This is a genomic window from Marininema halotolerans (assembly GCF_900116235.1).
In the GTDB taxonomy this organism is placed as follows: Bacteria; Bacillota; Bacilli; order Thermoactinomycetales; family DSM-45169; genus Marininema; species Marininema halotolerans.
Genome location: NZ_FPAA01000010.1, coordinates 57,672 through 115,342, shown reverse-complemented (window position 1 = coordinate 115,342; position 57,671 = coordinate 57,672). Strand labels below are relative to the sequence as shown.

Genomic DNA, 57,671 nt, shown 5'->3' with positions numbered 1-57,671 from the left:
CCACTTGATCAAGTGGCTGCCTTTCTTATTTCATATACAACACTTGGAGTCATAACCGAGTCTCCAGCATAGTAAAAGGTAACCGTACCATTGTTAACTCCTGGGCAAGTAAACGAGTCGCAAAGAGGTTTGAGGTATCTAAAAGGATACACCCGGTGGAAGATCATCTATCCCCCAATGCCACGGGCAGACATAGACTATTCTCATCAAATGCTTTGCTACTCAGCAACCGTTAGCAAACGAAAGGAGACGTGACATGGTTTGTCCTGCCTTTTTATCTCAGACCACCTTTGCTGTGGGCGCTGATCCGATTGGCATCACGACAGGGGACTTTATCAATGACGGGGGCCTCGACCTGGCCGTGGCCAATGAGGGTGATGCCACAGTATCAGTGTTATTGGGAAATGGAGACGGAACCTTTCAAACCCAGGTTACCTATGCTGTGGGCGCTGATCCGTCTGGCATAACGACAGGGGACTTTAATAATGACGGGAGCCTCGACCTGGCCGTTACCAATCAGATTGATAATACGGTGTCGGTGTTATTAGGAGATGGAACGGGAAGCTTTGGCCCCCAGGCCACCTTTGCGGTGGGCCCTAGTCCGATTGGTATTACAACAGGGGACTTTAATAACGATGGGAATCTCGACCTGGCCGTTACCAATCAGGGTGATGACTCGGTGTCAGTGTTATTGGGAAATGGAGACGGAACCTTTCAAACCCAGCCCTCCTTTGGTGTGCTTCCTTTCCCATCTGATATCAAGACAGGGGACTTTAATAACGATGGCAACCTCGATTTAGCCTTGATTGGGGCCGCTCCCGTTGTTCAGGTGCTATTGGGAAATGGAGACGGGACCTTTGTCCCCGCATCCTTTCCGTTTGTCATTAGCCCCGCATCCATCACGACGGGGGATTTTAATAACGATGGGAATCTCGACCTGGCCGTAGCAAATCTTGGTGATGGCACGGTGTCAGTGCTATTGGGAAATGGTAACGGAACCTTTCAAACTCAGGTTACCTATGCTGTGGGCGACAATAACCCGAGTGGCATAACAACGGGGGACTTTAATTGCGACGGGAACCTTGATCTAGCCACTGCCAACCAGGGTGGCACGGTGGCGGTGTTATTGGGAGATGGAACAGGAGGGTTTGGCCTCCCGACCACCTATGCTGTGGGTATTAATCCGAATGGCATAACAACAGGGGACTTTAATAATGATGGGAGCCTCGACCTGGCCGTGGCCAATCAGGGAGATTTTGTGGACCCTACTACTAGCAACGTGTCGGTGTTACTCAATAGCTGCGTGAATCCCTTGATCTGCCCGGATCTCACGTTGGAAAACGATCCCGGGACTTGCATAGCAACGGTTCCGCCGCCCACCTCTACGCAATGCGCCAATGTAACCACGGTGTGTAGCCCGGCAACCGCTGAAGTAGGCATCCCTACACAAGTCACCTGCACGGCCACCAGCAATCTGGATCCTACCAACAGTGAATCCTGCCTCTTTACCGTGACCGTCACCGATACGGAGGCACCGGTTCTCTCCGGCCTAAGCGATATCGATGTGACTGCGGACAACAATATCGGCACCACCGTAATCTATCCCGACCCCACTGCCACCGACAATTGCCCCGGAACGATCACGGTCACTTGCACACCGGCCTCGGGCTCTTTCTTCCCCGTGGGCAGCACCACCGTTACCTGTACCGCCACAGACAGTAATGGCAATACAAGTAGCGGCACTTTTACCGTCACCGTGATCCCTTTTCAGGAAGAGTAGATTCATATCTCGACGAAAAGAAAAGGCTGCACTTTTGATTCCATCAAAAAAGCCGTTCATCCCAGTCGTACCAAGGGATAGTGGCTTTTTTACGAGTTTTACACAACTCTATTGTGTCAAACTCAGTGAAGACCTGTTTCAACGATGGTCAGTCCACTTTTCAATTTCCTGGGCCAACAAAATAACTCCTTCAGTTCCTTTGTAGCGGTCATCTGTTGCTACAGCGACCATAAGGTCCTCTGCATCTCGGTTGGTCATCGTTAGGATGTAATTGTTAAGTCTTAGAAACACTACAAGTGAGGCTAACGCTGTTCTTTTGTTCCCGTTGTGAAAGGGATGAGCTTGAATCAGCGATTGAGTAAGTGCAGCCGCTTTTCGCAAAAGGATTGGGTGTACTTCCTGCCCAAATGCTTCTGCCTTGGGTCTATATACGGCCTCTTCTAAACGCTCAGGGAATTTTAGCCCTGCTTGTAGTTCATCTTCGAAGCGTTTCATTGTTAAAAAGTGGGTGGCGACGACTTCTTGAATTGTTAGGTATCTCATCCGCCTAGGCCTACCTATCTCTCAAATTGCGGATTGCTTCTTCGAATTGTTCGTGCGTGTCATCGAGGGCCTTCAGAAATTCAGGACTGATTCCTTCTGGAATAGCTTGAATGGGACGAATGCGGATTTCGTTGCGTTGTTCATCAAAGATGATTTCGCATTCATCCCCCCGTTTAACATTAATCTTTTCTAGGTATTCTGTAGGTAAGCTAATACCAGGACTATTTCCCATACGTCCGACTTTACGGAACATGCGTGCACCCATAATGCTCATCTCCTTCTTTGTGTTACATAAGTTATATATATTATAACGGTTATAACTAAATTTATCAAGGAATGGGGGTAGAAAGATCATCCATCGTTGCCGCTCTTGAACCCATCATGGTGTGCTAGATAGGACAATTATCATTTTGGTTTCCTAGAGCACCCCCGTGATCGCGGGGGTTTTTTCGTTTGGAAATTCAACAGAGACCCAGGGGGTTAACCCCTTGGGTCTCTGTTTTACTCATCTGACTTGTGTCAAACTCAGAGCGTTACTATCCCTACAGTAAATCTCCTTTCTGCAGGGATAGTAACGCGTAATACCCATCATAAACGTGTTATACGTTGTCCTATCTCTTTAAAACGATTATGGGTAAATTTCTTAATATCCGGGTGATCCTTATACAACGTAACCGTATACATTATTGAAGATGCAAGAATAGTGGACCATATCAACCAGTCCCCAGAGTGGGAGATAACTTGAATGATCTCCTTCGTAAATGGTTCTTGCCCCTTATGAAACGCTGTTGTAAGAGCGCTATAATTGAATAGGAATAATATAATTATTCTCCCTAAAAACATAATAATCCACCCTATAATATAGGTAGATCCTCCAACACTGCATAATTGATTATTATAATGAAAAACATTCGTCTTCTTAGCTTGCCAATAACCAACTGCTGCTCCTAAGGCAAGTAAACTAATTAATTCAATTGTAATAATAAAATCCAACCTATTTGGAAGACCGCTATACGTTCTGATTATAGCGATGATCGGCATGCCGAAAAGGTCGAAACTATCTACTCTCTTAGGGATGAGCTGCCTGATGATCAATACGATAACGACTACAAGAATAATAATCGAAATTTTATCCATGTGGTTGGTCCCTCCCTCTTTTTCCTTCTAAATAATAATCAATAAGTTGGTCCACCATTTCTTCTGAATATGATTCTGGTGACTGAAGAATATGGATTACTAGTCCATCAATAAATCCATACAGTATCTCCAATTCAAAATTTCTATTGTAGCTTGGTGTGACATAACCTAGGTCCTTCATAAGATCTAGAATCATCCCCATGAGATACCTCGTATAGTGATCCATTTTCCGCCTCAGTTGAATCATCTCTGGGGAACTGAAGGATTTACCCAGGAATGCAAGCCAAACCTTTGCTTCTATGAGTTCTTCATGATTAGTAGGGATAATAAATTTCATTAATCTTCTAAGCGCTTCTTCCTTTGTTCCTGTAAATGCATTTGTACGAGTCTTTGCTCGCTCTTCCATCCGATCCAACACTAAATTCATGGAATAATAAATCAATTGATCCTTAGATGAAAAATGATGTTGAACAAGCCCGACGGATATATTTGCTTTATTAGCAATTTTCTGTATAGATACTTGATCGATACCTTTGTCTAATATTAAACTCCAAGTAGCCGTAGCAATCTGGTTCTTCCTTTGTCTTTGATCCACTTGTTTAGGCATTCATTTTACTCCCCCTTCTTTTACAATATGATTATATTGTAAAAATGTGATTTTTTCAATATGGCATAATATCAGCGTTCTTGTCATCCCGTACATTTGCTTTGGATCACACCGTAGCATTGCTGGTTCTACCCCATCTAGGGAGACCACTAGGAGAACTTCATGGAAAGGACAAGCTGAAATTCGATATCGCATTGATTGCCGCACTCGGATTACATGATCGAGTTGAGGAATTAATCAAAAAGGAGCAATCGCTCAAATGCAGGAGAAGAAGACACCAGGGGATTAATCCTTGGTGTCTTCTTCTCCAATTTGCCCCTTCTCAATTCGATTCTATTATCCTTGGAAGACCCTTGGTACCCCCGTTCGCGGTCTTAGTTTTACACAATTGAATGGTGTCAAACTCATATTCCATTAATCAGTTAGATAGAGTCGCAGGTTCTTTATCTGCAAATGGTTTGAAAACACGATCTTTTATCTGGTTAAGATTTCGATGATTCCACAGATTAGGAGCAACAATGACACGTTGAACCCACCGTAGCGGTCTTCCAGACTCATCAACGCTAGGTGTAAAGGCATCTCGAGAATGCAACGTAAAACGATTATCTATATAAACTAGACGACCTGGTGCTAAATCGATTCCAAAGGAAACTTGGCGAATCGCATCATGAAAACGTCTCAATGCATTCGCAGCTTTACTATTTATAGGTCTTACCATATCTGGATAGAAAGCAACAGCTATTTCTGGTAGATCAAGACTTCCGTTTACTCATGCAACTAGACTTAAAACCATCTACATCATCTGATGAATTAGGTACTGAAATAATTTTCTCATCTAGTGGGAGATTTTCTAAAATTAAGTACGGAAGGGGTTTTATAGAAGTTTTTTGTTCATTAAGCCGACTGATAATATGACGAGGAAATGCTTTATATGCAGCCATTCGAATTTCTGTTATATATTGATTATTTCCACTTGGATCATACGGTACCTGCGTCAATGCTTTTCGTAAATTATCACGTTCATCATTGTTGAGTTTAAAAATATAATTTTCATTCATCATTATACATCATTCTCCCTTAATATTTTTTTTAAATTAAATACCAACCTAACTATTACTTTTTTCATAAGAAGACAATTTATTTATCCTCCAAAGCCAAGCACCACTAATAGACAAGAGTATTCCTATAAGTATCCATGCCCATAAGAAAGAGTGCTTCCAGTCTACAAACATTCCGAACAAGATCGGTGCTACGATGATTGCTATTTGATTCAGTGTAAGTGCATAACTTACCGTTAATCCGACTGAGTTCTCATTAGATCTTTCTGCTATTTCTACAATGAATAAGCTATACCATCCAATTCCGAAAAAACCCAACCAAGAGCAAGTAATAAAGATAAGCCAGGTAGGCGAGTCCTTTGGAAGGATAACCAAAAATAAAACTCCTACTACTGCAAGAAATGTGGTTAAAACAAGTGGCTGTACACGATTCCCTTTCCATACTTTATCGCTTAACCAAGATAAGGCAATTCGACCTAACATCCCAAACAATAAGCACAAGGACCATATTTCACTAGCTAAAATCAAGTTGATATGTTCCATTTTACTTTTCAAAAAAGGTATTAGATGAGCTACTAAAACCATTTGAAGAGTAATAAGGGATATCCCTGAAAAAATAATTGGATACAAGTTCTTTTTGTTTAATAATTTTGTTATCTCTTCAATAAAACTATAATTTTCAACATTGTTATCACCTTCTATGTCAGGATCTCTGTATACAGCAAGGAATACCAGTCCTCCTCCAATGGCGAACATAGCTTGACACAGTGTAGCTATCGACCAATCATATTCTGTACTAATTAATGGAATTATCCATCCTGCCAAAGCTCCTCCGATAGGTATGGCTGCTTGACGGATCCCCATTGCTAATCCCCTTTGTGATGGGTCAAACCATTTTACTACCACTTTACTGCCACCAGGTTGAGCAGTTCCATAGTTAATACCGACGAAAAACAATAGAAGAAGCAGTGCCTCATAACTACTTAATAAGGGAGCTAAACCTATAGTTAGTCCAATTAAAAGCGAACCGAAGCCAACGATCCACCGTTCCCCATACCGATCCAGAGCACTTCCAATAAATAACATGGATATGAGGGGACCCATGTTTACAACAGAAATAAGTAATCCTACTTGCGTTTGGGACAACATAAATTTTTGTTGCCAAATTGATGCTAATGGACCTACTCCATAGGTTACAAACGTAGATAATGCTTGAACTACCGTGGCAAGCCCCAAAACTACCCAACGAAAATCCCTATTGTTTATTTTATTTACCAGTTTTTATCAACTCCTCTCATATAATATAGTAAAACATTTGCATTTGTATGTAAAATCATGAATAATGGTAAGGTGCAATCACAAATAGAGATACCGAGGTTGGTTATAATGAACTTTATCGACTTGGAAATATTTAAAACGGTTGCTCAGCATAAGAGCATAACCAAAGCTGCAGAGGAACTTAATTACGTTCAGTCTCATATCACCAATCGAATTGCCCATGTGGAAAAGGCAGTTAATGCCCAATTATTTTATAGACATCGAAGAGGAATGATATTAACCCCCAATGGACGCATACTCATTCAGTATGCAGACGAGATTTTACAATTGATAAACGATGTTAAAAAAAAGTTTATTCAGCCTAAAGAATTGATGAAAATAGGTTCTACTGATTCTATATCCTCGATTTACCTGCCAAAACTTATATTAAAATACCATCATAGTTATCCAGAAGTTGATATATCATTGATAACATCATCTTCAGAAAACTTGATTAAAAAGATTCTAAATTATGAAATAGATAGTGCATTTATTGTTGGCTCTACGAATCAATTAGATATCGTATCCTATCCATATAAAGAAGAGGAACTAGTGCTGATTTCATCTTCTGATTATCACTCGATACGAAACGCCAAGGATCTCGAAAACCAGACAATATTGGTATTTAATAAAGGTTGTTATCATCGATTTCTATTGGAAAATTGGTTAAAAGATGAAAATATTCATTCTTTTAAGAAAATTGAATTTGATACGATAGAAGGTATTATTGGTTGCGTACAAGCAGGATTAGGAATTGCCATAGTGTCTCAATCAATAGCTCAAAAGTATAGTCATTGGCAAATAAAATCTCACCCGATACCCTCTAAATACAATCGTGTACTAATTAATTTAATACAGCGAAAGGACAATCAATTAAGTCTAGCTTTGAGTAATTTTACTAAGATGGCAGAAGAAAAATACGGAGTATAAAGGAAGGGTTATCATTCGGTTTGAGTTGTTTAGAAAAAGGCAGGGTTACCATTGTTTAATGGTAACCCTGCCTTTCTTAATCATAGAGGTTCTAATTCATCATTAATCTTTTAGATCAATCGCTTGATCTGGTGACAATCACGTTATTGCAATGGATGAGCCAGTCTCTTATACGCGTAGGTAAAGGCTGCAATCTTCTCCTTATCAGAGTAAAAGGGTATTCCACTGAACAACCATCTCGAAACTATCACCATGAATGACCCTGGATCATATGTTAATAGAAGGAGGTGTAGACTTTGCTCAAGGATTTACAGGCCCTACCTGCCCCTGCGCGAATTCGGGTTATATACAGAATCCGTGGAAGACGCGTCATAACGACCGGGTTATTCCTAGGCGTTTTTAATCGACGTCTCTTTTTACTTGATCTAGGATCTTGTCCCCCTCCATGCTTTGGAAGACTACTCGGAATTCCCTTAAGAAACATTGAATCTGTCACCGCACAACCCGAACCCGCCTAGAGTAAATGGACAATACTCCACCCCACTTTAATGAAAAAAATATCCCGCTAACTATCAGTCTATCCCACATCAGAGTATTTCCCAGCGGTACAGAATACCCATAAAAAATGCCACCCTGTTGGTGGCATTACATAGAAAACCCTTATGTCTGATGATGGATCAACGCAAGGTTTTTATCTCCTGATTTTTTAACCATTGATCTAGCTGAATCATATCCACATCATCCGGGCGGTAGGAAAGCGCCTTGTTACAATGATCGAATGCCTGTTCCTTATTCCCTAACACCCGATGACAAATGGCGAGTTGCTTATGCGGTAGCCATGTCCGGAAGGAGTCACTATAGGAGAACGTGCAGTGTGGACTCACTGGTGCCTTCATTGCCAGTTCATACCAAAAAATCGCCTGGGTAACTTGTTTCTTTTTCAGAAAAAACTCGGCTAACCGACAACAAAACTCCGGACGTGGAGTATCCACAGTAAACGACCGCAAGGTAAGTTCCAATTCCTTATCCGTATCACCAAGCATATGGTAACAAACTGATAAATGGTTAAATGCGAGCAACTGATCACTAATGGAGCCTTCCCTCTCCAAAAATTGATGGTAGTAATCGATCGCCTTTTCATACTGTTGATCCACCTTTAGTTCCATCGCATAATGGAAAAGGTCTTGGGAGGTGAGTTTGTTTCCCTTTGCTAGATGTTTTTCATAAATATCGAGATTTCTTTTGGTTGGCTCTTTTCGAGATGATCGATGCTCAATCACGATATCACTTTCAATAACATGCGGGTTGGCTTTCCCTTTGATCATCCATAAGTTCTCATGCACAACACCCATCCACCGATAATGAGAATGACGGTTCACGATACGTACTCTCCGCACACTAATCGTAACATTTCCATATTGATCAAAGGCAGTGTGATAATCCATGACCACCCCGTCTACCTCCGGCTGTAAACGGGCTTTAAAATCGATGAGCTGGAGTCGATTCGCCTCACTGACTACGTCATCCGCATCAAGCCAACATATAAAATCCATTGTCGCCTTTGAAAAGGAAAAGTTACGTGCCGCGGAAAAATCATCGATCCACGTGAAATCATAGACTTGGTCCGTCCATCTCCTTGCAATCTCTTTTGTACGATCCTTCGAACCTGTATCCACAATGATGATTTCATCTGGAAAACCCTTTACCGATTCCAAGCACCTTTCCAATACCGCTTCTTCATCACGGACAATCATACAAAGGCTCACCTTACTCAATCCCGTTCACCCCCACACAAACTCCCCTCTTTCAAATTGTAGTTGCCCCCGCTTATCTCTATCCCTTGAACATCAAAAACCGCCAAAGGATTGACGGCCATTCGACATTGTGAAACTCCACCCTTCACTCCTCTAAGTAATTATTCCTCGCTCGTCTGCTTCTTTAGTAATTTTATCTACGGCATACCAACAACCCGTCGTCACTTGGACAACGTAACAAAACTCGTCATCCATTTATTTATTGCGGAACTGTGGTACCTAAGTATATATCCATATATCTCAAAACAAGATCTCTGTCTTTATCAAACACATTTAAGTTGTAATCCAACTTTTTCTCCCTTATGTAGGTAGCCTGTTTATTTGTCAACGTATGGGGCAATTTATTTTTAAATACAATCGTGGAAGACATCCGATGGTCAGCGAGCATTGGTCCTTGAATTTGATCAGTATTTTTAATACCCGTAATCTTCGATATATTATTAGGCAACTCTATCGATAAGTAGTATTGTTGGTCTGGATGAGATAATACTTTGTATAGTTTTTCATTCACCTGGTATGTCATTTGAATACTTAACTCATTGCTCTCTTTATTATACGAAGGTTTAAAAGAATTGACTTGGAAATTAGGAACCACAAACTGATCCGCTAGGCTTGGGACTTTTTTGTTTTTTCTTGTTTCTTCATTTTTATGATCGCTATTCTTTTGTCTTGCTTGACTAGACTCTTTGTTTCCGCTACTCGTATAATAACCCGCACTTATTAATGCAATAAGCAGTATAAAAAGCAGATACTGTTTCATAAAGTTGCTCCTCTTCAATCATGCACGCTAGATCATTCCATTAAAAAAACCACCTCTCAGTACAAACCGAGAAGTGGTTTTACAACTTCCATATTGGTGCGGTCGGCGAGACTCGAACTCGCACAGCCATAGGCCACTACCCCCTCAAGATAGCGTGTCTGCCAATTCCACCACGACCGCAAATCGAATCATTTAAAAAAAATAAAACTGGTGCGGATGAAGGGACTCGAACCCCCACGCCAAAGGCGCTAGATCCTAAATCTAGTGCGTCTGCCAATTCCGCCACATCCGCGCAGTACCAGTAATTCCGGTGATTCGACTATTCATTTTGTAAAGTGTGCCTCAAAGCCACAAGATGTATATTACATGTTTTCAGCACTAATGTCAACGGGTTTATGAAAAAAGTTTGTTTAATCGAAGGGTTATATCAACTGTGAAGCACCCATGTTTATATGAAACCCCTCCTCCACCCCCGTCTGAATCAAATCACACGATCCATCCGTTTCAACGCAATGCCTCATTTACTCGCTCACACACCTCACAAATCAACAAACCGTCAGCAAATCGACCCCTGTCCATCGGAATAAGCAAAAGATGAAAGACGCATGCTACAAAAGACACTCATTAATTTTATCGAGAATTAGGTGAATCGGATTGCGAATGTTTAGCCGGTGGTTGAAAAAGAAGGAGCAAGTGAAACACTCCACTCCCCATGAAGAACACATTATACATAACGAACTTGCGAAGAACCTCGATCAGCTAAAACAATTGTTTTACTATGCACCCGATTTTCAGTTTAAGGAGATCACTACGAAATCCGGCGACAAAGCCTTATTGGTCTATCTCGAACACATTGTGGATAAAGTGGCGATCAACGAACATATATTGAAACCCCTCATGTACGCCGTAGAATCCATCGATGAGATGCACATTCCCATTTTCAAAACAGAGAATGCGCTTCAGATAGAAGAGGTGGAAAAATCCCTGTATGCAGGTAAAAGTGTTCTATTTGTCGAGGGAAAAACCTTTGCTACGATTTTCGATACCCAGGGATGGCCCCAACGGGCGATAAAAGAGCCTCAGACAGAATCCACCTTAAAAGGAGCTCACCAAGGATTCGTAGAAACTGCCGGACAAAATATCGCGATTGTTCGACGTTATCTTCCCCATCGAGAATTGACAGTTAAATCCTATGAGGTTGGTTTACGAGGAAAAACAAAGGTATTTATGCTCTTTTTAAAAGATGTGGTCAATCCAGAAATTGTTGCTGAAATGGAGGATCGCATCCAACAAGTGAAAACGGATGCGATTATCAATGCGGGTCAACTGGTTGAGTATATTGAAGATCATCCTAACTCCTTGTTTCCACAGCTTTTACAAACCGAGCGCCCAGACGCCCTTGTAGCGAACCTGCTTCAAGGCCGCTTTGCTATTATCGTGGATCTTTCACCCTACGCTATCGTTGGCCCAATGACCCTAACCTCTTTTTTCCAGAGTGTCGATGATTATAGCACAAGGTGGGTTATCGCTTCTTTTGCACGTTTACTTCGTTTCTTCGCTTTTTTTATCACGATAACACTCCCCTCTTTTTACATTGCTGCGATTACCTTTCATTATGAAATTCTTCCCTTAGATCTATTAATATCCATTGGGGTCTCACGGGAGAAGGTTCCCTTCCCTCCTATTATTGAAGCAATTGTTATGGAAATTTCACTCGAGATGATTCGCGAGGCAGGGGTTCGTCTGCCTGCTCCAATTGGTCAAACCATCGGTGTGGTAGGCGGAATTGTCATTGGTCAGGCAGCCGTACAAGCAGGGGTCGTCAGTAATATCATGGTGATTGTCGTCGCGATTACTGCGATTTCTTCATTCATTATCCCTAACCTTGACGTGTCCTTGGGGGCTCGCTTGATCCGCTTTCCAATGATGCTCATTGCCACAATCTATGGCCTTGTGGGCATTGCGGTTGGGCTTATGATTGTGTTTGCCAATATCATCAACATGGAATCCTTAGGAGAACCCTATGGAAGCCCCTTTTCCCCCATTAAATTTATCGATTGGAAAGATACGTGGGTTCGATTTCCTCTATGGAAAATGGACCAACGCCCCACTTCGACGAATTCAGTCCAAACAATGAGGCAGAGAACCTCTCGAAAAGGTAGGGATCGTTAATGTCGAAGTACACTACCAATCAACTGACTCTCTCACAGTTTGTCATTTTCATCTATAAGACCCAAATCGGTGTTGGGGTGCTAACTCTCCCCCGCTTAGTATCTGAAAACGCCAATCGAGACGGTTGGATTTCCGTTATTCTCGGGATCGCCATTTCGTTAACTGTCAGCATCCTCATTATAAAAATCATGGAGAAGCACCCAGAGATGACTTTGTATGATATCCTCCCCCTTTATTTTGGAAAATGGTTAGGTCGTTTCTTTATTTTCATCTGGATTGCCTGGACACTTGCCGCTTCAACCACCGCTTTTTTAGCCACCATTTTTATCACCCAGATGTGGCTATTACCAAAATCCTCTTCGATATTGATCGGTGCGTTATTTCTTGTCCCCATCTATCTCACGGCAAAAGAAGGCGTTCGTAACATCAGCAGTTTTTTTCAATTTGTTTTTTTATCAACCATCTGGATGGAATTTACTCTCTTATATTCCGGGGGCGGGAGTCAGATATTAAACTTTTTACCGATTGGTGCCGACGGTATCACGCCCATTATTAAGGGGGCATTGGTGTTTCTTCCATCCTGCTTTGGGTTTGAGATTGCCCTATTTTTATATCCATTCTTAAAAAATAAGAAACAAGCAATCAAAGGGGTTCTGATTGCCCATGCGTTAACATTCAATATCTCCTTTATGCTAATTGTTCTGTGTTTCCTAAAGTATAGCCAAGAGGAAATACAGCTCTTTGTATTTCCAACCCTTAATTTATTAAAAGAGATCCAGCTTCCTTTTATAGAACGACTGGAGATCCCCTTTCTCGCCATCTATCTGATGGTCATGTTATCAACGGCAATCTCTTACCTATATATTAGCCTTTTTGGGATGGCACAGTTTACTCAAAAACGAAGCCATATTCCTTTTCTCTGGATTGCCATGGTTTTTTGGTTAATCATTCTTTTTTCAGTCAACTTCTCATTTAGACACCTGCAACAAGTTGAGCGAATTTGGCAGAAAAATATCGTTTTTATCCCACTGGTGTTTCCTATTCTCCTCCTGATCTATATCAAAATCCATCATTTTGTTCAGCAAAGGAGACACACACCATGATGAAAACCGGGAAGCTACTTCTCATCTTCGTGTTGCTATGCACAACGATTGGGTGTGACGATATCATCTACCTTGAGGATGTTGAGATCCCCTTGGTATTGGGGCTTGATGTAGATCCCAATGATCCGGATCAGCTCATCTATTACTCTTCTGCCCCTGTATTTAGCAAAGATGCGCAAAAAAAATATACGGTGAGAAAAATCACCGCACACTCTTTAGAAGTGGCCAAAAATAAAATTGGCGGTATGTCTACCGGTTTCCTTGTAGGGGGAAAGTTGCAGGTGATTCTTATTAGTAAAAAGCTCCTTCAACATAAAAATGTTTTCCCCTATTTAGATGTATTGTATCGGAGTCCCAAAAACGAAACGAAGGCCCTTGTCGCCATGGTAGACGGCAGTATCGAAGAAATCATGAATGCTGATATGAAGGATAAAGGAATCTTAGGCGTGGTGATCCATGATATCATTCAAACTTCCTTTGACCAAGGAATTACGGTATGTACTCGCTTGTTGGATTTCTTTCACCAAATGATCGATAAACGAATTACCCCCAACCTTACTGAATTAAAAATGGAGGATGGTGAAATTACGGTTTATGGAACAGCCTTACTGAACAAAGAGGCCAAATACTCATCATCACTCAATATTCTAGAAAGTACCCTTCTCTTAATCCTACGTAAAGAGACCGCCAATCAATTGCCGCTATCCTTTTCGATACCACAGGATCACCAAAAAAACGCCGAAATCAATCTCGCAGTCAATCATATTAACTACGATATCCAATCCGACTATCGAGATCATCGCTTCCAATTTACAATGAATATGGCACTTAATGCGGACATCTCCGAACGTTTATTTCCATACGAGATAAAAAGCAAACAGGATCAATTAGAAAGAATCCTTACCAGCCAATTAGACCAAGAATTTAACCAGATCATCCATAAAATCCAAGCCAAACAGCTTGATCCGATGGGCCTTGGAGTCTATGCCCAAGCATTTCAATATCCACATTGGCAAAAAGTAAAAACGCACTGGGGAAAGGAACTATCGAAAGCAACCATCAAAGTAAAACCCCATATTGTCATTCGAGATTTTGGCATTACTTTTTAACAACCAGACTGTGCATTCGAAGTCTAGGAGGAATAATAACGGTTTGTGTTTGTGGAGCAGCCGATCTAAAGCTAGAGGACAATGAAATGCGGCCCACAATATTTTCCTTCTAGTCTTTGACAATACGCTGGCATTAGCCACTGTGAAGGTTTTACTCGACCACCTTCCATAGGGTTCACAAGATGACCCCACGTTGATATTGCAATGTTCATTCGATGATTCTTATAAAATAAAAGAAGCATCATGACCGTTATCCGATCATGATGCTTCTTTTTCATCTAATGGGGCGACCGATGGGAATCGAACCCACGAATGCCGGAGCCACAATCCGGTGCGTTAACCACTTCGCCACGGTCGCCATATAAAAAAATGGCGGAGCTGACGGGGCTCGAACCCGCGACCTCCGGCGTGACAGGCCGGCGTGAACTCCAACTTCACCACAGCTCCATAATTTAACGAACTCCTATATCTTATCACCTTAACAGATGTTTGTCTACCCCTATAAGATAAATAATCTAATGATATGGAGTAAACTTCCTCTTCATCTTCTTCGGGAATTCCCTTCGTTTTTATCACTGGACTGACTTCTAAATCGACTGTTCACTTCCCTTTTGTGAACATAAGTACCCTCGACTTCATACAGACTACTCCATCCCATCACACAAATAAAAAAAGATCCCCTTTAAGGAATCTTCTTTCTGAATGGTGAGCCATGCAGGATTCGAACCTGCGACACCCTGATTAAAAGTCAGGTGCTCTACCAACTGAGCTAATGGCTCTCACTTGATGGAAAGGCAGGGAACGAACCATGCAAGATGCATCCACATCCATACCTTACCGAACAACAGAGTGGGGCGACCGATGGGAATCGAACCCACGAATGCCGGAGCCACAATCCGGTGCGTTAACCACTTCGCCACGGTCGCCATATAAAAAAAATGGCGGAGCTGACGGGGCTCGAACCCGCGACCTCCGGCGTGACAGGCCGGCGTGAACTCCAACTTCACCACAGCTCCCCATTATGGTGGACGATGACGGGCTCGAACCGCCGACCCTCTGCTTGTAAGGCAGATGCTCTCCCAACTGAGCTAATCGTCCAATTTGGTGACCCGTAGGGGATTCGAACCCCTGAATGCCAGCGTGAAAGGCTGGTGTGTTGACCGCTTCACCAACGGGCCTTGATCATCGTTTTGCTTGTCCATTACCGAATGATAATGGCGGAGAGAGCGGGATTCGAACCCGCGCGGGGCTATAAGCCCCCTAACGGTTTAGCAAACCGTCCTCTTCGGCCTCTTGAGTATCTCTCCATAAAAATGGCTCCTCCAACAGGACTCGAACCTGTAACCTACCGGTTAACAGCCGGGCGCTCTACCATTGAGCTACGGAGGACCGTTTTATAAGCGACATGGTTCATTTTAACCGATAGCCACTAGAAAAGCAAGAGTTTTTTAAAAAACTTTCACCCTAACTTTTCTGGACATCTCACTCCTTGAAGCGCTTTAATAGAGTAGCATACGCAGATTACTTGGTCAATAGTTTTTTCACAAGATAGTAAACTGCTATGTTTCGACCTTTCTTTTACATAAAATGTAATGTGATTTAGGAATTACTGATGGATATCCGATTACGCCTATTCCCTAATCCCCATGCATTCAATTACTTTGATCATGGTAACAAGCACCCCTTATCATCCCGAGCCGTGTTCTTCAGTCATGATCTCCAACTTCCCCCGTCAACACCTCCAATCCATGGGGTAAAACATCCCATATGGCTTCTAAACACTCTCGTACCGCCTTAGGGCTTCCGGGAAGATTAATAATGAGCGTAGTCCCTCTGATTCCGGTAACAGCGCGGGATAAAAGGGCATATCGTGTCTTTTGCAGTGAGGACCCTCTCATCGCCTCCGATAGCCCTGGAACCTCCTTTTCCAGGACGGAGCGCGTAGCCTCTGGGGTCACATCTCTAGGCGCAAAACCCGTGCCACCTGTGGTCACAATCAAATCAACCTTAATTTCATCGGCAAAGTAAATCAATTGTCGGCGAATGGTAAGCCAATCATCAGGAACGATTTCTGACACTACAACTTCTCCGTCCATCTGGGGAATCATCCGCCGGATTTCCTCCCCACTTCGGTCGATTCGTTCCCCGCGTGCTCCCTTATCACTCACCGTCAGCACACCGACGTTCCACCGCTTCATCCCTTTACCTCCTCTCGCAAATAGTCCCCACTTTTCCCACCAGTTTTCTTCAAGAGGCAGGTCTCTTCTATCATGATCCCCTTATCATGTGCTTTGCACATATCGTAAACCGTAAGTGCGGCGATGGATGCTGCGGTCAATGCCTCCATCTCTACCCCGGTCACATTATCGGTTTTCACCCGTGCAACCACCTCTAAGCGGTCCTCCTCAAAAAAAGAAAAGGCAATATCTGCTCCTCGGAGTGGGATTGGATGACACATCGGGATCAGTTCGGATGTTTTTTTTGCTGCCATAATTCCCGCCACTTGAGCGACTGCTAAGACATCCCCCTTCCCTACCGTTCCTTTACGAATCGCATCCAACGTTTCTGGTTTCATGCGTAGGACCGCCTTTGCCTCTGCCGTCCGTCGAGTCATCGCCTTTTCACTTACATCCACCATTTTTGCTCGACCTTGTTCGTTCATGTGTGGATAATTCACCATCACGCTTCTCCCCTTCAACCACCAATATAGGACATTTCGATCTTGTCACGAGTGAAGGAACCTTTTCCTCGATCCTCTGAGTATTGATCCCTACGCTTTGCCCAAGTGTGAATCATCATTTGTAAAAGTTCATCATCCGTTGCTCCTTGACGAAGAGGACTCCGTAAATCGACACCCTCTGTAGCAAAGAGGCAGGTGTACAATCGCCCCTCCGCTGAGAGTCTCGCCCTTGTGCAATGCCCACAAAAAGGCTCGGAGATCGAGGAGATCACCCCGATTTCCCCTTCCGACCCTTGGTAACGATAGCGTGCCGCCACTTCGCCGAAGTAAGTAGCATCAAGAGGATAGAGGGGCATCTCTTCTCCAATGATCCTTATAATTTCCTCTTTCGTCACCACTTCCATAGGGTTCCAACCGTTGCTGTTTCCTACGTCCATATATTCAATAAAGCGAAGGATGTGGCCCTGCTCACGAAAATAGCGCGCCATCGGAAGAATTTCCGTATCATTGACTCCCTTTTGCACCACCATGTTAACTTTGACTTTTAAGCCGACTTTGTCTGCTTGCTGAATCCCCGCTAACACACGCTTCACATTGGAACGCTCACCATTCATTTGCCGAAAAATCATTTCATTTAAAGCATCTAGGCTCACATTCACTCGATCAAGACCCGCTTGATATAGCGGTTCTGCCTTTTCGCTGAGAAGAGAGGCATTGGTCGTAAGAGCAATATCCTTCACACCCTCCATTCCTTTAATCCCTTGGATTAGTTCGGTGATGTTTGCGCGCAGAAGGGGTTCTCCTCCTGTCAATCGCACTTTCTCCACTCCTAATTTCACAAACAGACCCACTAATCGATGAATCTCAGGGAACGTGAGGAGTGCTTTCTGGGACAGAAAGGAATAATCCGCACCGAATATTTCAGCGGGCATGCAATACCCACAGCGAAAATTGCATCGGTCCGTTACCGAGATACGTAGATCTTTTAGGGGTCGGTAGAGAGAATCGATCCCTCGATTTGGTTCATCCAAAAAGACGCCCCCTCCGATTAAAGATACACCTCATTCGGGTCATAGAAGTGGGTACCCGCAAGGGAATCGATGATTCCTTTCATGTGTGGAGAATGCAGTGAGGCAAGCAACAGGTTGCCCCACACCGACTTAGCCTCTTGTTCATGAATGGCTAACCCGATGAAGCACGTCCCCTCGGCAATAAATCGAAGACCCACTCTCTCCGCGGTTTCCCGTGTTCCGACTGTCGCATGGGCGATTCCTGAAGCCACACATGCGGCAGCTTTCCAAACAGAAGGGGAGGTCCATCCGATAGGATGAATCGATCCTTCTCGTTCCCGCAAACACTTCTCCAAATAGCTCCCATTGGGAGGAATCAGTAGCTTTCTCTTGGAAAAATCGAGGCCAGCCTCACCCTTACACCCTGGGACGACCTCACTCTCCTTAATCAGCCATCCCCACTCTTGTTCTGCTAGAGGGACGATTCTCTCAGTTATTTTCGTTTGCGGATCAGAGGATGTCCCTCGCCATATGCGTGCATGACATAAAACACTTCGACTTTGTTCTCGCTGAAGCCTTTTTCGTAACGACCATCCTGGATTCCTCTCTGAAAAGAAAGCCACCCATTGATCCAGTAGGGGATCATCCTCACCACTGATCCAGATCGTTTGTTCAATCGCTTTTCGTGAGCGTAAAAGCTTGACCTCCACCTCAACCCCTTTCTCTACTTCATAACAACCATTTGGCAAGCAGAGTAGGGCATCTGCCATCGAGAGGGATTGCGTAACACCCGCTCCCCGTCCGAGTGAAAAAGCCATAAACTCCCCAGCGTGCACCATCACCCCTAGACGAACAAAATCCTCCCCTACCACTTTTCCAACCACTTTTTCATCCATGCGAACCGTGAGAGTCGGATCACCCCTCATTTTTTCAACGGCTCCATACCATGTATGGAGCAACGGAGGCACAAACCATTCTAGGGCAAGGCAGGCGGACACCGGATACCCTGGCAATCCAATAACCGGCTTTCCTTCTACTTGGGACAACACCGTTGGTTTCCCAGGACGGGCCGCCACGGGATGAGCCAAGATTTCTCCCATCTCTGACAAAACGTCCACGGTGTAATCCCGCTTTCCGGCGGAGGATCCTCCTACAATAAGCAGGATATCAAAGGAATGCAACGATTCCGCAATCACGCGTTTCAGTACTCGAGGGTCATCTGGAACGATCGCTAAAATCTCACCCTCAGCGCCCCATTCCTCGAGGAAAGCACGAATCATCTCACTATTAAACTCCGTCAATTGTCCAGGTTGTGTACTCACCCCGGGTGGTATCATTTCTGAACCCGTTGGAATAATCGCAACCCGTGGCTTAGCCAACACGGAGACGGTATCGATCCCACCCGCCAATAAGACTCCCATATCGACTGGGCGAATGTAATGATGACTGGGCAGGATCAATTCACTCACTGCAATGTCTTCCCCTAACTGACGCACATGTTTCCATGGAGGGGCCGGCGCATCAATCGCAATTCTTCCGTCCTCAAAGGGGCGAAGTTGTTCTACCATAATGACAGAATCCCTCCCTGCGGGAAGGGGATCTCCAGTATTCACCCATTGAAACTCCTCATCCTTTAGCACAAGCGGCGTGGCCTTTGTCGCATGGGTAGTCCTCTCCGACGTGACAGCAATACCATCCATAGCAGAAGCCGGGTAAGAAGGTGTCGCCTGCTGTGCAAATACCCCCTCTGCCGTTATCCGATGAAGCGATCTGGATACAGGGATGCGCTCCTTGGGGATCGTGAAAGAGATCACCGAGCATAATCGTTCTCTTGCCTCTGAGATCGAAATAGGCACTCGTTGATCAAATTCTTGAAACATGCAACCCCTCCCTTATTCCTATAAATTACTTTATGAAGATTTATCCGATTCTTCGCCAAAAGACTTGGAATGTCCTCTCTGGATCTGCTAATCACCCTCCCTTTCGATTGGGTTTTCCCTCGATTTTTGATAGGGTGGTATCAAGTAAACCCTTTCAAATAACGAGGTGAGCTGATGAAGCGTCCGAATATGTCCTCTAACAAGCTTTCTCACCATACAGAACGACAGAAAGAAAGCCAAATAAACCACCCCTCCTTCTCTTCCATTGTAAAAGCACTCCCTGCCACCGTTCCCTTTGTTCCGCCGGAAGAAATGGAACGCCAAACAGGTCACTCCATTCGCCTTCGACTCGGAGCCAATGAGAGTAACTTCGGAATGTCTCCAAAGGCACGCCAGGCAATGGAGAAAGCAGTAGGCAAATCCTATTTATATGGGGATGCGACTTCCTACGACCTTAAGGGAGAACTTGCCACCCTGCATGGAATCCGTACAGATCAGATCGTTATCGGTAGTGGATTAGATGATCTACTCGGCCTTATCGTCCGCACGTTTCTTAATCCGGGCGATGCGGTGACCACATCCCTCGGCGGATACCCAACCTTTAATTTTCATGTACAAGGATATGGTGGAGTGCTTCATACCGTCCCTTATCAGGATTTCCGTAACGATTTACAAGGTCTGTTGCAAAAAGCCCATGACACCCACTCCCGCATCCTCTATCTCGCCAATCCGGATAATCCAACCGGAAGCTGGTGGGGAGCGGAAGCGATCGGTGAACTCCGTCGCTCACTTCCAAAGGGGTGTTTATTGCTTCTGGATGAAGCATATATCGACTTTGCTCCTCTGGATACGATTTGGCCCCTTGATCCATCGGATCCACAGGTCATTCGCGCCCGTACCTTTTCAAAGTCCCATGGCATGGCAGGGGCTCGCATTGGCTATGCCTTTGCCAACCAAGAAACCATTCAAGCCTTCGATAAAATACGGAATCATTTTGGTGTCAACCGGGCGGCGCAAGCAGGCGCCCTTGCTTCCTTGCAGGATACCGCGTTCCAACGAATGATCATGAAAGAGGTGGCTAAAGGGAAGGAGGAATATGCTACCCTCGCTGCCGAACTTGGCATATCAACCCTACCCTCTGCCACTAATTTTGTCGCCTTCGATATGGGCACTCCCAAGCGGGCCAAACTGGCAATGGATACCCTATGGAAACAGGGTGTATTCACTCGCGTTCCAGGCGCACCCCCCCTCAACCGGCTATTACGCGTCAGTGTAGGAACCCCTGTGGAGCGAAGTGAATTCGCACGCATCCTTCAAGAAGTAGTCCCTACCCTCTCTTAACTCACCCCTTTTTTCACACAAAAAATGCTGACCCAAGAGTACTCAAGTGCTCTCAGGGTCAGCATTTTTCAGATCCAGTGACACGGATTAATCACGACTTCCGAAAAGACGAAGGAGATAAATAAAGATGTTAATAAAATCAAGGTAGAGGTTAAGCGCACCTAAGATCGCGACCTTGGTATGGGTATCTTCATCCATCGCCATCTGCGCCTGCCGCTTAATATTTTGAATGTCATAGGCGGTTAACCCACAGAAGATAATGACGCCGATGTAACAAAGAATCATACTAAGCATGCCATTATTTAAGAACATATTTACAACGGTAGCAATGATTAATCCAATCAATGCCATCAAGAAGATACTACCGAGTTTGGAAAGGTCCTTCTTCGTAATCGCACCATAGAGAGCAAAGGCACCAAACATCCCCGCCGCAGTAACAAAGACCCCAAGGATCGATGAACCAGTATAAAGTGCGAGTAAGGGCGTCAAGGTGACACCATTTAATGTAGCGTAAAGGAAGAATACCAACGTCGCTGTCCCCACCGACATCTTATAAACGCGGGCAGCTAAGAAGAATACCAATACGAGCTCAAAAATCATCAAGCCATAAAATACAGGCCGATGATAATAAAAGTAGTCAATCATTCTTCCATCAGTGAGTAAAAGAGCAGAAATAATAGCAGTAAGGGACAATCCAGCAAACATCCATGAGAACACGCGCGTCATCAGACTCGATGAGGGAACTGCATGGCTATGATCGACATATGGATTCATCGTCGTTCAATCTCCTCCAGATTAGGGTTATGGCTATCCCCTTTAGTATATCGTTATAATGAAAGCATTTGCAATAGAGGGAAAACCGGTCAATTAGAATCGCATGCTGGCTTCCTCTGGCACGGTCTGGGCCAATCCGTCTTTTAATCCCTCCAAGAGACCCTCCATCATCTCTTTGCGCTTTTTCCACGGGAAGTCAGGGGCTCGCTCGGAAAGCTCTGCCATCTTATTCATATCATATTCGAGAAACTGGATGACTAGTTCACAGGTTTGTACCAAGTCCTTCCACTGTTCTTCTCTCAACGTAATCACGTTTTTTTCTTCATCTTGCTGTTGATTCCACACGTCGAGTCCACCCTCTCTTAACCGATCAAAACGATTTTCTTGCGGAGTTTGCTCCTCTGTAGAGGAGGATCGTTTTTTCGTCTCTATGGGTTTTACCTCGATTTTGTAACTGGCTCCTCCCACACGCTCCACTTCCAATCCTTCTCCGACCCATTCGACACGGGTAAAGGGACGCTCCCCTTGCTCCATTCCCTCCAATTGGTCAACGATTAATTGAAATAATAATTGGATCGTTTCAAGTTGATGTTCCATCATGCTCCTCCTCGTCTCGTCCGATGTAATTCATGCATTCGTTGACAGCGACAACTGGATCTTCAAGGGCAGTTTTCATCGATTGCGCCTCGGTACCTGATGATGACTATTCAAAGGCAAAAAACCTTATCCAACCCCTTGCTTTTAAGTGATACCCTTACACAACCACTCGTCAGCACGTCTCGGGTTTGGTATCGTAAAGGTCAGAAACAACAATTTGAACGGTGCGGCGGCTCAAATTGTTGGGAGATAACCTTAAGAAGTGAAAGCTTCTCGCCGTCAATACGTTACAAAAAACTACTGAGAAATACAGATCTCAAAGGAGGTAGGCGAAGATTCGCCGCTGTGATGCAAATTACCGTCCTATTTTTTGCTGAGATCGCTGAGGCTCTCAATCAACGAGACCTCATACTCGATCTTCCCGAGGAAATTACTGTTCAAGAATTAATTCAATACTTGGTTGAACGGTACCCCCATATAAAGGAAGTGATTGAACGCTCGGTGGTTGCTTGCAATCAAGAATACGCTTTGCCCACTCAATCAATTTACCCTCAGGATGAAATCGCATTGATCCCCCCAGTGAGCGGCGGGGAAGAAGCCGAATCGGAGGTTCACGGTACACCGACATGCTTCATCACTCGGAAGACCCTCTCACCGGAATCACTGATGAGCCAAGTAGCAAACCCTTATGCAGGTGCCATCCTTACCTTTGCTGGTACCGTCAGGGAATTTACGGGAAATCTACAAACCGTTCTCCTTGAATATGAAGCATACATTCCGATGGCCTTACGCCAATTAGAGAACATTCGCTCAGAAATTGACCAACGTTGGCCTGGCGTACAAACCGCCATTGCCCATCGTATCGGTCGATTACAGATCGAGGAAATCAGTGTTCTGATCGCAGTGGCTTCTCCCCATCGGGCCGAATCCTTCGCGGCTGGCGAATTTGCTATTCAGCGCTTAAAAGAGAGGGTGCCGATATGGAAAAAGGAAGTTTGGGCAGACGGATCGAGCTGGCAAGGAACCCAAACCGCGCATTGGAATCCTTTTTCCAAACCAGAGGATTGACGATAAAAAGATAAAATGAATGAGTTCGCACGTTCGTTAAAAGGAGGAGAAACCTTTGCAAGTCGATCATGAACGATTTTCCCGTCAGATTCTCTTCAAACCCATTGGAGAAACGGGTCAAGAACGCCTCGCTAATTCGCGGGTTGCTATTGTCGGATTAGGTGCTCTTGGCTCAGCACTGGCCCACCATATGGCACGGGCAGGTGTTGGATTCCTGCGATTAATTGACCGCGACTTTGTGGAGAAAAGCAATCTCCAGCGACAAATGCTTTACGATGAAAAAGATGCCACCGCGGAGCTGCCAAAGGCGATTGCAACTGCTGAAAAACTTCGTGCCATTGATACAAATCTTCAACTTGAACCCATCGTCACAGATGTTACATGGCGCAACGCCGAATCCCTTTTAACCGATGTCGATCTTATACTCGATGGTAGCGATAACTTTCACCTTCGGTATTTAATTAATGATGTCAGCTTAAAATACCACATTCCTTGGATCTATGGAGGAGCAGTTAGCTCCCACGGGATGAATTATACCATCCTACCTGGCACCACTCCTTGTATCCGTTGCCTTTTTCCAGAGCCTCCGGGAGCCGGAACAACCCAGACTTGCGATACCGCTGGGGTGATTGGTCCCATCGTCCAAATCGTCGCCGCCCGACAAGGGGTCGAGGCGATCAAATGGCTGGTTGGTGACCACGATGCCCTTGATCTTAAACTGCGCCACACAGACCTATGGAAGAATGAAGAACTTTCCATGGATGTCACCTTGCAAAGAAAACCAGATTGCCCTGCGTGTAGTGAGGGACTGTATGAATTCCTTCAACCGGAAAATGAGGAGGAAACAACCCTGTCCCTATGCGGGCGTAACACTGTCCAAATAACCCATTCTCCCCCACAAAACCTCGATCTTGAAAAGATGGAGCAACGCCTTGCTCCAATCGCGAAAGTACAAAGGAATCGCTTTCTCCTGCGGGCCCAAGTCGACGAGAACCACCGCCTCATTCTATTTCCTGACGGCCGCGTCCTGGTGCAAGGAACTTCTGATCCCTCCCTTGCACGCTCCATCGCCACACGATATCTTGGCGGCTAACAGGGATTTCTGCACGGAACTGGAAAAAGATATACTTTTCTAAAAATTAATGGCCTTAATAGGATTCTATCATTTTCCGTTAATAAGTAAAACCGCCCTGTTTACAATGAACAAACAGGGCGGTTTTACCTTGTAATCACTCATTATCTGGTATGATGGAAAAATTACCTAATTGCTCCATGACACGAATTAATGCATGGGTTCCATCTTCTGAACCCCCTTGGGCTTGTACCGAACGTAACAGCTGATTGACGGCTGCCGTTCCGAGTAAGGGCAGTTCCAATTGCTCCGCTTCTTGTAGAACGATCCGTAAGTCTTTTTGTTGAAACCGTACGGAAAAACCAGGATCGAGATCCCCTTTCACTACCCGAGGTCCTAGATTGGCTAAAGCCCAAGAGCCCGCCGCACCTTGCGTTGTGACTTGAATCATTTTCTCTAGATCCACGCCTGCTTTTTTAGCAAAGGAGAGCGCCTCTACCATCCCGAGAAGATTCAGCCCACACATGATCTGGTTGCATGCTTTGACAGTCTGTCCCGCACCATTTGGTCCACAGTGGACAATATTTTTCCCCATTGCTTCAAAGAGAGGACGTACTTTTTCTAGCACATCCTTCTCCCCACCCACCATGATCGATAGCGTTCCTTCACGGGCACCAATATCGCCCCCACTAACGGGAGCATCCAGCATTTTCACACCCTGGGCAGATGCTTGTTCTGCAAGTTGACGCGTCGCATCAGGTGAGATTGTACTCATATCCACTAAGATTAAGCCGGGTTTTGCACCGGCGAGAACGCCCTCATCCCCTGTAATCACCGCCTCAACATCAGGGGTGTCTCCAACAATGGTGATCACGACATCACTTTTCCTGGCAACCGCTTGCGGGGAGGCAGCTGGAGTGGCTCCCCAGTCTTGAACAACCTTCATTTTTGATTCAGTCCGGTTCCATACCGTCACAGAGAAACCGGCTTGTAGCAGATTTCGTGCCATCGATTGTCCCATAATGCCTAATCCGATAAAGCCAACACGCAATTGATTTGCCACGAGTTTTCATTTCTCCTTCATCTTTCAACCTTGTCGATCTGTAATCTTTCCAATGGGTCACTATCCGCTTTACCCTCACCATCCATCAAGGGGGGTGTCACTCACTGTCCGAATAGCGCCATCTTTAACCGTTCTTGGATGCTACGATTCACTGCCTCCCAGTAAATGGTTTCTGTTTTAATTTGTTGTTTAAAGGAGCGATATATCTCCTTCTGCTTCGTTTCGAATTCAGCATCTTCTGGGTCAGGCATCATACTGCGCACTTCCTCAACCAGATGTTGAACCTCGGGAGCTCTTGGCCCCCAAACGGCTTGTTCACTCCCCGCCTGATCAATAAAAATAAAAATCGGGATGGATCGTGACTTCCCGTTCGTTAGATATTGATCCATCAACTCGAGGTGATCATCCCGGTTGAGGAAACGAAGATCCATTTCTGCCTCTTCGGCAATTCTCATCAAGATCGGAACACAGAGCATCGCGTCCCCACACCAGTCAGCTGTAAGAACAATGCCTCGTAATTCTTTTGCTCGTAACGAACGATAAAACTTGCGATCCGCTTCTCCGAGCTCAAATTGTTGATGGATGGCAAGAAGCCCTTCCTGGTTAACCTTCATACCCTCTATATACTCTTTCGCTGTCATTCCCTTATTAAACCATGTTTCCAAACTCACAGGATCCTCTCCTTATCGATAATATTTCCTTATCATTGTACCTCTTCTTCACCAGAAACCAATAAGTAACAAGCGTGCCTTAAATCCTTGTACTTAAAACCCCTTTATGTACCTGCTACGAATGACTTTTCGTAACAGGCACGTAAAGGGGCTTTATTGAACCTATCACCATTTTCATATTAAACCCTTGATCGTGACTTTGCCATCAATTCTTCCAACACAGACGACCGTAACCCCTTTACCATCTCTTCGGCAACGGTACGCATCCATCCCGGATCATTCGCGTACTCCACCTCGGCCGTTGTGTATTGCCATTCGAAGCAGACTGCGGGAACTTTTTCCCGATTTAATAGAGGGAGCGATCCTGGAATTGCTTCCGTGTCATTTTTCTTCCCCCTATCCACCACACCAATTTGCCGAAGAACATAGGCTGCTCCATTATGGAGTCCAGCCTGGAGAGAGCGGGTAGTAAGACCAGCACAACAATCGATGTACGAAGCAAAACCCGGCTCCTTGTGGTCGTTCACTGGATGAACATGAAAACTGAGCCATAAATCCGCACGGGAATCTTTCATCTGACAAAGTTTCCTTCGACGATGAGCGCTTTCCCCTGTCAAAGGTTGCAAGGTCACTGTAACACCCTTCCTCCGTTGGAATGAAAAGGCCAACAAATGGGCCATCTCCGTACACATTCTCCGCTCTCGACCATCCACATGCCCGTAATCTAATCCTATCGTTAATGCCATGTTCCTCACCTCTCTCCGTACTTAACGATTGCCCGGTTCAGCCTCTCTTTAAACCTCTCGTTAATGGAAGGCTTGTACATTATATCCTCTTAACAACAAAAAAATGAGTCGATTTGCACAACAAAAAACCTCGCTGAGACCTCTGCTTGTCTAGTTGAATCAATTGGGCACTCTTCTCATGATCACCCGCCTACCTCACTACATACTCTGTAAAACAAGTCGATGGTAATTTAAAAAGCATCGGTGTCATAGTCTCTTTGCGAATAATCCACAGGGGAGCGTGTTTTATGGTTTGCCCTTCCTATTTGAGTCTTGGTAGCACACCCACTGGTGGAACAGCCGCTATCTATATCACCACCGCTGATTTTAATAACGATGATGTGCTTGACCTCGCGATTACCAATCAAAATAGCGTCAATTTTTCTGTTTTCCTCGGGAATGGCGATGGTACTTTTACCGCCGCACCAGGTAGTCCGATTGGTTCGGGGGGAACAACACCTCAAGGAATCGTATCAGCTGATTTCGATAATGACGGATTCATCGATCTCGCTCTTGTCAACAACGGTCCCGATACCGTTGCCATTTTCTTAGGGAATGGGGATGGCACCTTCACGCCTGCACCAGGAAGCCCCTTTCCCTCTGGAGGAACCAATCCTGTGGGGATCGTGGCTGGTGATTTTAACAACGATAGCATTACCGATATCGCTATCACTAATAATGGAAATAATACGATCTCGGTATTTCTCGGGAATGGCGGTGGCACCTTCATATCAGCAGCAGGTAGCCCCTTTTTAACTGGAGGAGTGAACCCCTTAGGGATTATCACGGCAGACTTTAATAATGACGGGAATTTAGATTTGGCTAATGCAAATGTAAATGATGTCATCACCCTCTTTTTAGGAAATGGGAATGGTACCTTCACCCCATCACCCGCCAGCCCCATCGTTGTTGGTGATCTTCCATTTGCTCTAGCTAGCAGCGACTTAAATAACGATGGAAATCTTGACTTAGCCGTCTCTAATTTGCAAAGTAATAACTTAACGATTCTCTTAGGAGATGGAACCGGAGGTTTTACGAACGCACCAGGAAGCCCCATCGCAATTGGTGGAAGCCCCCGCGAAGTTGTCATCACCCATGTCAACTGTGATGATGTCCCGGATATTGCAATCAATCAACTCGCCAATAACTCAATCAGCGCTCTCATTGGCAATGGGGATGGTACCTTCCAAACACCATCAACCTTTACGGTAGGTGGAGGTCCCGTTGGACTGGTGACAGGGGATTTTAATAATGACGGCGTCCTCGATTTATCTTCTGCAAATATCAATGGCTCCAACTTCACCGTCTTACTCAATAATTGTGTCCAGTCCCTTACTTGCTCTGATATCACGACAGAGAATGAAGTTGGCTTATGTGGCGCCACTGTCAGTTTTGAAATTACCACTCCCCAATGTGATAACGTAAGCACGACGACGGACCCTGCTTCTGGCTCTTTTTTTGAAGTGGGTACGAACTTGGTCACAGCCACAGCCACCTCCAGCGTTGGTGATAACAGTGAAGTCTGTACCTTTTCCGTTACGGTAAACGATACGGAACCGCCCATGATCTCTGACTTAAACGATATCGACGTGCAAGCAAACAACAACATCGGCACCATCGTCTATTACCCCGAACCCACCGTCACCGATAATTGTCCCGGTATTATCACTTTCACCTGCACTCCCGCTTCCGGTTCCTTCTTCCCCATCGGTGCAACGACTGTCACTTGTACAGCCACGGATACCAATACCAATCGTAGTTCGACAGAATCCTTTACCGTCACGGTCATCCCCTTTATTGAAGAGTAGATCCTTTAACACTCTCGCAACATTAAAGGGCCCTGGCATCTACCACATCGATAACGAGCTGGATTCATTCGTCGCTGTCGAAATGCCTCCTGCCCACAATGTTGACAGGTTAACACATAACGAAAGCGCTTTTTTTGCCCCTTTTCTCTGGGTAAAGGAGGTGTATAACGTAACCCTCCTACTTGGGAGAGAAGATCTTTAAAATCCTTGTCACGATGGCGGTATCCCCTCCCTTCTCTATGTAAGTGATAATGACATAATTCGTGTTGAATGATCTTTTCCATTACCTCGCTGCTCAGGGCTTTTAGGTGACGCGAACTAATTTCGATACGATGATCGGAGAGAAAGTAGCGCCCACCAGTGGTTCGTAAGCGACGATTAAACATGACTTGATGCTCAAAGGGCTTTTTAAAATCACGTAACGATATTTTTTCAACCCACTGTTGCAGCGTCGAATCATCCATTCCTGAGGGAGGTTGGCTATTCACAGTACAAACCCCTCCTTCATAAACTTTTACCAAGATACCCAAACCCAATTGATATAAGGGAGGCCTCATTCTATGCCATACTGGCTACGCCGTCAGTTACAACGAGCATTCCAGGGAAAGGATCGTCATCAGATCCGTATCCTGAATGATTGCTGGTTCCAGTACCAGGAGAGAAGCGAGTATCTCCCTATCAAACAATCATAAAGGATTCTTTTATCGGCGGAAAGATTATTAAAGAAAGAGTCCCTTCTTTACAGATAAAAACTTGTCTCTATTATTTCAGAAGTGACATCCCTTGGTTCTTGACTAGAAAGATCCCCTTGTTCATCCGTAGCAAGGGGATCTTTCTAGTCAATTTCAATGAGGCGTTAACCCCTCGGTACGCTTTGTCCTGCCGTAACTAACAAGATGGTAGCCATCAACGCACTGCTAATTGTAAATAATACCTCTGCCATCCCTAAATCCATGCGATAATGTTCCTCCGCATCATGTTTTTCCATCATTGAAATCCCAGGAAATTGCGGGTGATCATTTGTCATACTAGCAAGTGCGTCACGGCATTCTTCTGATTGAATAACCATGGGAAAAAGTCGCCGAAAGGTTTCACCGATAAATTCATCACGACTTCGTGCTCCAATGCTTAAGTCTTGTCCCTTCATTTCCTGTTCTACAAAAGCGATGATGCCTGCTAACTCATCGGTGCCTTCCGTAAAGAGTTGCCCACAATGGGCTGCCATCTGAGCGGTATGCTCTGCCATCTGTTGTGCGAAATCATGTTGAATCATGGATATCCCCCTTGATTCTCTTTTCCTTACTATGCCAAGGGATAATTAAATCATACTTCCTCTCGTGATATAAGGATTGCACAGGCTGTCCCAATTAATCAGGAGCTCCATATAACCAACTCGCCACACCACGATGCATTGCATGATTTCCAAAGGGTGCGATGCAATTATTAAGACTGGAATTTACTTTCATAGGTTGAAGAAAAGAGCTTTACGCTCCTTACTTCAACCTAACCCATTGTTATTGTTTTTCTAACAACGATCCTCCACCATGCTGAGGGATACCCGTTGCCGCTCATGATCGACACCAATCACCCACACATCCACTACATCGCCCACACTCACGATATCCATGGGATGTTTCACAAAACGGTTACTCAATTTTGAAATATGGACAAGACCGTCATTCTTAAGGCCGATATCAACAAAAGCACCAAAATCAACCACATTTCTTACCGTGCCCTTCAACTCCATCCCTTCCCTCAAATCCTCCAACTGTAACACATCTGAGCGAAGAACCGGCGCAGGCATCTCTTCCCGGGGATCACGACCAGGACGCAGAAGCGCATCCACGATATCACGTAAAGTTGGAACGCCACAGTCCAAGACCGTAGCCATCTGTTGTACGTCAATCGCAAGGAGTTGTTCTTTTAGCGCAGGTGTCCCAATTTGGTTGGGGTCACTCCCTAACTGATCAAGTAACTTTTTAACGATGGGATAAGACTCGGGGTGAATTGGCGTTTTATCCAATGAACTCACCCCATCCATCACCCGAAGAAAACCAATACACTGCTCAAAGGTTTTTGCACCCAAACGGGGGACCTTCTTAAGCTCTTTGCGATCGTGGAATCGCCCAAGTTCCTCACGACGTTGGATGATGTTTTTGGCAACGGTAGCATTGACCCCTGAAACATAGGAAAGTAGGGATGCGGAAGCGGTATTCACGTCAACACCTACATGGTTTACCGCCGACTCAACGACCGTACTTAAACTCACCGAAAGTTCTTTTTGCGAAACATCATGTTGATATTGACCCACCCCCACCGCTTTGGGTTCGATTTTTACCAGTTCAGCAAGGGGATCTTGCAAACGTCGTGCAATGGACACAGCGCTTCGCTGTGCCGCATCCAAGTTCGGAAATTCTTCGCGCGCTAATTTGGAAGCAGAGTAGACACTCGCACCTGCCTCATTCACCATAATATAGTAAAGATCACGCTCGATCTCCTTGATCAGATCGGCAATGAAGGATTCCGTCTCCCGCGAGGCCGTTCCATTACCAATGGCTATCAAATCAATATGATATTCTTCGATCAACTGGCGAACGACCCTTTTTGCTTCTTCGACCTTGTTTACTGGAGGGGTCGGATAGATTACCCCAACAAAATGCATCCGACCGGTATCATCCACCACCGCCAGTTTACAGCCTGTGCGATACGCAGGATCGACCCCTAACACCCGCTTTCCAGGAATGGGAGGTTGAAGCAACAGATTTTTTAGATTCTCTGAAAAAATATGGATCGCTTGTTCCTCTGCCGCCTCGGTCATCCGTGAGCGCGTCTCTCTTTCTACGGAGGGCGCAATTAAGCGTTTCCACGAATCATGGGCAGCTTCCAGAAGATAGCGGTGGGCTTTTTTGGGGAACCACCGTTCCAAATGACGTAGAATTTCCTCTTCCTCTACCTGAACGTATAGCTTCAATACCTCTTCACGTTCCCCACGATTCACCGCAAGAACCCGGTGAGGTGGCATCGTGCGTACAGGTTCCCTATGATCGAAATACATTTCATAAACACGGCTCTCTTCCGCGTTTTTTTCTTCCGAGACAAGTACCCCCTTCTTCCAGACGTAATCGCGCACCCATTTACGAATATCTGCATCGTCTGCGAGGTCTTCCGCAATGATATCCATGGCTCCCTGAAGAGCCCCCTCTAACTCTTCCACGCCTTTATCAGCATCGATATATTCAGCAGCGGCGACAGATATCGCCTCTGCATCGCTTGTCCCTAGCATTTGTTCTGCCAAAGGTGCCAATCCACGTTCTCTTGCTTTGGCACCTCGTGTGGTTCGTTTCGGACGGTATGGACGATATAAGTCCTCAAGGGTTTGTAGTTTTTCAGCAGCTTCAATACGTTCTTGAAGTTCCTCCGTCAATTTTCCTTGCTCATCGATCAATCGAATTACTTCTTCTTTTCGACTATCCAGTTGAATTAAGTAACGATTGCGCTCCTCAACTGCCCGTAACTGCTCTTCATCCATCTCTTTTGTCCGTTCTTTGCGATACCGAGCAATAAATGGAATGGTGTTTCCTTCCTCTATAAGCTCCACAGCTGCGGATACCCGTGCAACATCCATCCCTAATTCCTTTGCAATCCTCTGGTGTCTCACATTCGCTTCCATAGACGCCTCCGTTCATTCCTTCAATTGTTGCTCTCTTATCATACCGCTTCATTGGTTATTGGTGCAATTTTCACATCGAAAGAGGAATAACCACTGATAATCAATTAAAAAACATGTCATGATGATGCTTTTTTACGATCAACCCACATAAAAACCCAAAAGTGACAGCGCTCTGCATCCATAGTAAAATAGTTGTATTGTGCTAAAGCATCACAGTAACGCAAGGAGGCACCGATTATGGCACTGATGCATCCCCATGATAAATCGATCCCGTCCGACCAAGCACGGCTCCTGATCTCATGCCCTGATCAACCTGGAATCGTCGCGGCAGTCTCGCGCTTCTTATATCAACACGGGGTAAATATTGTTCGCTCGGATCAGCACACCACAGATCCAGAAGGTGGTCTTTTTTTTATGCGGATTGAGTTTCGCTTGCAAGATGGGCAAACCCCACTGGATCAACTGGAGGAGGCCTTCATCGAAACGGCTGACCGCTTCCAAATGTCCTGGCGTCTCGGAGGAGCTTCTCAGCGAAAACGACTCGCCATATTCGTTTCCAAAGAGGATCATTGTCTTACGGATCTTCTCTGGCGCTGGCGGATCGGTGAACTCCATGCGGATATCGCCATGGTAGTCAGTAACCATCCGGATATGGAGCCGTTGGTCACACCCTTTGGTATTCCTTATTATCATGTACCCTGCAACCGTGATATACGATTGGAGGCAGAACGACGTCATCTTGAGCTATTGGCTAAGGAGCAGGTGGATACAGTCATACTGGCTCGCTATATGCAAATTATTCCGCCTACGATGATCGCCCATTATCCACATCGCATCATCAACATCCACCATTCCTTCTTGCCCGCTTTTATCGGAGCTAAGCCCTATGATCAAGCTTTTGAGCGCGGCGTCAAAATTATCGGTGCAACCGCTCATTATGTCACCGAAGCACTTGATCAAGGCCCTATCATTGAACAAGATGTCGAACGCGTCGATCACCGCTGTCGTGTTGAGGACCTCAAGCGGATCGGTCGTGATGTGGAACGACTTGTTCTCGCCCGCGCTGTCCAATGGCATCTCAATGATGAAATATTGGTTCATGGAAATAAAACCGTTGTATTTGCTTAATGGACACGCCCAGAGCAAGCAACCCAAAGCATGCATTGCTGAACCAAAGAACCATCTCCCCTGAGTAGGGAGATGGTTCTTTGGTTGGATATGATCTATTTTAGTTTTAGTAGGAAGATTGATTGGTATGTGCCCTACCCTTCTATTTATTTCCCACATAAGCTATATCATCGAATAGAAGGGAGGGAGTCCCTTGATAGCCAACTCAAAAAAATCGGCACGCATTCAATTAAGCCCCCCTCAAGTCACTTACCGAAATGAATTAGCCGCAACGGTAGGACAAGACCCCAATGTACGTGTAGGCGAATTGGAACAAAAGGGGGAAATTCTACTCATCACCATACGGGTAAAAGGATTTCAAAAAGCACAGGCACTAGCTACCCTACTCAATTTAGAGAAACAATTTGGCAACATTGTCATTCAAATTCGTGTCGTTACCGCAAAGGGACAACGCGTCTCTCCCATTACTCGAAAATTGAATACGGCGGACATTTCACTCCTATACAATCTTGGTCTATTAACCAATACCCTCTTTCGTTTCGCCACATTTAAGAAGGTTGATCCAGGTGGTTTAGAAGTCGTCTTCCCTGTCTTTAATGCTTCTGTGGTTCAATTTTTCAATGATGATCTCTCCGACTTATATGGGAACTTTAACGGCGTAGCGGCCTTTGTATTCCGAGATGTGATGCGGAACACCATTCAAGAAACGCTAATCAACTTCTCCACCATGCAAATTTCCTAATGCATGCCCTTTAGCAGGATACCCTTTCATCCTTCACGAAAACCTTAAGTCGGCCTCTTTACACTAGAGGATGACTTTTTTTATAAGGAGGACGCCATATGGATCTAGGAACGGTTTTTTTACAACAGGCCATTCAACTTCTTCAAGCACAAAAGAAAAAGGGAGAAGATGCGCTGAACCAGATCACAGAAGATGAACTCACCCTTCGTACCCATGAAGATGGGAACAGCATGGCGATACTCATCCAACATCTTGCCGGTAATATGAAAACGCGTTGGGCAGATTTTCTAGAGGGTGACATGGAAAAGCCATCGCGTGACCGGGATGGTGAATTTGAAGAACAGGCGCTAAGTCAAGCAGCATTAATGCATGCATGGGAACAAGGTTGGAACACGATCATTACCACCCTTCAATCACTCCCTTCTGATCAGCTTCTCGCCACGGTGACATTGCGCGGGGAACCTCGAACCGTTTTGCTAGCGATTCAAAATGAGCTTACACACTATAGTTATCATATTGGCCAAATGGTCGCGCTCGCGAGATGGATTCGAGGATCTCAATGGAAGAATCTCTCCATCCCGAAAAAGGAAGTGAACACAGGGTGACCCCCCCTCACCGATCACAGGCTCCCCGCCGGAAAGTCCATCAAGTTAGACAAGGACAATCCCAAGTACATACCGATTCCCTTGCGGGAGAGGAGCCGCTTGAGATCCGTCTCACTCACCCATCCGTCAGAGACCCGATCTCCATCGCCGTCACGATGCGCACACCAGGGGATGATTTTGATCTAGCCGCAGGTTTTCTCTTTACAGAAGGAATTCTTCCCTCCAGAGAAGCCATCCACTCCATCACCTACTGCCGTGATCCAAAGGTGGATGGGGAGCAACGATACAATATTGTCAATGTGAACGTTTACACCGATGTCTCCCTTCACCTTGAGCACCTCACCCGTCACTTCTATACTAGTTCGAGTTGTGGCGTTTGTGGAAAGGCCTCCCTTGAAGCCATTGAAGTTCGTGGTATTCAGGCACTTCCCGATGGATTTACCACCACCGATGAAATCATCTACGAACTGGGTAATACGCTTCGTCTATCCCAATCGGTCTTTGAAAAAACCGGTGGCATTCACGCCGCTGGTTGGTTCGATGGTCAAGGAAACCTTCTTGCTTTGCGGGAAGACATCGGCCGTCATAATGCGGTGGATAAACTACTCGGGCATGCTTTTTTGCACAAGCACCCCCCTCTTAGCCAAGGCATACTGATGGTGAGCGGTCGGACAAGTTTTGAGATTTTACAGAAGGCTGCCGTCGCAGGCATCCCCATCGTCGTTGCTGTGTCAGCCCCCTCCAGCCTCGCTTATGATCTTGCCCATCAGTTTAATATCACCCTTATCGGCTTTGCCCGTGAGGGGCGTTTTAATATATACACGGGTGGACATCGGATACTATTAAAAGGATCCAATCATTGAGATCACTCAAGTCGTTTTACGCTGACTCATATGATTTGTTATCACCTATCCTAATAATAAACACAGGTTCGAAAGGAGTCTCTCCGTTCCAAACCTGTGTTTACATCCCTTAGGCCGCTTCTTTTATCACAAGTGGCTTCTTACTTTTCTTAGGGCCACGATTGACTAACCATACCCCCACAATCAATAGCCCAGAACCAAATAGCTGAATGGGGCCTAGTTTTTCATCCAAGATCAGCCAACACAACATCAGCCCGGAAATAGGGACAAAGTACATAAACACCGCTGCCCGAGAAGGGCCAACATGTTGAATACCCCGATAATAAAACCAGTTGGATAGTACTGTAGGAAACAACGCTAAATACCCTTGTAATGCCCAAAATTGCCATCCGAGGCTCTCCCACTCGACTGTACTAAAGGAAGGCCAAGCAATCACCCCAAGAATGGAGGAACCGAGAAGAAGTGAACACGCTGTCACCAGAAAAGGATCCAAACCCGCTAATACTCGGCTCCCTACGGTTGTGTAGATCGACCAACAAATGGCCGCAATCAATAAAATCCCATCTCCTAAAAGGCGCTGAGGGGCAATCTCACCGGAGGAATTAATCCCCACAAAGAAAATAAGAGAACCTAGAATAGCTACGCTCAGTCCAATCCCCTGTTTTCCTGTCAAGCTACCTTTCAGAAATAAAACCGTAAGTATCACCGTAATGACAGGACTTAATGTGGGGATCATCATGGTTGCATCCGCCGCTGTTGCATAATCGAGCCCTAAAAATACACAGGCATTAAATATCGTGACCCCAATGATCCCGAGAAGTGCAATACTGAACCACCGCTGTCGTGGAATCGGAGCATACCTTCCTCTCCCGCGCACCAATAAATAAAGCCCCATCATCAATCCACCTAATCCAAAACGTATAAAGGCCGCCACAGTAGGAGGAACCACCCCCACAACCATCTTCGAACCAACAAAAGCACTTCCCCAAAAGATCGACATTAATCCTAATAAACTATACGTTAAACTAACTGACCCTTTCTCTCCTTGATTCATACAAACTCTCTCCTTCTCGCTCACTCATCTAATCCGTCCATTTAACATTATAACGGAGATTTGGGTTCATTTCGTTTTTCGAAATATTTACAATGCAAATGAAACCCTTAGTTTACCCACAGGCCAAGGGCAAAAAAAAACCGCTACCTATGGAGCGGTTAACAATCGCTATATAATTTCAGTGGCTTCCATCCGAATCGCTTCTCGCAACTTTCCTAAGGCACGACGTTGAAGACGTGATACATGCATCTGAGAAATCCCAAGGCTTTCCCCAGCCTGCTTCTGGCTCAGGTTATCAAAAAACGTCATTTGCAAGATATCTTGTTCACGTTCTGTCAGCACTTGAAAAGCTTTTTCCAACAACATATTTTGATCCACCTGATCAAAACCACGATCATTGCTTCCTACTAAATCAAGGAGTGTGACATGACTGCCATCGCTATTGGCCTCGATGGGGCTGTCCACAGATACAGCATTGTAGCTACGTCCCATCTCCATCGTCTCTAAGACTTCCTCAGGGGTCACTTGCAAATAATCAGCAATCTCGTCGACATGAGGAGACCTTTGATACTGAATCGTCAACTCTTCCACCGCTTTTTTAATCCGCGGACCCAATTCTTTGATCCGACGAGGAACATGCACACTCCAGGTCTTATCCCGAATATATCGCTTAATTTCCCCTACGATTGTAGGAACAGCAAATCCTTCGAAGCTACGACCAAAAGAAGCATCATACCGTCTGAGAGCCGCGAGTAAACCGATCATCCCCACCTGAGCCAAGTCCTCGAAGGGCTCCGCACCACGGGCAAATTTAGATGCCATGGTTTCTACCAAAGAGGTATAGTGTTCGACCAATTGCGCTTGGACGTCCGTATCTCCCTCTTCTTGATAGAGGCGGATCATTTCTTGGATCTCCTCAGCCGTGAGATTTCGTTTTTTCGGGCGAGTCGACATCTTGCTCCACCTCGTCCCTATGAATAAACTTGGTCAGGGTGACAATTACTCCACGTTCTCCATCGATTTCGACGCGATCCATCAACGTCTCCATCAAATGAAGGCCCAGCCCCCTTTCCCTCATAGAGGTCAAAGGGAGATCCTTATCAATCGGACCTGAACGCTGTTTCACAGAAGAGATGTCGAAACTGTTCCCTTCATCGCTGACACGAATCGACAATCGATCATCATAAATAAAAAATGAGATCGCAATCTGTCCTTCTTGACCGGCATATGCATGATCAACCGCATTGGTACACGCTTCTGCCAAAGCCAATTTCATATCTTCAATATCGTCATAGTGAAAGCCCATCCGATTCGCGATGCCGGACACAGTCAATCGGACCACACCCACATACTGAGCCTTCGCAGGGATGGCCAGTTCAATTAAATCTTTGCATGGTTCCACCATGATCCGCCCTCCTATGCTCCGTCTTCGATATCAATAATCTCAGTCAAACCCGTAATTTTTAATAACCGACTCAGTCGGGCGCTCATTCCAACGAGAACTAAGCGTCCACCCTGGGCACGCAATGACTTATATGCACCAATTAATACACCTAACCCTGTACTATCCATATATTCCACTGCGGTTAGATCCAAGAAGATCTCCTGCTTTTGCTTTGTCAAAGGCATTAATTTCTCCCGCAGTTGTGGTGCTGTATAAGCATCCACTTCACCGGAAACCACCAACGTCGTGGCCGAATCTGATTGGGTATGTTCTTGAATGGTTACATTCATAATTAGCTCACCCTCCACACAAGTGACTTTACCCCTTGTGATAAAATCTAAACCAATACTCACTTGTCATTATTTGGGACGTCGCAAAATCATGATCGTCTGATCATCTTTTAATTCATAATTAGCTTGTTCATAGAGGCTTTGGTACATCGCTTCTACAGCCTCCTGAGCTGGTAGGTGCATATACTGACGCACGAGCTCCTTAAACCTCTCCCTACCTAAAAACTGACCTTCCACACGTGCTTCTGTCACCCCATCCGAAAAAAGAATGACGGCATCACCCGGTTCAAGATGAATCGAAAATTCCTCATAGGAAATTTCCTTCGCGACCCCTAATACGAGCCCTTTAGTAGCCATATCCTCAAAGGAGCCATCCTTTTCACGGAAAATAAACCCTGGTTCGTGTCCTGCTGTGGCATAGCGAAATTTATGGTTCTCTCGTTCATATACACCATAAACCATGGTGATAAACATACTCGCATCCACATTGCGTTCCACGACAGAATTTAAACGTCCGAGTACGCCTGAAGGACCGCCAGTAGGATGATCCAGCTGATCCATCGCATATTTAATCATGGACATACACAAGGCTGCTGGAATCCCCTTCCCGATGATGTCAGCAAGGGCAACTCCTAATGAGCTATGATCATGATCGACAAAATTATAGTAATCCCCGCTCATCCGATGGGCAGGTACACTGATAACCCCTACATCAAGACCATGCATTCGGGGAGAATGATTCGGTAAAAGAGTCTGTTGCATACCGACTGCTACCTCAATCTCATATTCCAATTCCTTTTGCCGATTGAGGAGGCTTTCATGCTCACGTAAAGCAATCCCGTAGCCAATCATCATTTCCAATAAGATTTTAAAGGAATCACTAACTTCCTTGGGAAGATTGGGCAAGTACTCCTTTAACACCTCAGCATGAGCACTAACCATCTCTTCGGGGGGGATTTTATGCTCCATCATCCACTTACTCATCTGCTGGGCAGCGTACAGGGTATCTTCCCCTTTATCCTGCAGGTAGGAGGTGATCAACTCCCGATATTGTTGATACAACTGAACTTTCATCATGTCACCTCAAATCGATAACGTAGAGTGTTCACTCCACGCCCCAAGGCTAGCCTTATTAAGTCACTAGCACTTGCTTTTCTTTCTTGTTAAAACCTACGAGGAATGATTGCCATGCTCTCACATCCAATGGGTTGATTGAGCACTCGGATGATTAGGTAGAGACCATGTGCACTACCCAGACGATAACGTTTCATCATTCAACCTCATTATACAACAAAAGAAAAAAAGGAATGCTGTCGATTTACGGCATCCCTTTTTTTCTTGATCTAAAAGTCAATAAGGCCCAGACTAATATTGAGCCCTTCATTTACGCGAGACATCATTTCGTCATCTAAATGCGTAATCTTATCGGTTAACCTTTGTTTATCGATGGTTCGGATCTGTTCCAACAAGATGACCGAATCCCGGTCAAACCCGTAGATCTTCGCATCGATTTCCACGTGGGTGGGTAGTTTCGCCTTTTGAATCTGGGCGGTAATCGCGGCGATGATCACCGTAGGGCTAAATCGATTCCCGATATTGTTTTGAATTACCAAAACGGGACGAACCCCACCTTGTTCAGATCCGACCACAGGAGAGAGATCGGCAAAGTATACATCGCCACGCTTTACTATCAAAGGTTTACACCCCACTTACCAGCCGGATCGTCGTATCGTCAGCTTCATCTTCCGCCTCGAAAGCTTCCGATGCGATATTCAGGTTTATTTTAGCCATTTCCATATAACCACGTTGCATCATTTCGCGAATTAATCGCTTCTTGCGCTCGTAGAGATACAGCTTCATTGCCTGGCGAACAAACTCACTACGATTCGAGTTTTCCTTCTGCACCAACCCATCCACTTCCTGAAGAAGGTGCTGTGGCAGGCTAATCATTATTCTCTTTGTCTCGGACAACATTCGCACCCCCAACCAATCATCACCGTTGGCGATTCCCTTAACAATATTACCATTATGTTAAACACGTTGCAAAATTATACTGGAGAGAAAGCTTCTTCCCTCCCTACATTGGAACGTACGTTTCTTTGATGATCAGCAAATCCAAACGAATAAACCTGTCGCTTTTTCTCCCAAAAACCTCATGATTTTTAAAGGACAATATTAATTTTATTCGCGTTACGTGACAAAATTCCTTCTCACCCACTATCAAGTCAGAAAGTTTTTTCCCAAGTATCCGCTGGTTTTTCCACCGTAGAACAACATTTAATCCTGAAGGAGTGAATTCGCAATTCCATTTTGCACACCTTTTTGGATATAGATCCGTGGAATACGCTGCGCTAATAGACACGTCACTTCATAGGAGATGGTCCCCATCAAGGAGGCGATCTCATCCACATGAATGCACTGACCGTTCTGGTTACCATAAAGGATGACTTCTTCACCTGATTCCAGTGGCATGACCGAGGTCACATCAATCATGGTTTGATCCATACAAACTCTTCCGATGATCGGCACCCGTTTCCCTCGAACCAACGCATGACCACGATTTGACAACAAACGACTATATCCATCTGCATAACCGACCGGTAAGGTAGCAACCCATTCTTCCTTCTGGGCAATGTGAGTACGTCCATAACTAATACCCGTTCCAGGTTCCGGCTTTTTCACTTGAACCACTTTGGTCTTTAGGGTAAGGGCCGGTCGCAATTGTACCGCTTGATGATCCACATCCGTTGACGGGTAATACCCATATAGGCTAATCCCGATACGCACCATTCCCTGGGACATCTCTGGCAAATCAATCGCCGCAGCGCTATTGGAACAATGAATCAGTGGGATCCGAATGCCTCGATTTAAGAGACATTGATTTACCCGCATGAGCTGTTCATATTGCTTTTCTGTATAGCTCTTATTCGGTTCATCTGCCGTAGCAAAATGGGTATATAACCCCTCTAGATCAATCCCTGGAAGAGTAGCAGCCTCCTCCGCCATTGGCAGGATATCATCTCCCCACAATCCTAAGCGACCCATTCCTGTATCCATTTTCAAATGAACCCTCGCCGATACGCCTTGTTCGGTAGCTACTTGAGAAATATAGCGGAGCGTCTGCTTATCAAAAACAGTGAGTGCAATCTGATGATCTAGTGCCTCTTTTATGCCACGATCAGGAACATGACCCAATATCAATATGGGCGCATCAATACCTGCTTTACGGAGAGCAATCGCCTCATCAAGAAAAGCGACGGCGAGATCCGTCGCTCCAGCTTCCAATGCGGCTTTGGATACCGGTACAGCTCCGTGACCATACGCATTCGCTTTCACAGCCACCATCATGCGAACCGACGGAGCCAGTCTCTTTTTAAATTGATTGACATTATGAGTAATCGCGTCTAAATCAATGATCGCGACGGTATCACGATAGTAGGAATCATTTACCACGACGTTTCAATCCTCGTTTCACCAGCTCTCGCTGGGCCTCTAGATCACTTAGAAAGTCATCACTCACGAGTAATGCCATTTTCTTTCCCTTTACAACATAAAGGTTGGGATAATTATAACCAGGTTTTACCTCAGATAAATGATAAACAGCCGACTCCCCTCGTTTTTGAATGACGAGAGAATCAGGGGTAAGTGTATAGTGTGGTCGGTAGATCAAGCGATAGAGTGCAGGAGTCAGTCCCATCACCAGAACACCCCATAGTAACATCATGAGAATAAACGGCGTTGAACGCAACTCAAAAAAAGGAACCATCGCAAAAAAACCGATCAAAAAGATGATCATCTCACTCCATCGTTGTCCGCTCGCTTTACGGTAAAGTAACAACGTATAGGAAGGTGTTTCCTCCTGAATGGATTGGCTAGTCAACTCATCTACCCCATTTCCTGCGATACGAAGCGGCTCTGCTCACTCGATAGCAAGCTCATCATACAACGGATGGCCTGGATTTGCAAAGCCTCTTTGCTACTTCTCCACAAAGAAAAACCCGCCAGTATATGGCGAGTGTAACTCATTTTTCCTCTTCAGCAAACACAGAACGAGCCACTTTGACCATTTCCTTCTCTGCTAAGGCGCCATTCAATTCGAAATCGGTACCCTCATAGGTCCAGGATAAGCGTTTTTTTCCATCTGCTTCAATCAGTACGCCTGTGGTAAATCCGAGATCGATGGGCTTTCCATACACTTGCATACTGGTTTCGACAGCCCCTGGATTGCGTTCAGTTAAGGTAAAGGGTTTTTTTCCTGAATAGCGAATGATGACCGCTTTACCATTCGGAGTATCCACACCGGTCTCACTTTCCAAATCACTTTGTTTCGGTGTCCATTCTGGGCTGAGAACCTTTACATCTTTGTCATCGGATTTTTTCTTAGCCAACGTGGGGACACTTCGACCCGCATACCCCATCATATTCCGCTTCATATCAAAGGCATCCTTGTCGAAAGTAGGCTCTGCTTCAAAGCGATTAAACTTCACTTCCACCATCACTTTTTGTTCCCCATCCAACACTTCAACCTTCTGCGGGTGATAATCATCGTTCATCCAAATGCGCTGGGTTTTTAGGGTTTGGTTTTGCGGATAGTTCGCCACCACTTCAAATTGATAACGATTCTTTTTGTGTGTCATCTTCCGTTTGGAATCATCAATAATGCTTTCTAAAAGGGACTGATACAAGTACACCTGCCCACTATTTTCTGGCCAATCACTTTGGAAACGAAAGCTTTTTTCTAGTTGAGGCGTAAGAACAAACACCCCCTGCTCGTTTCGCAGTAAAATTTGAGTCACATCTTTTTGTGTGTTTTTCAAACTGACACGGTAAAAGTTAGGCTTTTTGTACCAAACTTCTACATCGTACTCCTGAGGCGCATTTCCTGTCTGAATCTTCATCTTCCCTACACTTTTGTAACTTTCCATCGTATCGGACCGTTTAGAAAGATCTCCCACAACTTCATCAGTACTCTTCTCTCCACATCCAGATACAAAAGCCATCATGCCAAAAATGACAACGAAAATCCATGCAATCCGACGCATTTCATCAACCCTTTCTCCGATGATGAAACAACGGTCTCACGCTGTTGATTTCCCGGGAAATGTGTCGGTCAGGGCACAGAAATAGCGATCAATCAATCAGTTGAATGGCATCACCAATACATTGGATGACATCCGTCGCCAAAACACTATGGGATGAAGATGTAACCGCCAACTCTCCAGCTGAATTATGAAGCCACACACCCGCTAATGCAGCGGTTGCCGACGTCCAACCCCTCGCTAAAAGGGCACCTATGATTCCTGTCAGCACATCGCCGGACCCCGCCTTCGCTAAGGCTGGACTTGCCTTCGGCTGTACCCATTGCCTTCCATCAGGAGTCGCAATCACCGTATGGGATCCCTTCAAAACCACAGTCACCCCGTAGGTGTGTGCCCATTCCTTTGCCACCTCAGGGCGGAATCGCTCCACTTCTTGAACCGAAGTGTTAAGTAAACGAGCCATCTCTCCAGGGTGCGGCGTCAGAATGGTCGGTGCACTCCTTTCTTTAAGAAGGGATGGGTCAAGAGCAAGGAGGTTGAGACCATCGGCGTCTAGCACGATGGGATGATCGCCTTGCAGAAGTTGACGGATCCACTCTTGACCGTTGGAAACCTTCCCAAGACCGGGACCGATCGCCATCGCTTTAAAACGATTGCTTCGCTCACGCCAATCCACGGGGATATCGTTTCCAAACTGTCCCAGTTCATCCTCTGGCCATCCCCATAGAAGGGCTTCGGTGATGGAAGGCCCTAAAGTAGTCAACTGGCTTTCTGGAACACCCAGCGTAACCAACCCTACTCCCGTCCGGTATGCGGCTACACCGCTCATTTTCACCGCACCGAGCATGCCTTTGGAACCGCCTAGGACTAACAAGTGACCATGGGTCCCTTTATGAGACCAACGTGAGCGTGGTAAGAAAAATTCTTTCCACTCCTCGGGTCCATTTAGGCGAGCGGAAGTCCCCATTTTTCGAGCCACTTCCTTTGGAATACCAATATCCGCAATCACCAACTCACCCACATATTCGGCTCCCGGACGGAGATAGTGACACCACTTGGGACCTACCAAGGAAACCGTCACATCGGCACGGATGGCGATCGTTTCTATACTGCCATTATCCGTCTCCACACCACTTGGTGTATCCACCGCGAGCACCCATCCCTTGGTATCGCGATTCACGCGCTCAATCAACGCTCCATAGGGTGGACGTAAGGGCCCCTTTACTCCTGTGCCAAGCAGCGCATCCACCACTACATCGGCTTGTTGTAACAGGGGAGAAAGGGAATCTCCCTTATCTGACGTGAAATGTTCCATGGGCAATTGTAATCGACGACACACGTGGTAATTTGTAGCCGTCTCCGCGGACATTTTCTCCTGTGTTCCTGTTATCCATACCGATACATCCCAGCCAGCCCCCCACAGTAGGCGTGCGATGACAAAGCCATCACCACCATTGTTTCCTCCACCGGTTAATATGACAGCTCTTCCCGGATGAGGATGACGACGCAAGATTTCCTCTGTCACCATTCGCCCTGCATTTTCCATCAGGACCACTCCAGGAATTCCTACTTCCTGGATGGTGTACTGATCGAGATCACGCATTTCTTGTGCAGTATAGAGATGCAACTATGTCCCTCCTAACCGCGATACATATTTATGTCCAGCTTTGTCCCGTTATGCAGACAAGGTTGACGGGCTTCCTTCCTAATCACTCTTTTTTCCGCTCTCCATGACGACAAACGCCGCCGCTGTTTTTTTTGTGTGGGTGATCGAGAGGTGAAAATGAACCTGTTGTAAGCCTAGACGATTTTTACCCGAGGTTGATAATTCAACCCCGGGTTGACCACCCTCCTTGTAAGCAATCGTGATATCTTGAAACGAAAGCTGACTCCCAATCCCACAACCAATCGCTTTTGCAATCGCCTCCTTGGCAGCAAAACGGCCCGCCAACCATTCAAGACGACGCCTGACTTCATGAGGGATCTTCTCTATTTCTTTGGGAGTGAGTATCCGTTTACTTAACTGATCCGTATTCAATGTTGCTAGATGGGATAATTCAACCAAGTCGACTCCAACGCCCACAATCATTCACGACACCTCACCAAGAACTTCATCCTACTTTTACTTCACATCCCATCGGAAGGTAACCGACGCAATCACAAAGGCTACAAAAAACCACGCAGTCAGTACAACAACAGGGATTCCCAGCTGAGATAGACTCGCTCCTTCGTTCATGACGCCACGCAAACCCTCTGTCAGATATCCAATCGGGATCGCTTTTACAATCGGTTGTAATAATCCAGGCAAATCCCGTACGGGGAAGAAAATACCCCCCACAAAAATCATCGGAAAAGAGATTAATCCAGCAATCGGTCCTGCCGTCTCCGGAGTGCGTGATAGACTTGCAATGATAAAGCCAATCGACATAAAGGTCAGTGTTCCCAAGAGAACAATCATCAATAATAGCAACCATGATCCATAGACTTTAACATCATAGATAAAATAGGCGACAAGTAAGACCGCAACCGCCTGTAAACTATTGAGCAACACGCGCGCCGTAATTTGGCCAGCGATAAAGGTGGAACTTTTCAGAGGGGTGCCCTGCATTCTGCGGAGAATCCCCCGCTCTCTCCATGAAGCAATCGTAGCCGCAACCCCATTTAAGTTATTGCTCATAATCATCAAGGAGAGAATCCCTGGGACAAGAAAATCGATTGTACGTAAGGGTCGCGACTGAACGTTATGTTCTGCTACCTTGACGATGGGATGATAATCCATGGCTTTCTTATTTAACTGATCAACCGCTTGATTGATCACAGTGGTTCCAATCTGGGATACCGTCGGATTACTTTTATCTAAATAAAGTTGAATGGGTTCTTTTTCTCCCTTAGGATGAGGTTTTTTGCTTTCAAGTCGAGAACCCAACCCCTCATCCAACCGGATGAAGATATTCACATCTCCCTTTTTCACCGCTTGCAGGGCTTTCTTCTCATCAAGACGCTTTACCTTAATCCCCGCCGTCTCATCGATTATCGTTGTCAACTGCTTGGAATATGTACTGTGATCCCGATCATCTACTGCAACGGTCATCGAAAATTGGGTGCCTCCGTTGCCCATAAACGTCCCAAGAGCCAGCATCATTAAGATGGGAAGAAAGAAAGACCAAATGATCATATTTTTATTGCGAGCAAATAAAAGAAGTTGTGCCCATGTCAATTGCCAATATGCTCTCATGATTCTGTCAACCTCTTTCCTGTCCGAGTAAGAAATACATCCTCCAGTGTGGATGTCCGCGTTCGAAGACCGGCTAACGTCAACTCTTTTTCATCTGCCAAGGCAATCAACTCTCGCAGGGTTTCCTGTAGATGGGTAGTAAGTAACGTCACCGAATCATCCTCGGCACGCTTTACTTCTTTGACACCAACAAGCCCTTGATAGGTCGAAGACGCTTCCATTTTCCCTGGAACAAACTCGATAACACTATCCGATGCCAATTCACGGATTAATCCCGCAGGGGAATCTAATGCAATGACGTTCCCTGAATCCATGATCGCTACGCGATCACATAACTGCTCAGCTTCCTCCATGTAGTGTGTCGAAAGAAAAACCGTCCGCCCTTCATCGCGCAACTGCAACACGATGTCCCATAAGTCTCTTCGTGCTTTGGGATCTAATCCTGTCGTCGGCTCATCCAAAAAAATTACTTTTGGATCATGGACCACTGCAATCGCAATGGCAAGCCGTTGTTTTTGCCCGCCAGAAAGGTGCTTCACCAAACTCTTTTTCTTCTCCTCTAAGTCAAATGCCGCTAAAAGTTCGGAAAGTGGACGCATGTTCTTATAAAAACTTCCATATAGTCGAATGATTTCTGCAACTGTGAGATGGTCAAAAAGAGCCGTTGATTGTAATTGAATGCCGATCAATTCCTTTACCTTCCCCAGCTCTTTTAATCCATTAAACCCTCCGATGGTAATTTCTCCCCCATCTGGCGTGCGTAATCCTTCAACCATTTCCATGGTTGTGGTTTTCCCTGCCCCATTTGGGCCCAATAACCCAAAAACTTCCCCTTCTGACACATGAAAAGAAACGCCATCCACCACTCGTTTACCACTATAGATTTTTACTAGCTGGTTTACCTCAATCATGCTGGCCTCCCATTCTGGAACTTGTGATTCCGCTCTTTTTACCCAATCTATCGGTGAGTTTATCCATGCGAAAAAGGGTACTACCGACGTGCCTGACGCCTTCAGTACCCCATTACCCGAGCAGCCCCTGATAAGGAGACATATCGATCTTTTTCTTCTCCAAGGTCTTCACTAACCACTTATGATCCCGTTTGGGGGTAGCAAGGATATACCCGCGAATGATCAGATCTTCGCGCATCTGATCGGCTTTTTCTTTGACTGCCAATTCGCCAATCTTTCCAGCAATCGTTCGTTTCGCTGGATCTCGAAATAACTGGGGAACAGGTTGAACCAATTCCTCCAGTAGATTTAACTGCTCCTCTGACCAGAGATGGCGGGTCCGATCAATATAGTGATCCTGCCAGTCTAACGCTGATTTGCCGTCTTCCTTTGGCATCCCGCGCAGAAATTTGCGAAACATGAAATAACCACCTGTTGCAAAAAACCAAATCATAAAGAGAAACCATGGAATCATGATCCAAATGACCCAACCTGGCATTCCCTATCACCTCATAAATTCCGGTTAATTTTCTTTTCGTTCTTCCCCTCTTATTGTAGCATTTTCTGGGGAATGGAACCATGTAGTCGACTTTATTCCTAGGGATTTACCTTTTTTACCATGCAAAGGACTTTCACTTCCATGGCATTGGCGATATGATAGAGATTAAGATTTAGGGGAGGACAGGTAATGAACCTTCGATTACGAAAAGCAAAACGGTCCGGTCGCTTATTTTACCGGACAATGATGACCAAAAAGTGGTGGCTACTCGTCATGTGCACCTCGCTCTTATTTATTATCGGCGGGTGTGCGGCAGTCATGCTTACAACTGCTTATTATGATTTAGATAGTCTCAAAAAACTTCGATTTGCCACAACACTCTATGACCATGATGACAAGGCTGTCGTCACGATGGGTGACTCAAAAAAGGAATACGTCGATCTAAATAAAGTAAAATCCCAGGAATTGATCGAATCCTTTGTAGCTGTAGAAGACGAACGATTTTATCAACACAATGGTGCGGACCTCAAAGGAATCGGTCGGGCAATTGCGATCGATATTTTGACGCTTAGCCCTAAACAGGGAGCTAGCACAATCACCCAACAGGTCTCACGAAACATTATCCTCAATGAAAATAAGAAAACCTTTTTACGTAAAGTCAATGAGATCGCGATTTCTTATAACTTAGAACGAAAATACTCCAAGCGAGAAATTCTCCAGGCATATCTGAACTATGTCTACCTTGGCAACGACTGTCGAGGCATCAAAATGGCAGCAAAAATTTATTTCAACAAGGATATTACGAAGGAAAAGCTAAAACCTAATGAAATTGCGCTTTTAGCAGGGCTCCCTAAAGCACCTGAAGGGTATAATCCCTACATCCACCCTGATGAGGCCAAATTCCGGCGCAATGTCGTCTTAAATAAGATGGCAGAACATAAGATCATCACAAAAGATGAAGCGGAAAAGTATAAACAAACCAAATTGGGTGTCAATAAAAAATATCTGCAAAATAGCAAAAGCGATGGACGTTTCCAAGCTTACAAAGATTACTTATTGCGAGAGGCCGAAGAACGATATGGCTTGGATTCCAAGGAACTTGTGAATGGTGGCTTTAAAATATATACCGGCATGAACAAGAAAGCACAGCTCTCCCTCGAGCGTGCCTTAAAAGACTCCACCTTTTACAAGGGACACGATAAATTAAATGCCGGTTCCACCATGATCGACCCAAAAACAGGGAGTATCGCTGCATTGGGAGGCGGACGAAGTTATATCCGTGGGTACCTAAACCAGGCATTAGCTCCAGCTCAACCTGGCTCTTCCATCAAGCCATTAACGGTCTATGCACCTGCAGTGGAGGAAAAAGGTTACAATCAGTATAGTCCGGTTTCAGATGCCCCCTTTAGTTATAGGGGTTGGTCACCAAAAAATATGGATCATATGTACCATGGTAACCTTGCCCTGCAAGATGTCGCCGCCAAATCCCTCAATGTTGCGACCGCACGTTTACTGGTAGACAGAGTTGGTGTCAACACAGCATTTCAGTATGCAAATAAACTAGGTTTACATTTACAATCCAGTGATAAATCACCCGCGCCCCTTGCTCTCGGTGGACTCACCAAGGGCGTGAGCACCCTGCAAATGGCTCAGGCATATTCGGTCTTTCCCAATAAGGGAAAAATGACAGAAGCCCATACCATTCAAAAAATTGTCGATGTAGATGGCAATGTGGTCGAACCCAAAGATGCGATTAAAAAGAATCAGCATATCTTCAAATCATCCACGGCTTCGACAATGAACAATGTATTAAAGCACGTGGTTACTGCCGGCTCAGGAAGAAATGCCGCCCTTTCTGACGGACGTGATGTCGCTGGTAAAACAGGAACCACACAGAATAGTAAAGAAGCATGGTTTGTAGGTTATACCAAGGAATATGTCATGGCGACCATCGTCTTCAATGAAAGAGGAAGCCGTGTCGACTTAACCGGTGGTGAATATCCCGCTCGCATCTTCCATGAAGTGATGGGAGAAACTCTCTCTGGCACGAAAGTGAGTCAACTCAATTCGGAAGGGGCAAAGTCTACGCCTAGCGATAATAACAACGATGGCTGGAATACCTACTTTGGTGATCAATCCGACGAACCTGATCAGCCAGCTGACCAGCCATCAAATCCCCCTTCTGACCAAGGAAATGAACCGAGTGACTCCGCAAGCCAAGGCGGAGAGCCCTCGACACCCCCGCAACGACCCGGTGGTGGAGACAATAATCAAGGCGGGGATCAGCCTGACGACCCTGGAGACGGGGCCGGAGGTCAGGATCAAGGAGCGGATAACCCAGAGGGAGACCAAGGTGATCCTCCTCCCACCAACCCCAATGATCCACCGAATGACACAAATCCGTAATAAGGTAGAACAAAAAAACATCGCTCACCTTCATACAAGAACCCCCGAAGATTCTAGTAGATTCGGGGGTTCTCACATATAATGATATTTTCCTTCTGATCCAGGTAAGACTGTATTATAAACGGACACCGATCTAATTTCCATGTACAATACAAGTAGGAAAGGAGTGAGTCATCCATGTACCAAGTAAATAACCGCATCGCGATCCAATCGCCTGAGCAACTCCATCACCTGATCGAGCGATTTCAAGGGGCAGACCTACGCATGCAGAAAGTTCCTGGCTTTATCTCTTTTCGCCTCCTAAAAACAGAGGATGAAAGTCGTCTCATCGTTGAGAGCGTTTTTGAAAGAAAAGAGGATTTTATTAATTGGACAAAGAGCGAAGCCTTTGCTCAAGCACACGGAGGTAAACGCGGGGATAGCGAAGGACGCCAACCCGATTTAGAGACCTTCGAAGTACTTATTGGTTGAATTTAAAGAAGAAAGGGATTGAATCCAACTATGCAGATTGATTACAGTATTGCTCTTTTTATTCACATCCTGTGTATGGCAAGCTGGTTTGGTGGCCTTGCTGTGATGGTCATCTGGCTCCGTAAATCCATCCGGTTTAACAATGAAGGATTTTCCATGACCAAGAGTATGGAAAGTGTTCATAACCTCAATGTACGGATGATGATTCCCGTCGCTGTTCTTGGTGCCATTGCAGGGTTCTATATGTTGCTAACCGGTAGCTGGTCTGCCTACATGCCACTGTGGCTGATTATCAAGGAACGTGCCATCAGTATCTTTATCCTCCTCTATATCATCGCGCTTCCGATCTATGGTGGAAAACTATCGAAACGAGTTCAATCGGAGAGCGGAGATGCGGCAGTCTCCGCTGTTAAAGGTTATATCATGCTGCTCAATATTTCCGTGCTTGTCCTTCTCTTCACGATTTTCATCGCTACCATCAAGATTTAATAAGCAACTTTTAACCACCCACTCGATAGGAAAAAAGCCAAGGCTCCGCATGTAGCGAAGCAACTTGGCTTTTTTTATTTCCATGGATTCGACTTATTCCCCGGTAGATTGAGACTCTTTGGGCGTTTCGCCACGTCGATCAGAGATGCGTATGTTCCCTAAGAAAAACGTCAAAATGGTTCCTAACAACACAAATACCAGCCCAACATGAAAAACGCTATGCAACGAATCTACAAGGGCCGATTTTAAAATCGGAAGGATGGATTGGTGAAACATCGCAGGCATTTTTGCTAATGTCTTAGGATCCAGCAAAGAAGAGTACAATCCTTGGGCATTTTCATTCACTTTACTCATCAGTTGCGCCATCATTTCATTGCCAGGCATCTTCTCGGCGATGGGTTTCATCTTGTCCGTTAAAAGTTCGCTTGATTTTGCATTAAGCACGGCTCCCAACATCGCCATACCAAATGTCCCTCCAATTTGACGAAAAAATTGGCTGGAGGAAGTGACCACGCCCAACTCCGATTTGGGGAAACTCTCTTGAAGAGCCACGGTAAGAATCGGCATTACCAATCCCATACCCATCCCAAGAACCACCATATAGCTCGTAACGGTCCATCGAGAGGTATCCAGTGCGAGGGTAGACAGTAATACAAACCCAACCGCCATAATTACCATGCCAAGGGTCGCTTGCCACCTTACGCCTAGCTTTTGCACGAGTTGACCACCTAAAATACTACCGAGCACGATGGTCAACATCATTGGCGTCATTGCGCTTCCAGAAGCTGATGCACTTACTCCCAAGATCCCTTGCATATAGAGAGGCACAAACATGATGGAACCAAACATCCCCACACTCATCAAAAAACCAATTCCGTTTAGTGTGAGAAAGGTTCTATGTTTAAACAATCGTACAGGCAAAATCGGCTCGGCTGCCCGTGATTCAATCCACGCAAATAAAGCGAGGGTAAAAATACCTAAACAAAACAAACCAATAATTTGCCAAGAATTCCATTCATACTGATTGCCACCCATGGTCAATCCAAGTAAGATAGCAACTACTCCAATCACCATCGTCAGAATTCCCAACCAATCAAAGCGAATATCCTTCTTTAGTTGACTCTTTCCCAGACCGATTGAAATTAAAATCATGGCCAAAAAACCAATAGGAAGGTTGATATAAAATACCCAACGCCAATGGCTAGCATCCACAATCCAACCACCGATTTGGGGCCCAATCACCGAGGAAAGTCCAAACATTGCACCAAAAATCCCTTGCCATTTTGCCCGTTGTTTCCCTGTAAATAAATCGCCAATAATAATCATGGCCATAGGCATCATGACTCCCCCACCAATTCCTTGTAACCCCCGGAACCAGATTAGCTGAGTCATATTTTGGGCCAATCCACATAAAGCAGAGCCGATAACAAATATCCCGAGCCCGGTGATATAAATTCGTTTCCTTCCCAAAAGATCCGCTAATTTCCCTGCGATGGGCACTACGGTAGTGGAAGCAAGCATATACGCTGTGGTTAACCAGGTCATCATCGAGAGACCACCCAGTTCCCCAATGATTCTTGGCATCGCTGTTCCCACAATGGTCTGATCTAACGCACCAAATAACATCGCGATGATTAGACCCGTAATTAAAATTCCCCGATGACCACTTGCGTTCACTTGGCCCGCCTGTAGCTGTTCAGCAGTATCCATTCGCAATCTTCCTCTCTGATCCATCCCTAATCTTTAGCATGCGAATATTTCCCTTATTGATTATTTAATACTGTTAAGTAATACTACTTTACTCCTCCCTTCGTATTATGTCAATCAAATTTTCCCATATCCATAAGGGGATTCCATTCCCAATAAATAAAGTAGCCTCTCTCATTCTTGAGAGAGGCTACTTTGCAAGAAACCAACTTATTTTTTAAAAAGTTGCTTTCAATGCATAGTCCTTCGTCGAACTGTGGGCACCATCCCAACCGACAACCTTAATGTAGTAAGTACCCGATGACCACGCGCGATAGGAGATCGATTCGCTCGAAGTACCGGACTTCCAAGAACGAGCCACTAGGCTTCCTGATGAGTTATATAGGTACAAATCATAGTCTCCTGGCAAGTCGGATAGGCTTAGCGAGATCGATGAGAAGGTACCCACTTTGATTTTGTACCAATCCACATCGTCAGCATCAAAAATTTTACTGTTATATACTTTACCTGAAGTCAGGTTGCCATAGGCAGTAGCTTGTGTGTCGTTTGGCTCATAGCTGTCTTCTGGATCTGGGTCTGGACCAGGCCCACCTGTATCAGCACCGACCGCCTTCGCAGCATTTAAGCGGCCATGTGTCCAATAGGTACCTGTACCTGGGATTTTATCCGCGGTACTCTCCATTGCGGAACGAATTTCGGAATTGGACCTTCCTTGGGATGCCAATAGCGCAGCGACACCGGAAGCATGAGGAGTAGCCATCGATGTTCCACTATATTTGGCATAGCCATTACCAAGGACCGTGGAAATGATATTGACCCCAGGAGCAGCAACATCTACCCAAGATCCATAGGTGGAGAAGGATGCTTTTTTGTCCTGATCATCCGTTGCAGCCACTGCGATTGCTTTCTCATAGTACGCAGGGTAGTTGGGGCTTGTGGTTCCTGCATTACCGGCTGCACACACCACCACAGCACCCTTATTCCATGCATAGTTGACCGCATCCTCAACGGCTTTAGAGGGACTGGTTCCACCTAGGCTTAAGCTGATGACCTTGGCACCATGATCCGCTGCATAGGTCATTCCATTGGCGACAGCACTGTTTGTGCCTGAACCATTTTCATCCAGTACCCGAACGGCCATCACTTGTACTTTCGGGGCAACGCCAGCAACCCCCACATTATTATCAGTTGACGCCGCAATGGTCCCAGACACATGGGTTCCATGCCCCTGTTCATCCGTTGCGTCGTTATCATTATCCACATAATCATACCCTTGTATGATTTGTCCTTTTAAATCAGGATGATCTAACTGCACCCCCGTATCCACCACTGCAACTATCACGTCTTTTTTTCCTATAGTCACATCCCAAGCGGCTGGAACATCCATCTTTTGTGGTCCATATTGATCCGAAGCATACAATGGATCATTTGGCGTCCAGAATGCTTTGTACTCCGTTACAGGCTCTGCATACTCCACATCAGACATTTTGCTATACGCTTTGATCGCTTCCTGTACCGATTGCCCCTCAACCTTTACTACTTCAAAATTCAATGCCTTGTTCGTTGATTCGACTGTCGCGTTCTCTTTTTTGTGCAACGCACTCATTTGACTGGTGGAAATCCCTTGTTTGAACTTTACAATAATTCTGTCTTTTGTTTGCGCGCCTACATGTTTTGTTGATGGCTGCGCCCCTGCAATTGGTGAACAAACGAAGGACAACCCTAATCCAAGCGCTGCGACAACCAACCCTACACGACTTAACCGTTTCAAGCACATCACTCCTTATTTTTCTGACTCTAATATATACATCACTTTTCTATTTCTTTGCTTGTCCACTCAAAAAAAAAATTAATTTTATTAATTGCGAATAGTCTGAATTTTTATGCACTGATTTGAAAAGTTATAAATTCTCTGTTTAGTTGAGATGCCCATAAAAAAATACCCTCTCCCATCGCCATGTATGATTTACTCACACGTAAACGAAGAAGAGGGCTTTTTCATCCCCATCAGGGTTCATGATGAAAGGTTATTTGCTTTTGACTTTAATTACTTTCTTTTTCTCATTTCCAGCTGCATCCACCACTTTAATCCATACCTTCGTGGTACCTTTTTTCATGGTTCCTTTTTTGAAGGTGTAGGTGAAGGAGAGTTTTGTACTTTCCCCTGTGTATTTTTGCATGACTGGTATTTTAGTCCATTTTTTATATTTAGATCCATACTTCTTCCAACTTACTTTTACAAGATCAGGAGTATCAGAGAAGCTCGCTCGTAAAATATCGAGCATATCATCTTTCATGCTTCCTTTAATCTTTGTTGAGGAAAATGAAGAACTCATTGTAAGTGTAGGAACTTTACGGTCAATCACCACGGGATATCCAACATCAGCATACGCTGTGTCCTGGTGGGTCCCGGTCAGTTCGATGATATATACCCCATCAGAAAGTGCCTTCCCCTTTTTGTCGATCCCTTTCCATGAACGGAGATTCATTCCCACCTTTGGCTGGGTTTCATGACTGAGGGACACTTCTTTTTCCACTTCACCATCGTGATTCAGCTTTAATGCTTTCATATCGAGTGATTGTAACGGTGCCGGAACATACCAGGAAAGCGAAGTACTATCCTTCACCTTGTCCGCATTGGGTGAAATTGTATTGGGTTTTGCCACAACCGAGTTAACCGCTGGATAATCCTCAGGATCAATCATGACGGACATCGGTACCTTGAGTGTTTGCGCGCCATCATGTAATCGGATCATCCCTGTATATACGCCGCGTGGTAAGTCCGTATCTGCCTGTAGATCAACCTTTACATCAGCATGGCCTTGAGCATTGACGGTTAATGTTGTAGGCGCGGTGATGTTTAATTTTTCTTGCCCCAATGCCCATTCCGTTTCAATTGAATAGGTTTTTGCTTCTTGACTGAGGTTGCGAACTTCCACAGAACGAGATAGTGATTGGACTCCGGTATGAGGATCAAGCTTTCCAAAGGTTACGGTCGAAGGCACAATTAACGTTTTGGTGTCGATCGCTGCGGGGATATTGATCCGACCAGCTCCCTGCGTCGTTGCAGGATATGGAACACCATTTCGCTCGTTCAGAGTCACAGCCGTGTTGGACAAGGCTGCTTTGATAGCACGGGTATCCCAAGTAGGATGAGCTTGCTTAATCAGCGCTGCTGCTCCTGCCACATGAGGAGAAGCCATGCTGGTTCCACTTAATGACTCATACTTTCCGCCAGGAACGGTGCTAACAATATCCACTCCAGGTGCTGAGACATCCGGTTTAATCTCCCAACTGCCTGTAGCTGGACCCCGTGAACTAAAGGGAGCCATCAATTCTTGTTTAACACCTTTAATCGATCCAGCAAGCTTCCCAGCACGAATCGACTGATATAACCAGTCACTTTCTTCTCCATAAATGAGCGCAGTCGGCGTAGCATATTTGGGTTCTTCCAACCATTCCATTATATTCCGATCGGCTCCTACTAGAATCAAACCCACTGCGCCCTTCGATTTTGCAAGATCCGCTTGATCCTCTAACTCATCTTCCCGCCATTTTGCGACAACAATCTTTCCTTTTACGTCTTTTTTGCTGTACTCCAACTTACTTCCGTGTCCAACATAAATCAGTTTCGCATTCCCTGTTGGAAATGTTTTGGACCCTTCCACTAATAATAAATGGGCCACTTTATCTTCTCCAACAAGGGATAAATCTGGTTGGGTAATCCGTTTCGTTGATGCCCCCACAGAAATGGCTTCACGGGAGGTCGCAGGTGTCCCTACTGTCCAAGCCTTTGGACCATCATTCCCGTTGGCAACTACCGGGATGGTTCCTTTAAGAGCTGCTCGATCCATCGCCTGTGCCAATGGATCTTCGGGGTTATTAGCTATCTCACCCAAAGAAAGGTTCATCACATTGGCCTTGTCTTTCACCGCACGGTCAATGCCATCCAAAATATCATCCGTCGTTCCAAAGCCATTATTATCGAGTACCCGATAGG

Annotated in this window: 55 protein-coding genes, 11 tRNA genes and 2 pseudogenes (1 of these 68 only partly in view); 17 read left to right on the top strand and 51 right to left on the bottom strand. The window is 45.4% G+C overall.

Translation table 11 applies throughout. The features are described from left to right. Positions 1-256: 256 nt before the first annotated feature. Positions 257-1,780 carry an FG-GAP-like repeat-containing protein gene (locus CHX35_RS13435; RefSeq protein WP_091838190.1) on the top strand — a complete coding sequence of 508 codons (1,524 nt, stop codon included), beginning with the start codon at positions 257-259 and terminating at the stop codon, positions 1,778-1,780. A 138-nt stretch (positions 1,781-1,918) separates the two neighbouring features. On the opposite strand, the gene CHX35_RS13430 is transcribed toward CHX35_RS13435, so the two are convergent. From CHX35_RS13430 to CHX35_RS13400, 7 genes are all read right to left on the bottom strand, one after another. Continuing rightward, positions 1,919-2,323, bottom strand: coding sequence for a type II toxin-antitoxin system death-on-curing family toxin (locus tag CHX35_RS13430; RefSeq protein WP_091838189.1), 405 nt, complete (start codon positions 2,321-2,323; stop codon positions 1,919-1,921). A 10-nt stretch (positions 2,324-2,333) separates the two neighbouring features. Then, a complete protein-coding gene (locus CHX35_RS13425; RefSeq protein ID WP_091838187.1) occupies positions 2,334-2,588 on the bottom strand; it encodes an AbrB/MazE/SpoVT family DNA-binding domain-containing protein in 255 nt (84 codons plus the stop codon). A gap of 323 nt (positions 2,589-2,911) precedes the next feature. Next, positions 2,912-3,460: a hypothetical protein gene (locus tag CHX35_RS13420; RefSeq protein ID WP_091838186.1), complete on the bottom strand. Its 549-nt coding sequence runs from the start codon at positions 3,458-3,460 to the stop codon at positions 2,912-2,914. After that, the gene (locus tag CHX35_RS13415) at positions 3,453-4,067 is read right to left on the bottom strand and encodes a TetR/AcrR family transcriptional regulator (protein WP_091838184.1); all 615 of its coding nucleotides are present in this window, start codon (positions 4,065-4,067) and stop codon (positions 3,453-3,455) included. Before CHX35_RS13415 ends, CHX35_RS13420 begins: the two co-directional genes overlap by 8 nt. A 418-nt stretch (positions 4,068-4,485) precedes the next feature. After that, positions 4,486-4,785 (bottom strand): TauD/TfdA family dioxygenase, encoded by a 300-nt coding sequence (locus CHX35_RS13410; RefSeq protein WP_091838182.1) that lies wholly within the window; start codon positions 4,783-4,785, stop codon positions 4,486-4,488. Positions 4,786-4,819: 34 nt separating this feature from the next. After that, positions 4,820-5,128: a hypothetical protein gene (locus tag CHX35_RS13405; RefSeq protein WP_091838180.1), complete on the bottom strand. Its 309-nt coding sequence runs from the start codon at positions 5,126-5,128 to the stop codon at positions 4,820-4,822. Between the two features lie 45 nt (positions 5,129-5,173). Continuing rightward, positions 5,174-6,361, bottom strand: coding sequence for an MFS transporter (locus tag CHX35_RS13400; RefSeq protein ID WP_245838821.1), 1,188 nt, complete (start codon positions 6,359-6,361; stop codon positions 5,174-5,176). 150 nt (positions 6,362-6,511) lie between these two features. Here CHX35_RS13400 and CHX35_RS13395 point away from each other — a divergent pair, with 150 nt between their 5' ends. After that, complete coding sequence (locus CHX35_RS13395) at positions 6,512-7,372, top strand: LysR family transcriptional regulator (RefSeq protein ID WP_176392081.1); 861 nt, start codon at positions 6,512-6,514, stop codon at positions 7,370-7,372. Positions 7,373-8,049: 677 nt separating this feature from the next. Here the strand turns inward: CHX35_RS13395 and CHX35_RS13390 are convergent. The 4 genes from CHX35_RS13390 to CHX35_RS13375 all read right to left on the bottom strand — a co-directional run bounded on the left by CHX35_RS13390 (position 8,050) and on the right by CHX35_RS13375 (position 10,238). Next, complete coding sequence (locus CHX35_RS13390; protein ID WP_245838828.1) at positions 8,050-9,138, bottom strand: glycosyltransferase; 1,089 nt, start codon at positions 9,136-9,138, stop codon at positions 8,050-8,052. A gap of 247 nt (positions 9,139-9,385) precedes the next feature. After that, a complete protein-coding gene (locus tag CHX35_RS13385; RefSeq protein ID WP_091838174.1) occupies positions 9,386-9,946 on the bottom strand; it encodes a hypothetical protein in 561 nt (186 codons plus the stop codon). Between the two features lie 94 nt (positions 9,947-10,040). Next, a tRNA-Leu gene (locus CHX35_RS13380) sits at positions 10,041-10,126 on the bottom strand. 28 nt (positions 10,127-10,154) lie between these two features. After that, a tRNA-Leu gene (locus tag CHX35_RS13375) sits at positions 10,155-10,238 on the bottom strand. A gap of 362 nt (positions 10,239-10,600) precedes the next feature. Here CHX35_RS13375 and CHX35_RS13370 point away from each other — a divergent pair. The 3 genes from CHX35_RS13370 to CHX35_RS13360 are packed head-to-tail and all read left to right on the top strand — an operon-like array spanning position 10,601 to position 14,330. Next, complete coding sequence (locus CHX35_RS13370; RefSeq protein ID WP_425435361.1) at positions 10,601-12,118, top strand: spore germination protein; 1,518 nt, start codon at positions 10,601-10,603, stop codon at positions 12,116-12,118. Further along, positions 12,118-13,221 carry a GerAB/ArcD/ProY family transporter gene (locus CHX35_RS13365; RefSeq protein ID WP_091838170.1) on the top strand — a complete coding sequence of 368 codons (1,104 nt, stop codon included), beginning with the start codon at positions 12,118-12,120 and terminating at the stop codon, positions 13,219-13,221. The genes CHX35_RS13370 and CHX35_RS13365 overlap by 1 nt, the downstream gene beginning before the upstream one ends. Further along, positions 13,218-14,330, top strand: coding sequence for a Ger(x)C family spore germination protein (locus CHX35_RS13360; protein ID WP_091838168.1), 1,113 nt, complete (start codon positions 13,218-13,220; stop codon positions 14,328-14,330). Before CHX35_RS13365 ends, CHX35_RS13360 begins: the two co-directional genes overlap by 4 nt. A 282-nt stretch (positions 14,331-14,612) precedes the next feature. On the opposite strand, the gene CHX35_RS13355 is transcribed toward CHX35_RS13360, so the two are convergent. From CHX35_RS13355 to CHX35_RS13295, 13 genes are all read right to left on the bottom strand, one after another. Continuing rightward, positions 14,613-14,688, bottom strand: a tRNA-His gene (locus CHX35_RS13355). 12 nt (positions 14,689-14,700) lie between these two features. Further along, positions 14,701-14,777: transfer RNA gene (locus CHX35_RS13350), tRNA-Asp, on the bottom strand. Positions 14,778-15,033: 256 nt separating this feature from the next. Continuing rightward, positions 15,034-15,109 (bottom strand) — tRNA-Lys (locus tag CHX35_RS13345). Positions 15,110-15,180: 71 nt separating this feature from the next. Continuing rightward, positions 15,181-15,256, bottom strand: a tRNA-His gene (locus CHX35_RS13340). Between the two features lie 13 nt (positions 15,257-15,269). Next, positions 15,270-15,346, bottom strand: a tRNA-Asp gene (locus tag CHX35_RS13335). Between the two features lie 6 nt (positions 15,347-15,352). Further along, positions 15,353-15,428 (bottom strand) — tRNA-Val (locus tag CHX35_RS13330). Between the two features lie 4 nt (positions 15,429-15,432). Then, positions 15,433-15,508: transfer RNA gene (locus tag CHX35_RS13325), tRNA-Glu, on the bottom strand. 37 nt (positions 15,509-15,545) lie between these two features. Next, positions 15,546-15,637, bottom strand: a tRNA-Ser gene (locus CHX35_RS13320). 7 nt (positions 15,638-15,644) lie between these two features. Further along, positions 15,645-15,719, bottom strand: a tRNA-Asn gene (locus CHX35_RS13315). Between the two features lie 317 nt (positions 15,720-16,036). Next, positions 16,037-16,528 carry a MogA/MoaB family molybdenum cofactor biosynthesis protein gene (locus CHX35_RS13310; protein WP_091838166.1) on the bottom strand — a complete coding sequence of 164 codons (492 nt, stop codon included), beginning with the start codon at positions 16,526-16,528 and terminating at the stop codon, positions 16,037-16,039. Next, entirely contained in the window at positions 16,525-17,010 is a 486-nt protein-coding gene (gene moaC, locus CHX35_RS13305) for a cyclic pyranopterin monophosphate synthase MoaC (RefSeq protein ID WP_091838165.1), read from the bottom strand. The genes CHX35_RS13310 and moaC overlap by 4 nt, the downstream gene beginning before the upstream one ends. 14 nt (positions 17,011-17,024) lie before the next feature. After that, complete coding sequence (gene moaA / locus CHX35_RS13300) at positions 17,025-18,041, bottom strand: GTP 3',8-cyclase MoaA (protein ID WP_091838163.1); 1,017 nt, start codon at positions 18,039-18,041, stop codon at positions 17,025-17,027. Positions 18,042-18,058: 17 nt separating this feature from the next. Beyond that, entirely contained in the window at positions 18,059-19,900 is a 1,842-nt protein-coding gene (locus tag CHX35_RS13295) for a molybdenum cofactor synthesis domain-containing protein (protein ID WP_091838162.1), read from the bottom strand. 174 nt (positions 19,901-20,074) lie between these two features. Here CHX35_RS13295 and CHX35_RS13290 point away from each other — a divergent pair, with 174 nt between their 5' ends. Then, positions 20,075-21,241, top strand: coding sequence for an aminotransferase class I/II-fold pyridoxal phosphate-dependent enzyme (locus tag CHX35_RS13290; RefSeq protein WP_245838820.1), 1,167 nt, complete (start codon positions 20,075-20,077; stop codon positions 21,239-21,241). Positions 21,242-21,328: 87 nt separating this feature from the next. On the opposite strand, the gene CHX35_RS13285 is transcribed toward CHX35_RS13290, so the two are convergent. Then, the gene (locus CHX35_RS13285; RefSeq protein WP_091838160.1) at positions 21,329-22,015 is read right to left on the bottom strand and encodes a Bax inhibitor-1/YccA family protein; all 687 of its coding nucleotides are present in this window, start codon (positions 22,013-22,015) and stop codon (positions 21,329-21,331) included. Between the two features lie 93 nt (positions 22,016-22,108). Continuing rightward, entirely contained in the window at positions 22,109-22,612 is a 504-nt protein-coding gene (locus tag CHX35_RS13280) for a hypothetical protein (RefSeq protein ID WP_091838159.1), read from the bottom strand. A gap of 348 nt (positions 22,613-22,960) precedes the next feature. Between CHX35_RS13280 and moaD the strand changes: the two genes are divergently transcribed. Next, on the top strand, positions 22,961-23,680 hold the full coding sequence (gene moaD, locus CHX35_RS13275) for a molybdopterin converting factor subunit 1 (RefSeq protein WP_091838157.1): 720 nt from the start codon (positions 22,961-22,963) through the stop codon (positions 23,678-23,680). Positions 23,681-23,735: 55 nt separating this feature from the next. Beyond that, positions 23,736-24,773, top strand: a complete 1,038-nt coding sequence (locus tag CHX35_RS13270) for a ThiF family adenylyltransferase (protein ID WP_091838155.1) — start codon at positions 23,736-23,738, stop codon at positions 24,771-24,773. A gap of 136 nt (positions 24,774-24,909) precedes the next feature. Here CHX35_RS13270 and CHX35_RS13265 read toward each other — a convergent pair whose 3' ends face one another. From CHX35_RS13265 to CHX35_RS13255, 3 genes are all read right to left on the bottom strand, one after another. Continuing rightward, complete coding sequence (locus tag CHX35_RS13265; protein ID WP_091838154.1) at positions 24,910-25,815, bottom strand: NAD(P)-dependent oxidoreductase; 906 nt, start codon at positions 25,813-25,815, stop codon at positions 24,910-24,912. Between the two features lie 101 nt (positions 25,816-25,916). After that, positions 25,917-26,486, bottom strand: coding sequence for a thioredoxin family protein (locus CHX35_RS13260; RefSeq protein WP_245838819.1), 570 nt, complete (start codon positions 26,484-26,486; stop codon positions 25,917-25,919). Positions 26,487-26,665: 179 nt separating this feature from the next. Beyond that, the gene (locus CHX35_RS13255) at positions 26,666-27,232 is read right to left on the bottom strand and encodes an N-acetylmuramoyl-L-alanine amidase (RefSeq protein WP_091838152.1); all 567 of its coding nucleotides are present in this window, start codon (positions 27,230-27,232) and stop codon (positions 26,666-26,668) included. 287 nt (positions 27,233-27,519) lie between these two features. On the opposite strand from CHX35_RS13255, the gene CHX35_RS13250 reads away from it, so the two are divergent. Further along, on the top strand, positions 27,520-29,079 hold the full coding sequence (locus CHX35_RS13250) for an FG-GAP-like repeat-containing protein (RefSeq protein ID WP_091838150.1): 1,560 nt from the start codon (positions 27,520-27,522) through the stop codon (positions 29,077-29,079). Between the two features lie 5 nt (positions 29,080-29,084). Here the strand turns inward: CHX35_RS13250 and CHX35_RS13245 are convergent, their stop codons facing one another. Beyond that, positions 29,085-29,567, bottom strand: coding sequence for a SprT family protein (locus CHX35_RS13245; protein ID WP_425435360.1), 483 nt, complete (start codon positions 29,565-29,567; stop codon positions 29,085-29,087). A gap of 72 nt (positions 29,568-29,639) precedes the next feature. Between CHX35_RS13245 and cmpA the strand changes: the two genes are divergently transcribed. Beyond that, positions 29,640-29,771 carry a cortex morphogenetic protein CmpA gene (gene cmpA, locus CHX35_RS13240; RefSeq protein ID WP_091838149.1) on the top strand — a complete coding sequence of 44 codons (132 nt, stop codon included), beginning with the start codon at positions 29,640-29,642 and terminating at the stop codon, positions 29,769-29,771. A gap of 164 nt (positions 29,772-29,935) precedes the next feature. On the opposite strand, the gene CHX35_RS13235 is transcribed toward cmpA, so the two are convergent. After that, positions 29,936-30,352: a hypothetical protein gene (locus CHX35_RS13235; RefSeq protein ID WP_091838147.1), complete on the bottom strand. Its 417-nt coding sequence runs from the start codon at positions 30,350-30,352 to the stop codon at positions 29,936-29,938. Positions 30,353-30,604: 252 nt separating this feature from the next. Beyond that, positions 30,605-32,749, bottom strand: coding sequence for a Tex family protein (locus CHX35_RS13230; protein WP_091838146.1), 2,145 nt, complete (start codon positions 32,747-32,749; stop codon positions 30,605-30,607). 237 nt (positions 32,750-32,986) lie between these two features. Between CHX35_RS13230 and purU the strand changes: the two genes are divergently transcribed. The 4 genes from purU (at position 32,987) to fdhD (ending at position 36,087) form a co-directional block, all read left to right on the top strand. Beyond that, positions 32,987-33,877, top strand: a complete 891-nt coding sequence (gene purU / locus CHX35_RS13225; RefSeq protein ID WP_091838144.1) for a formyltetrahydrofolate deformylase — start codon at positions 32,987-32,989, stop codon at positions 33,875-33,877. A 193-nt stretch (positions 33,878-34,070) separates the two neighbouring features. Beyond that, entirely contained in the window at positions 34,071-34,619 is a 549-nt protein-coding gene (locus tag CHX35_RS13220) for a hypothetical protein (protein WP_091838142.1), read from the top strand. A gap of 98 nt (positions 34,620-34,717) precedes the next feature. After that, the gene (locus CHX35_RS13215) at positions 34,718-35,224 is read left to right on the top strand and encodes a DinB family protein (protein ID WP_091838141.1); all 507 of its coding nucleotides are present in this window, start codon (positions 34,718-34,720) and stop codon (positions 35,222-35,224) included. Then, positions 35,221-36,087, top strand: a complete 867-nt coding sequence (gene fdhD, locus CHX35_RS13210) for a formate dehydrogenase accessory sulfurtransferase FdhD (RefSeq protein WP_245838818.1) — start codon at positions 35,221-35,223, stop codon at positions 36,085-36,087. The genes CHX35_RS13215 and fdhD overlap by 4 nt, the downstream gene beginning before the upstream one ends. A 109-nt stretch (positions 36,088-36,196) precedes the next feature. Here fdhD and CHX35_RS13205 read toward each other — a convergent pair whose 3' ends face one another. The 15 genes from CHX35_RS13205 to CHX35_RS13135 all read right to left on the bottom strand — a co-directional run bounded on the left by CHX35_RS13205 (position 36,197) and on the right by CHX35_RS13135 (position 48,598). Further along, positions 36,197-37,141, bottom strand: a complete 945-nt coding sequence (locus tag CHX35_RS13205) for a DMT family transporter (protein WP_091838137.1) — start codon at positions 37,139-37,141, stop codon at positions 36,197-36,199. Between the two features lie 168 nt (positions 37,142-37,309). Continuing rightward, complete coding sequence (gene sigB / locus CHX35_RS13200; protein WP_091838135.1) at positions 37,310-38,095, bottom strand: RNA polymerase sigma factor SigB; 786 nt, start codon at positions 38,093-38,095, stop codon at positions 37,310-37,312. Further along, positions 38,058-38,546 carry an anti-sigma B factor RsbW gene (gene rsbW / locus CHX35_RS13195; protein ID WP_091838133.1) on the bottom strand — a complete coding sequence of 163 codons (489 nt, stop codon included), beginning with the start codon at positions 38,544-38,546 and terminating at the stop codon, positions 38,058-38,060. The genes sigB and rsbW overlap by 38 nt, the downstream gene beginning before the upstream one ends. Positions 38,547-38,557: 11 nt before the next feature. Continuing rightward, complete coding sequence (locus CHX35_RS13190; protein WP_091838132.1) at positions 38,558-38,875, bottom strand: STAS domain-containing protein; 318 nt, start codon at positions 38,873-38,875, stop codon at positions 38,558-38,560. Between the two features lie 69 nt (positions 38,876-38,944). Next, on the bottom strand, positions 38,945-39,949 hold the full coding sequence (locus tag CHX35_RS13185; RefSeq protein WP_091838130.1) for a PP2C family protein-serine/threonine phosphatase: 1,005 nt from the start codon (positions 39,947-39,949) through the stop codon (positions 38,945-38,947). Between the two features lie 269 nt (positions 39,950-40,218). Continuing rightward, positions 40,219-40,569, bottom strand: coding sequence for a type II toxin-antitoxin system PemK/MazF family toxin (locus CHX35_RS13180; protein ID WP_091741943.1), 351 nt, complete (start codon positions 40,567-40,569; stop codon positions 40,219-40,221). A 4-nt stretch (positions 40,570-40,573) separates the two neighbouring features. After that, the gene (locus tag CHX35_RS13175) at positions 40,574-40,849 is read right to left on the bottom strand and encodes a CopG family ribbon-helix-helix protein (protein ID WP_091838129.1); all 276 of its coding nucleotides are present in this window, start codon (positions 40,847-40,849) and stop codon (positions 40,574-40,576) included. Between the two features lie 303 nt (positions 40,850-41,152). Beyond that, the gene (alr, locus tag CHX35_RS13170) at positions 41,153-42,328 is read right to left on the bottom strand and encodes an alanine racemase (protein WP_091838127.1); all 1,176 of its coding nucleotides are present in this window, start codon (positions 42,326-42,328) and stop codon (positions 41,153-41,155) included. After that, the gene (locus CHX35_RS13165; RefSeq protein ID WP_091838126.1) at positions 42,318-42,755 is read right to left on the bottom strand and encodes a hypothetical protein; all 438 of its coding nucleotides are present in this window, start codon (positions 42,753-42,755) and stop codon (positions 42,318-42,320) included. The genes alr and CHX35_RS13165 overlap by 11 nt, the downstream gene beginning before the upstream one ends. A gap of 142 nt (positions 42,756-42,897) precedes the next feature. Next, positions 42,898-43,917: a LolA family protein gene (locus tag CHX35_RS13160; protein ID WP_091838124.1), complete on the bottom strand. Its 1,020-nt coding sequence runs from the start codon at positions 43,915-43,917 to the stop codon at positions 42,898-42,900. 88 nt (positions 43,918-44,005) lie between these two features. Beyond that, on the bottom strand, positions 44,006-45,541 hold the full coding sequence (locus tag CHX35_RS13155; protein WP_091838123.1) for an NAD(P)H-hydrate dehydratase: 1,536 nt from the start codon (positions 45,539-45,541) through the stop codon (positions 44,006-44,008). Positions 45,542-45,619: 78 nt separating this feature from the next. Beyond that, positions 45,620-46,003, bottom strand: coding sequence for a holo-ACP synthase (acpS, locus tag CHX35_RS13150; RefSeq protein ID WP_091838121.1), 384 nt, complete (start codon positions 46,001-46,003; stop codon positions 45,620-45,622). A 33-nt stretch (positions 46,004-46,036) separates the two neighbouring features. Then, positions 46,037-47,149: an ABC transporter permease gene (locus CHX35_RS13145; protein ID WP_091838120.1), complete on the bottom strand. Its 1,113-nt coding sequence runs from the start codon at positions 47,147-47,149 to the stop codon at positions 46,037-46,039. Beyond that, on the bottom strand, positions 47,146-48,060 hold the full coding sequence (locus CHX35_RS13140; protein WP_091838118.1) for an ABC transporter ATP-binding protein: 915 nt from the start codon (positions 48,058-48,060) through the stop codon (positions 47,146-47,148). The genes CHX35_RS13145 and CHX35_RS13140 overlap by 4 nt, the downstream gene beginning before the upstream one ends. Positions 48,061-48,172: 112 nt before the next feature. Continuing rightward, on the bottom strand, positions 48,173-48,598 hold the full coding sequence (locus tag CHX35_RS13135) for a DUF2621 family protein (protein WP_091838117.1): 426 nt from the start codon (positions 48,596-48,598) through the stop codon (positions 48,173-48,175). A 189-nt stretch (positions 48,599-48,787) separates the two neighbouring features. Here CHX35_RS13135 and CHX35_RS13130 point away from each other — a divergent pair, with 189 nt between their 5' ends. The 3 genes from CHX35_RS13130 to CHX35_RS13120 all read left to right on the top strand — a co-directional run bounded on the left by CHX35_RS13130 (position 48,788) and on the right by CHX35_RS13120 (position 51,964). Then, positions 48,788-51,004: a transglycosylase domain-containing protein gene (locus CHX35_RS13130; protein ID WP_091838115.1), complete on the top strand. Its 2,217-nt coding sequence runs from the start codon at positions 48,788-48,790 to the stop codon at positions 51,002-51,004. A 177-nt stretch (positions 51,005-51,181) separates the two neighbouring features. After that, positions 51,182-51,475 carry an antibiotic biosynthesis monooxygenase family protein gene (locus CHX35_RS13125; RefSeq protein WP_091838113.1) on the top strand — a complete coding sequence of 98 codons (294 nt, stop codon included), beginning with the start codon at positions 51,182-51,184 and terminating at the stop codon, positions 51,473-51,475. Positions 51,476-51,493: 18 nt separating this feature from the next. Next, positions 51,494-51,964 carry a hypothetical protein gene (locus CHX35_RS13120; RefSeq protein WP_140413622.1) on the top strand — a complete coding sequence of 157 codons (471 nt, stop codon included), beginning with the start codon at positions 51,494-51,496 and terminating at the stop codon, positions 51,962-51,964. A gap of 93 nt (positions 51,965-52,057) precedes the next feature. Here CHX35_RS13120 and CHX35_RS13115 read toward each other — a convergent pair whose 3' ends face one another. The 4 genes and pseudogenes from CHX35_RS13115 to CHX35_RS13105 form a co-directional block, all read right to left on the bottom strand. Continuing rightward, positions 52,058-53,674 (bottom strand): MDR family MFS transporter, encoded by a 1,617-nt coding sequence (locus CHX35_RS13115; protein ID WP_091838110.1) that lies wholly within the window; start codon positions 53,672-53,674, stop codon positions 52,058-52,060. Positions 53,675-53,888: 214 nt separating this feature from the next. Beyond that, positions 53,889-54,131 (bottom strand): annotated as a pseudogene (locus tag CHX35_RS18165) (pre-peptidase C-terminal domain-containing protein); the annotation flags it as partial. 144 nt (positions 54,132-54,275) lie between these two features. Next, positions 54,276-55,442: pseudogene (locus CHX35_RS13110) on the bottom strand (S8 family peptidase); the annotation flags it as partial. Positions 55,443-55,698: 256 nt separating this feature from the next. Next, on the bottom strand, positions 55,699-57,671 hold the 3' portion of the coding sequence (locus tag CHX35_RS13105; RefSeq protein WP_091838109.1) for a S8 family serine peptidase. 727 nt of this gene lie beyond the right edge of the window; only the last 1,973 of its 2,700 coding nucleotides appear in the window; its start codon lies off the right edge, out of view; the stop codon is at positions 55,699-55,701.

Bases quoted from the DNA above. Each gene is read 5' to 3' on its own strand.
- CHX35_RS13435 (WP_091838190.1), top strand. From the start codon at position 257: ATGGTTTGTCCTGCCTTTTTATCTCAGACCACCTTTGCTGTGGGCGCT.
- CHX35_RS13430 (WP_091838189.1), bottom strand. From the start codon at position 2,323: ATGAGATACCTAACAATTCAAGAAGTCGTCGCCACCCACTTTTTAACA.
- CHX35_RS13425 (WP_091838187.1), bottom strand. From the start codon at position 2,588: ATGGGTGCACGCATGTTCCGTAAAGTCGGACGTATGGGAAATAGTCCT.
- CHX35_RS13420 (WP_091838186.1), bottom strand. From the start codon at position 3,460: ATGGATAAAATTTCGATTATTATTCTTGTAGTCGTTATCGTATTGATC.
- CHX35_RS13415 (WP_091838184.1), bottom strand. From the start codon at position 4,067: ATGCCTAAACAAGTGGATCAAAGACAAAGGAAGAACCAGATTGCTACG.
- CHX35_RS13410 (WP_091838182.1), bottom strand. From the start codon at position 4,785: ATGGTAAGACCTATAAATAGTAAAGCTGCGAATGCATTGAGACGTTTT.
- CHX35_RS13405 (WP_091838180.1), bottom strand. From the start codon at position 5,128: ATGATGAATGAAAATTATATTTTTAAACTCAACAATGATGAACGTGAT.
- CHX35_RS13395 (WP_176392081.1), top strand. From the start codon at position 6,512: ATGAACTTTATCGACTTGGAAATATTTAAAACGGTTGCTCAGCATAAG.
- CHX35_RS13385 (WP_091838174.1), bottom strand. From the start codon at position 9,946: ATGAAACAGTATCTGCTTTTTATACTGCTTATTGCATTAATAAGTGCG.
- CHX35_RS13365 (WP_091838170.1), top strand. From the start codon at position 12,118: ATGTCGAAGTACACTACCAATCAACTGACTCTCTCACAGTTTGTCATT.
- CHX35_RS13360 (WP_091838168.1), top strand. From the start codon at position 13,218: ATGATGAAAACCGGGAAGCTACTTCTCATCTTCGTGTTGCTATGCACA.
- CHX35_RS13310 (WP_091838166.1), bottom strand. From the start codon at position 16,528: ATGAAGCGGTGGAACGTCGGTGTGCTGACGGTGAGTGATAAGGGAGCA.
- moaC (WP_091838165.1), bottom strand. From the start codon at position 17,010: ATGGTGAATTATCCACACATGAACGAACAAGGTCGAGCAAAAATGGTG.
- CHX35_RS13295 (WP_091838162.1), bottom strand. From the start codon at position 19,900: ATGTTTCAAGAATTTGATCAACGAGTGCCTATTTCGATCTCAGAGGCA.
- CHX35_RS13290 (WP_245838820.1), top strand. From the start codon at position 20,075: ATGAAGCGTCCGAATATGTCCTCTAACAAGCTTTCTCACCATACAGAA.
- CHX35_RS13285 (WP_091838160.1), bottom strand. From the start codon at position 22,015: ATGAATCCATATGTCGATCATAGCCATGCAGTTCCCTCATCGAGTCTG.
- CHX35_RS13280 (WP_091838159.1), bottom strand. From the start codon at position 22,612: ATGGAACATCAACTTGAAACGATCCAATTATTATTTCAATTAATCGTT.
- moaD (WP_091838157.1), top strand. From the start codon at position 22,961: ATGCAAATTACCGTCCTATTTTTTGCTGAGATCGCTGAGGCTCTCAAT.
- CHX35_RS13255 (WP_091838152.1), bottom strand. From the start codon at position 27,232: ATGGCATTAACGATAGGATTAGATTACGGGCATGTGGATGGTCGAGAG.
- CHX35_RS13250 (WP_091838150.1), top strand. From the start codon at position 27,520: ATGGTTTGCCCTTCCTATTTGAGTCTTGGTAGCACACCCACTGGTGGA.
- cmpA (WP_091838149.1), top strand. From the start codon at position 29,640: ATGCCATACTGGCTACGCCGTCAGTTACAACGAGCATTCCAGGGAAAG.
- CHX35_RS13235 (WP_091838147.1), bottom strand. From the start codon at position 30,352: ATGATTCAACATGATTTCGCACAACAGATGGCAGAGCATACCGCTCAG.
- CHX35_RS13230 (WP_091838146.1), bottom strand. From the start codon at position 32,749: ATGGAAGCGAATGTGAGACACCAGAGGATTGCAAAGGAATTAGGGATG.
- purU (WP_091838144.1), top strand. From the start codon at position 32,987: ATGGCACTGATGCATCCCCATGATAAATCGATCCCGTCCGACCAAGCA.
- CHX35_RS13215 (WP_091838141.1), top strand. From the start codon at position 34,718: ATGGATCTAGGAACGGTTTTTTTACAACAGGCCATTCAACTTCTTCAA.
- CHX35_RS13205 (WP_091838137.1), bottom strand. From the start codon at position 37,141: ATGAATCAAGGAGAGAAAGGGTCAGTTAGTTTAACGTATAGTTTATTA.
- sigB (WP_091838135.1), bottom strand. From the start codon at position 38,095: ATGTCGACTCGCCCGAAAAAACGAAATCTCACGGCTGAGGAGATCCAA.
- rsbW (WP_091838133.1), bottom strand. From the start codon at position 38,546: ATGGTGGAACCATGCAAAGATTTAATTGAACTGGCCATCCCTGCGAAG.
- CHX35_RS13190 (WP_091838132.1), bottom strand. From the start codon at position 38,875: ATGAATGTAACCATTCAAGAACATACCCAATCAGATTCGGCCACGACG.
- CHX35_RS13185 (WP_091838130.1), bottom strand. From the start codon at position 39,949: ATGAAAGTTCAGTTGTATCAACAATATCGGGAGTTGATCACCTCCTAC.
- CHX35_RS13175 (WP_091838129.1), bottom strand. From the start codon at position 40,849: ATGTTGTCCGAGACAAAGAGAATAATGATTAGCCTGCCACAGCACCTT.
- CHX35_RS13160 (WP_091838124.1), bottom strand. From the start codon at position 43,917: ATGCGTCGGATTGCATGGATTTTCGTTGTCATTTTTGGCATGATGGCT.
- acpS (WP_091838121.1), bottom strand. From the start codon at position 46,003: ATGATTGTGGGCGTTGGAGTCGACTTGGTTGAATTATCCCATCTAGCA.
- CHX35_RS13145 (WP_091838120.1), bottom strand. From the start codon at position 47,149: ATGAGAGCATATTGGCAATTGACATGGGCACAACTTCTTTTATTTGCT.
- CHX35_RS13140 (WP_091838118.1), bottom strand. From the start codon at position 48,060: ATGATTGAGGTAAACCAGCTAGTAAAAATCTATAGTGGTAAACGAGTG.
- CHX35_RS13135 (WP_091838117.1), bottom strand. From the start codon at position 48,598: ATGCCAGGTTGGGTCATTTGGATCATGATTCCATGGTTTCTCTTTATG.
- CHX35_RS13130 (WP_091838115.1), top strand. From the start codon at position 48,788: ATGAACCTTCGATTACGAAAAGCAAAACGGTCCGGTCGCTTATTTTAC.
- CHX35_RS13125 (WP_091838113.1), top strand. From the start codon at position 51,182: ATGTACCAAGTAAATAACCGCATCGCGATCCAATCGCCTGAGCAACTC.
- CHX35_RS13115 (WP_091838110.1), bottom strand. From the start codon at position 53,674: ATGGATACTGCTGAACAGCTACAGGCGGGCCAAGTGAACGCAAGTGGT.